Annotated in this window: 41 protein-coding genes (2 of these 41 running past the window's edge); 23 read left to right on the plus strand and 18 right to left on the minus strand. The window is 44.6% G+C overall.

The annotated features are described in order from the left end of the window. The 3 genes from ACFI6G_RS10115 to erpA all read right to left on the minus strand — a co-directional run. Positions 1-1,741, minus strand: partial view of an efflux RND transporter permease subunit gene (locus tag ACFI6G_RS10115; RefSeq protein ID WP_462710263.1) — the 5' portion only. The gene continues 1,373 nt to the left of window position 1, outside the view; 1,741 of the gene's 3,114 nt are visible here — the first part of the coding sequence; it begins with the start codon at positions 1,739-1,741; the stop codon falls past the left edge of the window. A 10-nt stretch (positions 1,742-1,751) separates the two neighbouring features. Continuing rightward, positions 1,752-2,876, minus strand: coding sequence for an efflux RND transporter periplasmic adaptor subunit (locus tag ACFI6G_RS10120; protein ID WP_016787802.1), 1,125 nt, complete (start codon positions 2,874-2,876; stop codon positions 1,752-1,754). Between the two features lie 341 nt (positions 2,877-3,217). After that, positions 3,218-3,559: an iron-sulfur cluster insertion protein ErpA gene (gene erpA, locus ACFI6G_RS10125; protein WP_004734539.1), complete on the minus strand. Its 342-nt coding sequence runs from the start codon at positions 3,557-3,559 to the stop codon at positions 3,218-3,220. A gap of 296 nt (positions 3,560-3,855) precedes the next feature. Here erpA and hemL point away from each other — a divergent pair, with 296 nt between their 5' ends. The 14 genes from hemL to ACFI6G_RS10195 all read left to right on the plus strand — a co-directional run bounded on the left by hemL (position 3,856) and on the right by ACFI6G_RS10195 (position 26,646). Further along, entirely contained in the window at positions 3,856-5,151 is a 1,296-nt protein-coding gene (gene hemL, locus ACFI6G_RS10130; protein WP_010436060.1) for a glutamate-1-semialdehyde 2,1-aminomutase, read from the plus strand. Positions 5,152-5,493: 342 nt separating this feature from the next. Next, a complete protein-coding gene (locus ACFI6G_RS10135) occupies positions 5,494-6,579 on the plus strand; it encodes an AI-2E family transporter (RefSeq protein ID WP_009847558.1) in 1,086 nt (361 codons plus the stop codon). Between the two features lie 110 nt (positions 6,580-6,689). Then, complete coding sequence (rsmC, locus tag ACFI6G_RS10140; RefSeq protein ID WP_010436055.1) at positions 6,690-7,712, plus strand: 16S rRNA (guanine(1207)-N(2))-methyltransferase RsmC; 1,023 nt, start codon at positions 6,690-6,692, stop codon at positions 7,710-7,712. 216 nt (positions 7,713-7,928) lie between these two features. Beyond that, entirely contained in the window at positions 7,929-11,318 is a 3,390-nt protein-coding gene (locus tag ACFI6G_RS10145) for a response regulator (protein ID WP_010436052.1), read from the plus strand. Positions 11,319-12,026: 708 nt separating this feature from the next. Continuing rightward, complete coding sequence (locus ACFI6G_RS10150; RefSeq protein ID WP_016768984.1) at positions 12,027-13,709, plus strand: ABC transporter substrate-binding protein; 1,683 nt, start codon at positions 12,027-12,029, stop codon at positions 13,707-13,709. 169 nt (positions 13,710-13,878) lie between these two features. Then, the gene (locus ACFI6G_RS10155) at positions 13,879-14,865 is read left to right on the plus strand and encodes an ABC transporter permease (RefSeq protein ID WP_010436046.1); all 987 of its coding nucleotides are present in this window, start codon (positions 13,879-13,881) and stop codon (positions 14,863-14,865) included. A 2-nt stretch (positions 14,866-14,867) separates the two neighbouring features. After that, positions 14,868-15,893 (plus strand): ABC transporter permease, encoded by a 1,026-nt coding sequence (locus ACFI6G_RS10160; RefSeq protein WP_009847563.1) that lies wholly within the window; start codon positions 14,868-14,870, stop codon positions 15,891-15,893. A gap of 2 nt (positions 15,894-15,895) precedes the next feature. Then, entirely contained in the window at positions 15,896-16,879 is a 984-nt protein-coding gene (locus tag ACFI6G_RS10165) for an ABC transporter ATP-binding protein (RefSeq protein ID WP_009847564.1), read from the plus strand. 87 nt (positions 16,880-16,966) lie between these two features. Next, positions 16,967-17,962 carry an ABC transporter ATP-binding protein gene (locus ACFI6G_RS10170; RefSeq protein WP_010436038.1) on the plus strand — a complete coding sequence of 332 codons (996 nt, stop codon included), beginning with the start codon at positions 16,967-16,969 and terminating at the stop codon, positions 17,960-17,962. Between the two features lie 96 nt (positions 17,963-18,058). Beyond that, a complete protein-coding gene (locus ACFI6G_RS10175) occupies positions 18,059-19,780 on the plus strand; it encodes a glycoside hydrolase family 9 protein (RefSeq protein WP_016791601.1) in 1,722 nt (573 codons plus the stop codon). Positions 19,781-19,782: 2 nt separating this feature from the next. Next, on the plus strand, positions 19,783-20,667 hold the full coding sequence (locus ACFI6G_RS10180) for a glucosamine kinase nucleotide-binding domain-containing protein (RefSeq protein WP_016791602.1): 885 nt from the start codon (positions 19,783-19,785) through the stop codon (positions 20,665-20,667). Between the two features lie 12 nt (positions 20,668-20,679). Beyond that, on the plus strand, positions 20,680-22,626 hold the full coding sequence (locus ACFI6G_RS10185; RefSeq protein ID WP_016791603.1) for a beta-N-acetylhexosaminidase: 1,947 nt from the start codon (positions 20,680-20,682) through the stop codon (positions 22,624-22,626). Positions 22,627-22,753: 127 nt separating this feature from the next. Then, positions 22,754-25,159, plus strand: coding sequence for a GH36-type glycosyl hydrolase domain-containing protein (locus ACFI6G_RS10190; RefSeq protein WP_016789345.1), 2,406 nt, complete (start codon positions 22,754-22,756; stop codon positions 25,157-25,159). 74 nt (positions 25,160-25,233) lie between these two features. Next, positions 25,234-26,646, plus strand: a complete 1,413-nt coding sequence (locus ACFI6G_RS10195; protein WP_016789344.1) for a phosphoglucomutase/phosphomannomutase family protein — start codon at positions 25,234-25,236, stop codon at positions 26,644-26,646. Between the two features lie 153 nt (positions 26,647-26,799). Here ACFI6G_RS10195 and ACFI6G_RS10200 read toward each other — a convergent pair whose 3' ends face one another. The 10 genes from ACFI6G_RS10200 to hrpB form a co-directional block, all read right to left on the minus strand. After that, on the minus strand, positions 26,800-27,828 hold the full coding sequence (locus ACFI6G_RS10200; protein WP_010436024.1) for an ABC transporter ATP-binding protein: 1,029 nt from the start codon (positions 27,826-27,828) through the stop codon (positions 26,800-26,802). Continuing rightward, on the minus strand, positions 27,828-29,453 hold the full coding sequence (locus tag ACFI6G_RS10205; protein WP_016768976.1) for an ABC transporter permease: 1,626 nt from the start codon (positions 29,451-29,453) through the stop codon (positions 27,828-27,830). The genes ACFI6G_RS10200 and ACFI6G_RS10205 overlap by 1 nt, the downstream gene beginning before the upstream one ends. A 246-nt stretch (positions 29,454-29,699) precedes the next feature. Beyond that, entirely contained in the window at positions 29,700-30,713 is a 1,014-nt protein-coding gene (locus ACFI6G_RS10210) for a Fe(3+) ABC transporter substrate-binding protein (RefSeq protein ID WP_010436022.1), read from the minus strand. A gap of 297 nt (positions 30,714-31,010) precedes the next feature. Further along, on the minus strand, positions 31,011-32,240 hold the full coding sequence (locus ACFI6G_RS10215) for an ammonium transporter (protein WP_010436021.1): 1,230 nt from the start codon (positions 32,238-32,240) through the stop codon (positions 31,011-31,013). Positions 32,241-32,267: 27 nt separating this feature from the next. After that, entirely contained in the window at positions 32,268-32,606 is a 339-nt protein-coding gene (gene glnK, locus ACFI6G_RS10220; protein ID WP_010436019.1) for a P-II family nitrogen regulator, read from the minus strand. A 267-nt stretch (positions 32,607-32,873) separates the two neighbouring features. Beyond that, positions 32,874-33,242 (minus strand): YacL family protein, encoded by a 369-nt coding sequence (locus ACFI6G_RS10225; protein ID WP_016791290.1) that lies wholly within the window; start codon positions 33,240-33,242, stop codon positions 32,874-32,876. Between the two features lie 225 nt (positions 33,243-33,467). Next, positions 33,468-36,056: a bifunctional aconitate hydratase 2/2-methylisocitrate dehydratase gene (acnB, locus tag ACFI6G_RS10230; RefSeq protein WP_046209168.1), complete on the minus strand. Its 2,589-nt coding sequence runs from the start codon at positions 36,054-36,056 to the stop codon at positions 33,468-33,470. Between the two features lie 272 nt (positions 36,057-36,328). Continuing rightward, complete coding sequence (locus ACFI6G_RS10235) at positions 36,329-38,662, minus strand: patatin-like phospholipase family protein (protein ID WP_016787816.1); 2,334 nt, start codon at positions 38,660-38,662, stop codon at positions 36,329-36,331. 38 nt (positions 38,663-38,700) lie between these two features. Next, positions 38,701-41,100: a penicillin-binding protein 1B gene (gene mrcB / locus ACFI6G_RS10240; RefSeq protein WP_010436009.1), complete on the minus strand. Its 2,400-nt coding sequence runs from the start codon at positions 41,098-41,100 to the stop codon at positions 38,701-38,703. Further along, a complete protein-coding gene (gene hrpB / locus ACFI6G_RS10245; RefSeq protein WP_081276189.1) occupies positions 41,097-43,595 on the minus strand; it encodes an ATP-dependent helicase HrpB in 2,499 nt (832 codons plus the stop codon). The genes mrcB and hrpB overlap by 4 nt, the downstream gene beginning before the upstream one ends. Before the next feature lie 34 nt (positions 43,596-43,629). Here hrpB and sfsA point away from each other — a divergent pair, with 34 nt between their 5' ends. The 7 genes from sfsA (at position 43,630) to panC (ending at position 49,768) form a co-directional block, all read left to right on the plus strand. Further along, positions 43,630-44,355 (plus strand): DNA/RNA nuclease SfsA, encoded by a 726-nt coding sequence (sfsA, locus tag ACFI6G_RS10250; RefSeq protein ID WP_016793789.1) that lies wholly within the window; start codon positions 43,630-43,632, stop codon positions 44,353-44,355. Positions 44,356-44,490: 135 nt separating this feature from the next. Continuing rightward, positions 44,491-44,937: an RNA polymerase-binding protein DksA gene (dksA, locus tag ACFI6G_RS10255; RefSeq protein ID WP_004738189.1), complete on the plus strand. Its 447-nt coding sequence runs from the start codon at positions 44,491-44,493 to the stop codon at positions 44,935-44,937. Positions 44,938-45,155: 218 nt separating this feature from the next. Then, positions 45,156-46,031 (plus strand): tRNA glutamyl-Q(34) synthetase GluQRS, encoded by an 876-nt coding sequence (gene gluQRS / locus ACFI6G_RS10260; RefSeq protein WP_016799544.1) that lies wholly within the window; start codon positions 45,156-45,158, stop codon positions 46,029-46,031. A 183-nt stretch (positions 46,032-46,214) separates the two neighbouring features. Next, the gene (pcnB, locus tag ACFI6G_RS10265; protein WP_462710264.1) at positions 46,215-47,570 is read left to right on the plus strand and encodes a polynucleotide adenylyltransferase PcnB; all 1,356 of its coding nucleotides are present in this window, start codon (positions 46,215-46,217) and stop codon (positions 47,568-47,570) included. Continuing rightward, on the plus strand, positions 47,567-48,052 hold the full coding sequence (gene folK, locus ACFI6G_RS10270; RefSeq protein ID WP_054547496.1) for a 2-amino-4-hydroxy-6-hydroxymethyldihydropteridine diphosphokinase: 486 nt from the start codon (positions 47,567-47,569) through the stop codon (positions 48,050-48,052). The genes pcnB and folK overlap by 4 nt, the downstream gene beginning before the upstream one ends. Positions 48,053-48,074: 22 nt before the next feature. Then, entirely contained in the window at positions 48,075-48,869 is a 795-nt protein-coding gene (gene panB / locus ACFI6G_RS10275) for a 3-methyl-2-oxobutanoate hydroxymethyltransferase (protein WP_046209165.1), read from the plus strand. An 8-nt stretch (positions 48,870-48,877) separates the two neighbouring features. Beyond that, positions 48,878-49,768: a pantoate--beta-alanine ligase gene (gene panC / locus ACFI6G_RS10280; RefSeq protein WP_010435989.1), complete on the plus strand. Its 891-nt coding sequence runs from the start codon at positions 48,878-48,880 to the stop codon at positions 49,766-49,768. A gap of 101 nt (positions 49,769-49,869) precedes the next feature. On the opposite strand, the gene ACFI6G_RS10285 is transcribed toward panC, so the two are convergent. The 3 genes from ACFI6G_RS10285 to ACFI6G_RS10295 all read right to left on the minus strand — a co-directional run bounded on the left by ACFI6G_RS10285 (position 49,870) and on the right by ACFI6G_RS10295 (position 53,521). Beyond that, positions 49,870-50,640 carry an ABC transporter permease gene (locus tag ACFI6G_RS10285; protein ID WP_010435987.1) on the minus strand — a complete coding sequence of 257 codons (771 nt, stop codon included), beginning with the start codon at positions 50,638-50,640 and terminating at the stop codon, positions 49,870-49,872. Between the two features lies 1 nt (position 50,641). Continuing rightward, complete coding sequence (locus tag ACFI6G_RS10290; RefSeq protein WP_010435984.1) at positions 50,642-51,559, minus strand: ABC transporter ATP-binding protein; 918 nt, start codon at positions 51,557-51,559, stop codon at positions 50,642-50,644. Positions 51,560-51,898: 339 nt separating this feature from the next. Further along, entirely contained in the window at positions 51,899-53,521 is a 1,623-nt protein-coding gene (locus ACFI6G_RS10295; protein ID WP_010435979.1) for a SulP family inorganic anion transporter, read from the minus strand. A 286-nt stretch (positions 53,522-53,807) separates the two neighbouring features. Between ACFI6G_RS10295 and can the strand changes: the two genes are divergently transcribed. Beyond that, entirely contained in the window at positions 53,808-54,467 is a 660-nt protein-coding gene (can, locus tag ACFI6G_RS10300) for a carbonate dehydratase (RefSeq protein WP_010435977.1), read from the plus strand. Positions 54,468-54,553: 86 nt separating this feature from the next. On the opposite strand, the gene hpt is transcribed toward can, so the two are convergent. Then, the gene (gene hpt / locus ACFI6G_RS10305; RefSeq protein WP_016784912.1) at positions 54,554-55,084 is read right to left on the minus strand and encodes a hypoxanthine phosphoribosyltransferase; all 531 of its coding nucleotides are present in this window, start codon (positions 55,082-55,084) and stop codon (positions 54,554-54,556) included. A 337-nt stretch (positions 55,085-55,421) separates the two neighbouring features. Between hpt and ACFI6G_RS10310 the strand changes: the two genes are divergently transcribed. Continuing rightward, positions 55,422-56,027 (plus strand): LuxR/HapR/OpaR family quorum-sensing transcriptional regulator, encoded by a 606-nt coding sequence (locus ACFI6G_RS10310; RefSeq protein ID WP_010435971.1) that lies wholly within the window; start codon positions 55,422-55,424, stop codon positions 56,025-56,027. Positions 56,028-56,421: 394 nt separating this feature from the next. Here the strand turns inward: ACFI6G_RS10310 and lpdA are convergent, their stop codons facing one another. After that, a protein-coding gene (gene lpdA / locus ACFI6G_RS10315) for a dihydrolipoyl dehydrogenase (protein WP_010435969.1) crosses the window boundary here: on the minus strand, positions 56,422-57,671 show its 3' portion. 181 nt of this gene lie beyond the right edge of the window; only the last 1,250 of its 1,431 coding nucleotides appear in the window; its start codon lies off the right edge, out of view; the stop codon is at positions 56,422-56,424.

The raw sequence follows: 57,671 nt of genomic DNA on the forward strand, positions 1-57,671 counted from the left end.
GAATAGACAGATCACCATGAGATCGAACTTTAACGTTGAAGAATGGAGGGTCAACCTCTGGGAAAAACTCTGCACCGAGCCCTGCCTTTGAGTAGGTAAAACCAACTGCGATAGATAATACAATCGCACTAACAAGAATCTTAAACGGATGTTCAATAGCAATCGATAGTGTCTGGTAATACGCTTTAGTTAAACCTGTTGCTTGTGAGAAGTCACCATTGTGTAGTGCTACCATTCGAGCTTGGTTTTTAGGGGAAACGTATTGAGGTTTACCGATCAAGCCGCCTAGAACTGGAACAAACAGCAACGCCATAATCAATGAAGCAGTTAACGTGGCAATCAATGTTAATGGTAGGAACTTCATGAACTCTCCCGTCACATCTGGCCAAAACAGTAACGGAGCAAACGCAGCTAAGGTCGTTGCCGTTGATGCCGTTATTGGCCACGCCATACGTTTCGCAGCATCTCTGTAAGCGGCTTTACGCCCTTCACCTTCTTGCATTCGCCTGTCGGCAAATTCGGTAACCACAATTGCGCCATCGACCAACATACCCACTGCCATGATCAAAGAGAACAGCACCACGATGTTGACGGTTAGACCAAACACAGACAACACCAACAATCCCGTGAGGAACGATCCAGGAATTGAAATTCCGACCAATAGAGCGGTTCGAACACCAAGAATGGAGATGATCACGATCACCACTAAAATGATGGCGGATAAGATATTGTTTTGCAGATCGTTGAGCATGATCTTCACATCTTTAGATTCATCCCAAGTGTATTTGACCAAAAGGTTATTTGGCCATTCAGCTTGCTGCTGAGCACCTGCCATTACTGCCTTGACTAGCTCAACGGTTTCAATGATGTTTTCACCCGCTCGCTTCTTTATATCCAAGACAACCGCGGATTTGCCATCTAAACGGGCAAAGCTTTCAGGATCTCGAAACGCTCGGCGAACCGTAGCCACATCGCCAAAGGTCACGACCTGTTTACCATCCACTTTGATTGGCAACTCAAGTACGTCTTTTAAGGAGTTAAACACAGAAGGGACTTTGACAGAAAAACGCCCGTAACCCGTATCAACAAAACCGGCCGCTACTACTCGGTTATTCAAGGCGATCAGGTTATAGATATCCGCTTGATCTAGGCTATAGCTTTCCATCAATAACGGATCAACGATGATTTCAACGATGTCATCACGATCGCCTGCAATATCCACTTCTAGAATTTGGCGATAGCTTTCTAATTTATCTCCAACCTCTCGCGCAATTTGCACAATGGTACGTTCGGGAACAGTACCAAATAGCACAACAGACAAAACTGGTTGTTCAGATGCGAGTGTTACTTCATTTACGGTCGGTTCATCGCTGTCTTCTGGCAACTTGGGTTTGGCCAAATCGACAGCATCGCGCACATCCGCCATCGCCTTGGTAAGATCGACGCCAACATTAAACTCTAACACCACAGAGGCGTGCCCTTCTGCTGCGGTTGCTGTCATCTCTTTTACGCCTTCTATTGACCTAAGCTCTTGCTCAATAGGTCGAACCAATAAACGTTCTGCATCCGTTGGCGAGATCCCTTGGTGCCCGACAGAAACATAAATAATTGGGATGGTAATATCGGGGCTCGACTCCTTGGGTATCGTAATGTAAGTCACTGCACCTGCGACAAGAATTAGCGCCAATAACGAAAGCATTGTTCGTACACGAGACAAGGCTGCATCAATAATTGAATACATCGGCTATCTCCTACTCAGCTTTCGCTTTAGAAAGTTCAGTACTTTGCTCGATAGCAATCACTGAATCACCATCACGTACAAAGCCTTGCCCAACCGTAATGATATCAACTTGTTGGCCTAGCCCAGTAAGCCAGACTCCATCTTGTTCTGCCTTTACTAATTGGATGCCCACAAACTTCACCATTGGTGAGTCACTAGCAGAGACCAAGGTTTTGACCCCGAGGTTACCCGCCTCATCCAATGCCAGCATCGCCGGTGTTATCTTGATTGCGTCTCTTGTTTCTAGATTGAGGGTTACTTCAGCACTGACACCGGCAGGTAACAGACCATCGGAGTTATCGATTTCAATCTCAATTGGGAAGGTATTGGTTGAGGCCGAAGATATTCGAGAGACGTAACGCAGCCGACCTTCCGCTTCTTCTCTTCCTAACAAACGGACCAAAGCAGATTGATTGACTAACAGGTGTTGGATATGGCGCTCACTGACATCAGCCTCAATAACCAGAGGATCAAGGTCAATCACGCCCGCGACTGGATCGCCAACCCCAACGAAATCACCCAATTCGACCATCAAATCCTGAACCACACCCGAAAAAGGCGAGGTAATTACAGTATTTTTTAAAGCCAACTCCGCATTGCGCATTATGGCTTTTGCTTCAGTTAAGGATGCCTCAGCGGTGGTGTAGGCGATCTCACCTTGCAGACCTCTTTTCTTCAGTGACTGCGCCGCTTTGAACTCTTTCTGCTTCAAGCGATATAACGCAGATGCTCGCTCTAGTTGAATCTCTAAATCACCTTTATCTATCTGGGCAATGGCTTGTCCTGCTTTAACCATATCCCCCTTAACAACATTCAATCTGACAATCTTGCCCGCGACTTCTGCACCTAGACGAGCATGCCGATCGGGCGCCGTTCTTCCATAGAGATCAATCGTTTTAAAGGTCGGTGATGAGGTGAATGTTTGAAAGGATACCTTTGCCAACGGAATTTCTGTCGACTTTTTTGCCGGCGACTCTTCCGCTTGCCCGACTCCTAAGCCAAGCCAGATCGACAATAAAATCACAAGAGCAAGTGAAACTAACCAAGGCTGCGTGAACTTTTGAGAAAGCGATGAGCCAGAAAAGTGAGTAGACATACCAAATCCTTTTGTGCCATGTGGTTTAGGTGTGCGATTTTATTGCACAACGTAATGTACAACATCCTGATGCACAAAGAGTTACCTTAACAGAGCAACACCGATCGAAGTTGGACGCTATCGACAATTTAAAAAATATGGCGTTTACTATAATTCAAACTGATGAGATAAATATTACACATCGAATTTGTAAATATTTTCATAAGCTAAACGAATTGAATAGATTAGCTTACTCTCTGTTTTATATAATGATTTTCTTATAAACAAAAACGCCGAACATAAGTTCGGCGTTTACAGTATTTCCAAGATAACTTTTAACTCAAGTTAACTTTCGAGCCAGCCTATACGCTAAATGATGCGCCACAACCACATGTTGTTGTTGCATTAGGGTTGTTTACAAAGAAACGTGCGCCTTCTAGGCCTTCAGTGTAATCAACCATGCCGCCCATTAAGTACTGTAGGCTCATAGGGTCAACAACTAGCGTTACACCGCTGTTTACAATCGTAGTGTCGCCATCATTTACTTTTTCATCAAATGTGAAGCCGTATTGGAAGCCACTACAACCACCACCTGTAATGTATACACGTAGTTTTAGTTCTGGGTTTTCTTCTTCAGCAATTAGCGTTTGTACGCGGGTAGCTGCTGCATCAGAAAAAGACAATGGGATATTTACTTCGCTCACGACAACCTCTCTTACCTGTGTCAAAAACAACATGATACAAATCTAATTCGAGACCATAGTTGTTGAGTATTTTCTTATATTCTGATGATTATCTAATACCTGACTGAAACGTTCAAGTATTCACCACCGGATCGGTCCTTTTACTGCTGTAAACTCGCTAATATCTAACAATTAAAACGTGTAACCACACAAAACAACCAGATTCGGGTGATTATCTGGGCGAAAGCATTCCTACTTGGATTGTGGATAGGTACAATGCGTGCCAATTGGTCCGACAGTCAAAAGAGGATATATCAATGACCAAATCAGCAGAGCTATACGAAAAAGCACAGCAAACTATTCCTGGTGGCGTAAACTCTCCAGTTCGTGCATTCAATGGCGTAGGTGGTTCTCCAATCTTCGTTGAACGCGCTGACGGCCCACTTATTTTTGATGCTGATGGTAAAGCGTATATCGACTACGTTGGCTCTTGGGGTCCAATGATCCTTGGTCACAACCACGCTGTTATTCGTGATGCTGTGATTGCAGCAGCTCAACGCGGCCTTAGCTTCGGTGCTCCAACCGAAACTGAAATCAAAATGGCTGAACTTGTATCTGAGATGGTTCCATCGATGGAACAGCTACGTATGGTGAGCTCAGGTACAGAAGCAACAATGAGTGCGATTCGTCTAGCTCGTGGTTTCACTGGTCGTGACAAAATTCTTAAGTTTGAAGGCTGCTACCACGGCCACGCAGACAGCCTACTTGTAAAAGCAGGTTCTGGTGCACTGACTTTAGGTCAACCAAGCTCTCCTGGCGTACCAGCTGATTTTGCGAAACTAACACTAACAGCAACCTTCAATAATCTAGATTCAGTTCGTGAAATCTTCGCAGCAAACAAAGGCGAGATCGCTTGTATCATCGTAGAGCCAGTAGCGGGCAACATGAACTGTATCCCTCCTGTCGAAGGCTTCCACGAAGGTCTACGTGAAATCTGTGACCAAGAAGGTGCATTGCTAATCTTTGATGAAGTAATGACAGGTTTCCGCGTTGCTGAAGGTTGTGCTCAGGCTTACTACAACATCAAGCCAGACCTAACGTGTCTTGGTAAAGTGATTGGCGGCGGCATGCCAGTGGGTGCTTTCGGTGGCCGTAAAGATGTGATGCAATACATCGCACCAACGGGCCCTGTTTACCAAGCAGGTACGCTTTCAGGTAACCCTGTGGCAATGGCTGCTGGCTACGCATGTTTGAACCTTCTACGAGAAGAAGGCAACGAAAAGCGTCTAGCTTCAAAAACTAAGCAGTTGGCAAAAGGCTTCAAGCAACTTGCTGACAAGCACGGCATCCCAATGCTAGTTCATCAAGTGGGCGGTATGTTTGGTTTCTTCTTCACAGACCAAGAAACAGTAACCTGCTACGAAGATGTAACTAAGTGTGATGTAGAACGCTTCAAGCGCTTCTTCCACCTAATGCTAGATCACGGTGTTTACCTTGCACCTTCAGCATTCGAAGCAAGCTTTACTTCTCTTGCTCATGGTTCAAAAGAACTGGATGCAACACTAGAAGCGGCTGACCGCTCTCTTGCGATCATTGCTGCTGAAAGTAAATAATCGAAAGCACTTTATAAGTCGCTAACCGATTGAATTTAGGGCTGCATTAGATGTAGCCCTTTTTTATACATCGCGTTCATTAGCCACAAATATGACAGTTTTTTAGCCGTCAATTAAGGCTAAAGCTGAACCAAAAGCGATTAACGTTCCCAGAAAAGAAAAACCAACAGCATCAAGGTACCAAGGAACATTCTGAACCAAGGGATCTCTTTTTTTATTTGCTGTTCTTCGTCTTGGCATTTCTTATCTTTATTACAGCACCCCATAATCAAAACTCCTCATTGCTAACTCTCTGTTTTGCAGCCATTATAAACTCAGAACGCAAATATAGAGACCATTAACGTGTCAGAAAAACTCAAAATCAATACTAGCCACTGGGTGATCATCATTGCCCTACTTGCGGCGGCTTATGCTTGTTACTTGCTTATAGAGCCGTACGTCAACTCAATCGTGATGGCCTTTATCATTTCACTATTGATGTTCCCAATCCATGAGTGGCTTGAAAAGAAGATCCCTAATAAAGAAAACGTCGTTTCGCTACTTTCATGTGTAATCTTGACCTTTATTATTGTTATCCCTTTATTAGCCGTGTTTGCAGCGATTGTGCAGCAAGGCTCTTTGTTTTCTCAAAACACCTACCAATGGGTAACACATGGCGGCATTCAAACTCTATTTGCACACCCTTTGGTTGTTAAAGCCTTGTCGTTCGTCAACAACTACCTACCTTTTGACAACATTGAGCCCCAAGCCATCGCACAGAAAGTCGGTGAATTTGCGACCAGCTTCGGCTCAAAACTGGTTGGTATCAGTGCAAAAATCCTTGGTGATGCGACCAATTTCTTGATGGATTTCTTCTTGATGCTGTTTGTTCTGTTCTTCTTATTAAGAGATCACGACAAAATCATCAGTGTGGTTCGTCATATTCTGCCGCTGTCTCGTAGCCAAGAAGACAAACTTCTAACAGAGATAGAGCAAGTATCTAAATCAGCAGTAATGGGCTCATTCTTAACCGCCATCGCGCAAGGTTTTGCTGGCGGTTTAGGTATGTGGATTGCTGGTTTCCCAGGTCTATTCTGGGGCACTATGATGGGCTTTGCCTCTTTCATCCCAGTTGTGGGAACCGCATTAATCTGGATCCCAGCTGCAACTTACTTGTTCCTAACGGGTGATACCACGTGGGCAATTTTCCTAACGGTTTACTGTGTGGCGATCGTTGGTTCAATTGACAACCTTCTGCGTCCGCTGCTAATGCAAGGCAGCGCAGGCATGAATACCCTAATGATCTTCTTCTCACTGTTAGGTGGTATTCAACTGTTTGGCCTAATTGGTCTTATCTACGGCCCACTGATTTTTGCGATTACCATTGTTCTATTCAACATCTACGATGAAGAGTTTAAGGACTTTTTAAACCAACAAGACAAGAGTTAATCAACTGTTCGGCAACTTGGTTGGCGAACGAGTATTAAACACTTCAAGCTTTAGGCGGATTATGCGAAAATCCGCCCTCATTTTTTGCTAACGATTCAACAGAGTGTCCTATGTCAGCTTATATTGCCCCAAGCCAGATTGCTCAACGCCAACTCGCCTATTTTGAAGGCAAACATGTTTTAGTTGCAGGTGAGGCAGAAGACTTGTTCCCTGTTGAGTTAGCCAAGCATTGTGAATCTGTATCTGTATTCACCTCTAATTACAGCTACTACCGTCAGCTTGAAGGTTATAGCAGCATCCAACGCTTTTACGGTTCAGAGTTTACCGAAGAGACCGAAGCTGACTTAGTGATGCTGTACTGGCCAAAAGCCAAAGCGGAAGCAGAATTTTTGTTGGCGATGCTGTTTGCCAAGCTAGGCAAAGATACCGAGATCGTCGTGGTTGGTGAGAACCGTTCAGGCGTGAAAAGCATCGAGAAGATGTTTGCTCCTTACGGCAAAGTCGTTAAATACGATTCAGCACGTCGTTGCTCTTTCTACTGGGGTCAATGCTTCGAGCAACCACAAGCGTTCAACCTGCAAGACTGGTTTAAGACCTACACAGTTAACATTGATGAACAACCTCTGACGGTAAAAAGCCTGCCTGGCGTCTTCAGTCACGGTCAGTTCGATGTTGGTAGCCAACTTCTGTTGGATACCCTGCCAAAACTAAAAGGCAAAGTACTCGACTTTGGCTGTGGTGCAGGCGTACTGGGCGCAGTAATGGCATCTCGTCACCCTGATATCGATCTAGAAATGTGCGACATCAGTGCATTTGCCGTCGCATCAAGCCAAGCGACCCTCGAAGCGAATGGTTTAACGGGTAAAGTCTTCGCTTCAGATGTCTATTCTGATACTGCAGAAGACTACCAGTTCATCATCAGTAACCCACCATTCCATTCAGGTTTGGACACTAGCTACAGCGCGACTGAGACCTTACTTGCTCAGGCTCCTAAGCATTTGAAGCGTTCTGGTGAAATGATTATTGTTGCGAACAGTTTCTTAAAATATATTCCAATTATTGAACAGGCGTTTGGAAAATGCGCGACTCTAAATAAGACCACTAAATTCGCGATCTATCACGCAAACAAATAACCTATCTAGCACAGCGCAGGGTCATTATCTGCGCTGTCTGCTCATGTTTTTGTCAAAATTCTATAAAAATGAGCTTTTGCACACGCTTTAAATACCACTTACTTGTCAAAGTAAAAAAACTCGTTAATTTCGTTAAATTGGAACCCGTTAATTCTATTCTCTGTACTTGTTTTCGCCCCTTTTAGCAGTACATCAAAGGAAAGTAGTACCCAATTTATGTTTAGATTCTATCGTAAGCAGAAGTTTAAGCGCCTTCAAAATACCCTAATGTTGGCATTTCTTGTCCTCAGTATTACACCAGTGACACTTATCGCGATATTTTTCCTCCAATCGCACAGTCAGGATCTTCAGGAACAAAGCACCTCACACCTTGTTTCGGTTCGTGATACTAAGCAGCAGCAAATTGTCGATTACCTGCAAGCTCAAGAATCCCAAGTCATGGGCTTTGTTCGCTCAGAATTGGCCAATGCCAGTGGCGGACGCTTTTATGGTTTGATCAACGCCTTCCAGCGTCTCGGTTTAGATATTGACGAGGCACGTAGCAATGCTCAGCAACGCTACATCCAAGGCTCCGGCGATCAAATTAAAACATCGATTCTTCCAGAATCCAGCAGCTTTATAGGCAGTGAACGTTATCGTCTGCTGCACAAGCGCTACCATAACGCTTACCTAGAGCTGCTTAAACGCTCCGATTTTGACGATATCTTATTGGTTGATATTAACGGCAATGTGGCTTATTCGGTGTTTAAAAATGACGATTACGGCACCAATTTGCTGACTGGAAAATACAAAGATTCAAATCTCGGTGTTACCTTTCAACGCTTAGCAAAAGACGTAAAAGACAAACGTAAATCCAACGAAGATTACACGCCCGTTATTGTTTCCGACTTTAAAGACGAAGACGGAAAACAAACCGCATGGTTAGGTGCGCCTATCGTACAACAGGGCTATCTACACAGTTATGCGATGTTTAGACTACCGATTAACGGCATTACTAAGCTGATCGCCGATTTAAATAAGCGCTCAAATATTCAAACCCTTTTGGTTGGTGACGATCACTTGCCTCGCAGCCTTGCGCACTCTCAAGAGTCGATTAATTTGAGTTTGGATGTTGTCGATAAGGCACTTGCCGGTGAAACAGCCGTTGGGACGTTTGATAACACTCAAGATCAAGCGATCATCGCAGCCTACACTCCTATTGATCTTAAATACGCAACATGGGCTTTGGTCGTGGAACTTCCAGAAAAAGAAGCCTTTGCTCGTATTCATCAGCTAGAAAAGATCTTCGTGATCGTTATGCTAACAGCGATCATTCTTGTATTTGTCGCATCGCATTATCTGTCTAACTTTATCACTTCCCCACTACTTAAACTGACGTGGGCTGCCGAGAAAGTCTCGGCGGGAGATCTTGATGAAACCATGATCAATACAGAACGCAAAGATGAAATAGGTCGCTTGGCGATTAGTTTCGAAAGAATGCAGCGATCGATTCGTGAAAAGATGCAGCTGATCAAGAGCCAAAATGATGAACTAGAAGACAACCTTAAGACCATTCAAAAGCAAAACGAAGAGTTGCAACTGGCCAATAAACTGAAAGATGAGTTCTTAGCCACCACCTCACATGAATTGAGAACGCCATTGCATGGCATGGTTGGTATTGCTGAAGCGCTGATATCTGGTGCGAATGGTCCTATCCCTGCCAACCAGAAATACCAACTGGATATCATCATCAATAGTGGTCAGAGATTGGCAACATTGGTTGATGATCTGCTCGATTATCACAAAATGCGTTATGGCAGCTTGGACATTAAAAAGTCAGCGGTTGATTTGTCTGCTGCCACCAGCCTAGTGCTTGAGTTATCTCATCATCTATTAGGTAACAAGCCAATCCGCATTATCAACCAAGTTCCAAGTGATTTAGGGCTCGTTTCATCCGATCCTCAACGACTTGAGCAAGTCATGTATAACTTGGTTGGCAATGCTATCAAGTACACATCCGAAGGCAAGATTGTTATCTCAGCAAGCGTTATCGACGACAACATTCGTGTACAAGTTGTCGATACAGGTCAAGGTATCCCAGCAGAATACCTTGAACACATCTTTGAACCACTGATTCAAGCAGGCCAAGATTCAAGTAACTATCGCCAAGGTGCAGGGCTTGGGTTATCCATTAGCCGTCAGCTCATTGAACTAATGGGCGGCTCGTTGTACGTGAGTAGTCAACCAATGCTTGGGACAACCTTCAGCTTCACATTACCTCTAGCTACCCAACAAGAATTGGATAGTTACAATGAATCAGGGAGCTACTCACACTTCCAAGCCCCAGATTTAATTGATAACTCTCAGCAAGAAAACAGTGTTATCAACGAAGACCCTAATGGTCCGTTGTTAGTGATTGCTGACGATGAGCCAGTCAACCTGCGCGTGCTAGACAGCTTCTTAAAATTGGAAGGTTACCGAGTTCGTACCGCATGTGACGGCCCTGAAACCATTGAACTGATTGAGAAAGAGAAACCAGAGCTACTTCTGCTCGATATCATGATGCCAGGTATGAGCGGCTATCAGGTTTGTGAAGCACTTCGTAAGCGATACGATCATGCACAGTTACCAATCATCATGCTAACGGCACTCAACCAAGCAGAAGACCGTGTTCGAGGTTTCGAAGCAGGTGCCAATGACTATTTATCTAAACCGTTCAACAAACAAGAACTGGCCGCTCGAATTACAGCGCATCTATCAGCAAGTAAAGCCGAACAGAGACGCCTTGAAAACGACCAACTGCAACTGGAACTCAAGCATAGAGCTATGGTTGAAGCTAACCTGTTGGAAACTCAAGGTCGACTGCTAGAACAACTAGAATCAGCCCCTGAAGCCATTATATGTATTCGTGATGACCAACGTATTCGCTTCGCCAACGAAGCGGCAGCGAAACTATTTAGACGTGGGCAAGAACAACTCAAGCGTTCAATGGCCGACGAGATAATCGCGCCTAAATATCTTAAAGTGGAACAAGCCCATTACTGTGGTGATATTGATATCTACATAGATGACACACGTCAGCGCATACCAAGTGATATCCTTAAGCTACCTGAAGGCTCAGGGCTCGACACAATGTATATCTTTAATGTGGGTGGTGGTGTTAACTCAAACCGAGTTAATAATCTTGAAACCGCGGTTGAAGCACTTTCAAGCTACGCCTTTGAAGGTGACAAAGATAAACTACAACAGCTCAAGGAACTTGGCGGTGAGTTTACTCGCCTTGCTGATAAAGCGAGCGGTGAAGGTAAAAACAAACAAGAACTGATGCGTGAAGTACTAGTCGATGTCATGACTAATGCCATCATCTACTGGGAGTCTGTTACTGGTGAAACCAAGTTTGCCTTCGCAGAGAAAAGTGGGTTGTGGCGCGTCTATTTAGACCGCAGCACACTGCAAACTCGAACGCTAGACAAATACCTACGCGTCGAAACCCTACCGAAAACGCCTCGCTGGCGAACGGTACTAAGCTCAATCGAATTCATACTTGAGCACTGTAAAGAACAAACACCAGAAAGAACTCATATTGAGATGCTAAGGGATAAACTACAGAAACTACTGACTAGTTAACCTTGAAGTAAGATCACAACACTGTGAATCATGGAGCCCACCTAGCGTGGGCTTTTTTGTGAGTATCATTTGCGATAAAGCACAATAACGTCTATTCAAATACACTTCTTTCACGATATTAAACAAGCAAAATGACACGTTACTCAAGCTTAAACAATCACTAGTTCAACCGCTATTTTTAAGCTTATTCTTGGCTGAATTTCACTATTCCCCTACTCTTTGTTGCAGTTTGAGAAGCGAGTCACAACAGAACGGCAGATTTAATTTTCTAGAGAAATTTAACGTAAAATTAGCAAGTGACCAAGATCTACAATTACATCAAAACCAAACAACCCCCTATAATAAAATGAACCTCAAGTAAGTAAGTACTAACAATTAAGTATCACTACAAATTCAACTGCGAGTCACATCACTCTAACAATTGCGCGCAAAAAACCATCAATCCGCCCTATTTTGACGTTAATGACGTGGGGTTGTGTGTTTTTAACGTTTTTGACGGGAAACGAGTTTGATTAATTCATCGATAAGGTGTTTTCTTACTCCTGCCAAAGGCCTACAGGCCACTCTTACCACTTCTCAGAATCAACGATGAATCTGGAGCAACGAAGAAGAGGTAGGCCTTTAACTAGAGTGTGTATCTACTAAACAATTAGCGACAGATAACATTCAATCCATTAGCGAAATGAAAGCAAATAGTAAGGAACAGCTATGCTTGCCAATATAAAAAAAACAGCACTAGCAACAGCAATTATTGCAACTGCTACAACAGGTTTTGCATCAGTAGCAACTGCTGCAGAACGCAGCGAACTGACCGTTCACCCGAAAGAGTACACTACATTCGTACGTAACTTTAACCCGTACCTTGGTGCTACTAACCTACATACTACAACTGACTTCATGTATGAGCCGCTAGTAGTATTTAACGAAATGCACGGTAACACTCCAGTGTTCCGTCTAGCTGAAAACTTCAAGATGTCAGATGATCTGATGAGCGTTGTTTTCGACATTCGTAAGGGTGTTAAATGGTCTGATGGAGAAACTTTTTCTGCTGATGATGTTGTTTTTTCTTTCAACCTTGTAAAAGAGAAGCCAGAGCTTGACCAGTCTGGTATCAACTCTTGGGTAACTTCTGTAGAAAAGCTGAACGACCACCAAGTTAAATTCAGCCTAACAGAAGCAAACTCGAACGTACCTTATGAGATTGCTAAAGTACCAGTCGTACCTAAGCACATCTGGAAAGACATTAAAGACCCATCAACTTTCACTAATGAAAATCCAGTGGGTTCTGGTCCATTTACAGAAATCGATACGTTTACAGCTCAACTTTACATTCAGTGTGAAAACCCGAACTACTGGGATGCTGACAACCTAGATGTTGACTGTCTACGTGTTCCACAAATTGCGAACAACGACCAGTTCCTAGGTAAAGTTGTAAACAGTGAGATGGACTGGACGTCTTCTTTCGTTCCAGATATCGATCGTACATACGCTGCAGCTAGCCCTAAACACCACTACTGGTACCCGCCAGCAGGTACACAAGCATTCATCGTTAACTTCAAGCACCCTGATGCTGCGAAGCATGAAGCATTGAGCAACGTTGAATTCCGTCGTGCTTTCTCTATGGCTCTTGACCGTCAAACTATCATCGACATCGCATTCTACGGTGGTGGTACTGTGAACGATTTCGCATCAGGTCTTGGCTACGCATTTGAAGCTTGGTCTGATGAAAAAACTCACGACAAGTACAAAGGCTTCAACACTTACAACGCTGAAGGTGCGAAGAAGCTTCTTGCTGACGCTGGCTTCAAAGATGTAAACAAAGATGGTTTTGTTGACACTCCATCTGGCAAGTCTTTCGAACTAATGATTCAATCGCCAAACGGCTGGACTGACTTCAACAACACAGTTCAACTAGCGGTAGAACAACTGAACGAAATCGGTATTAAAGCGAAAGCTCGTACACCTGACTTCTCTGTTTACAACCAAGCAATGCTTGAAGGTACATACGACGTAGCATACACAAACTACTTCCACGGTGCGGATCCATACACTTACTGGAACAGTGCTTACAACTCATCACTACAATCTGGTGATGGTATGCCTCGTTTCGCTATGCACTTCTACAAAAACGACAAGCTGGATGGTCTTCTAAACAGCTTCTACAAAACAGCTGATAAGAACGAACAGCTAGATATTGCACATGGCATCCAGCAAATTATCGCTGCAGACCAAGTAACAATCCCTGTGATGTCTGGTGCTTACATGTACCAATACAACACAACTCGATTCACTGGTTGGTGGAACGAAGAAAATCCAAAAGGCCGTCCAAACATTTGGGCTGGTATTCCAGAGCGTCTACTTCATGTACTGGACCTAAAACCAGTTAAATAAGTAATCGTTCAATCTTTGCGGCGTAACCTCTTACGCCGCTTATAAAAATCCCCACACTATCAATTGAAAGTATGGCGCTAGTCGTCAGGGGATTTTTCGTTCCAAATTTCGCTAGGAGCGACCTGAATCCAGAAACAGGGAAACAATCTGGGTGAGTAAGGTGTGAGTTATGGGTTATTTTTTAAGACGTTTGTCATTTTATTTTGTCGCGCTATTAGTTGCAGCGACGTTAAACTTTATTATTCCAAGAGCAATGCCTGGTGACCCTGTTACCATGATGTTTGCGAACGCTTCTGTTCAAGTTACTCCTGAACGTATTGCTGCAATGAAAGAATTATTAGGCTTCGTTGATGGCGGCTTATTAGTTCAATACGTGGCGTACATGAAGAACATTCTTAGCTGGGAGCTTGGTACATCAATCCAATTCTACCCACTTTCAGTAAATACACTGCTGGGTGGTGCATTCGGTTGGTCGCTTTTCTTAGCTGGCACAGCGGTTATTCTTTCTTTCTCTATTGGTTCAATCCTAGGTATTTTCGCAGCATGGAAACGCGGCAGTAAATACGATGCATTTGTAACTCCAGGGATGCTGATTCTCCAAGCTGTTCCTCAAGTTGTTATTGCCATGATTGCGCTGTTTACCTTCGCAATCGGCTTGAAATGGTTCCCAACCGGCTACGCCTATACCGCAGGTACGATTCCGGATTGGACAAGCTGGGCATTCATTAAAGATGTCGCTTTCCACGCCTTCTTACCTTTGCTATGTGCATCTATTGTTCAGATTGGTGGCTTCCTAGTAAACATGCGTAACAACATGATCAACCTGCTAGCTGAAGACTACATCACCATGGCGAAAGGCAAAGGCTTGAGCGAAAACCGAGTAGTATTCAACTACGCAGCTCGTAACGCGATGCTACCAAGTGTGACGGCACTTTCGATGTCACTAGGTATGGCAATCGGTGGTCAGTTGATTATCGAAATCATCTTTAACTACCCAGGTCTTGGCAGCGTACTTTTCAACGCAATTAACGCTCGTGACTACCAAGTACTGCAAGGTCAACTGCTTATCATGACGCTATTCATGCTGTTCTTTAACTTAGTTGCAGACATGCTTTACGTTGTTCTTGACCCTCGTCTTCGTAAGGGTGGTAAATAATCATGAAAGATATTCTAAAACTCATTTGGCGTAACCCGATGGCCCTAACAGGCGTCATCATCCTAAGTATTTTTATTCTTGGTGCTATTGCGGCTCCATTGATCACAAAACATGTTCCAGACAAGCGTACAGGTAATCCACACGAATACCCTGGCTTCGTGGTGAAGTCTGCACAAACTAACCCTGATGGCTGGGTTGCTCAAAACCTAGCAGACGATCGTCGTACGTTGATAATGTCTAAGAAGGCAGACCACGTACTGGGGACAACTCGTATGGGTCGTGACGTTTGGTCACAAGTGGTATACGGCGCACGCGTATCTCTTGCTGTAGGTTTTGGTGCAGGTCTTACCGTATGCTTGCTTGCAACAGTGATCGGTGTTTCTGCGGGTTACTTTGGCGGACGTGTCGATGATGTTCTGACAGCCGCAATGAATATCATGTTGGTTATTCCTCAATACCCATTACTGTTCGTAGTTGCAGCCTTTATCGGTGAGGCAGGGCCACTCACCATAACTTTGGTTATCGGCTTTATGTCCTGGGCTTGGGGCGCTCGTGTTGTTCGTTCCCAAACCTTAGCACTGCGTGAAAAGGAGTTTGTAAAAGCCGCTGAAGTTCTGGGTGAATCTTCATTCCGTATTATCTTCGTAGAGATTCTTCCAAATCTTATCTCTATCGTTGGCGCGAGCTTCATCGGTTCGGTGATGTACGCAATCATGATGGAAGCAACGATTTCGTTCCTAGGTCTTGGTGACCCGAACACAATCAGCTGGGGCATCATGCTTTACAACGTTCAAACCTCTTCATCAATGCTGATTGGCGCTTGGTGGGAACTATTGGCTCCTTGTATCGCACTGACACTACTTGTAACTGGTCTTGCTCTACTTAACTTCGCTGTCGATGAAATTGCCAACCCGCAACTGCGTTCTCACAAAGGCATGAAGCGTTGGAAGAAATTAGCAGCACAAGACAAAGAAGAACGTGAACCAGAACTACCACCACAAAATGCACTTTGGAGCGGAGATAAATAATCATGTCTGAACCACTAATTTCTATCCGCAATTTATGCGTGGATTACATCACAGAGTCTGGCGATGTTCGTGCGTGTAACAACGTAAGTTTCGACATTGCTCCAGGTGAAGTATTCGGCCTAGCTGGTGAGTCTGGCTGTGGTAAATCAACCGTTGCTTTCTCTCTTATGCGTCTGCATAAGCCGCCCGCTTACATCAGTGGTGGTGAGGTTATCTTCAATGGTGAGAACATCCTTGAATACAGTGATGACCGTATGCAAGCATTCCGTTGGAGCGAGATGTCGATGGTATTCCAGAGTGCGATGAACGCACTCAACCCAGTATTACCAATGGAAGAGCAGTTCTGTGACGTAATTATGCGTCACACCAACATGACTCGTGAGCAAGCTAAGCAACGCGCTGAAGGTTTACTTGAAATCGTAGATATTCACCCAAGCCGATTGAGTGACTACCCTCACCAATTCTCTGGCGGCATGCGTCAGCGCTTGGTTATTGCTATCGCGTTAGCATTGAATCCAAAGCTGATCATTATGGATGAGCCAACGACCGCGCTTGATGTGGTTGTTCAGCGCGAAATCCTACAAAAGATCTATGCACTGAAAGAAGAATTTGGCTTCTCGATTCTGTTCATCACCCATGACTTGTCATTGATGGTCGAGTTCTCTGACCGCATCGGCATCATGTATTCAGGTGAGCTTATCGAGGTTGCTAATGCTCAAGATATTCTAGAAAACCCTTACCACCCTTACACCAAAGGGCTGGGTAGTTCTTTCCCTCCACTAACAGGGCCAAAGACAAAACTAGCGGGCATTCCGGGCAACCCTCTGAACTTGTTAGAGATTCCTGAAGGGTGTCGTTTCCAAGCTCGTTGTGACCGTGTACATGAAACGTGTACCAAGGTACCAACCAAGCTGCGTTCTATCGACCCGGGGCATTTGTCTAACTGCCACCTGTACGGTGACCCAATAGTACAAAGGAAGCTATAGCTTGCACGCTGATTCAGCGTGAATAACGAATAAGGCGGTTCGACCGCCGAAATGCAAGCAAAGCGAATAAGGATTCTGGAGACAATTATGAGCAAAGATTTCGGTCAATTATTGGTAGAAGGCAAGAATGTCGTAAAAGACTTCCCAATAAGCAGTACCACAATTCAAACCCCAATGATGCGTGCGATTAACGACGTGTCATTCAAGATGTACAAAAGCCGCGGTCTAGCGGTGGTTGGTGAGTCTGGTTCAGGCAAATCAACAACAGCAAAAATGATCGCAAAAATGTACGCGCCTTCGGGCGGTACAATCGAATACAAAGGCCGTGATATCCAAGAGATCTCAAGCAGAAAAGATCTTATGCATTACCGTGAAGGCGTGCAAATGGTATGGCAAGACCCGTTTGGTTCCCTGAACCCAACACATAACATCTTCCACCACATTGCTCGACCATTGTTGATCCACAAAAAAGTATCTCCAGGTAACAAGAAAGAGTTACAGGAGCGTGTGTACGATCTTCTAGAGCAAGTTGGCTTAGTACCACCACAAGCAACGGCAGAGAAGTACCCTCACCAACTCTCTGGTGGTCAGCGTCAACGTGTCAACCTAGCTCGTAATATCGCAGTAGGTGCAGAAGTTGTATTAGCCGATGAACCTACGTCAATGCTTGATGTATCGATTCGTGCTGGTGTTTTAAACCTAATGGAAGAGATGAAATTTGAGAAGCAAATGTCTCTTCTTTACATCACTCACGATATCGCAACCGCTCGTTACATCGCTGAAGATCTTTCAGTGATGTACGTAGGACACATGGTGGAATGGGGCGATACCGATGACGTTATTGCTGACCCTCAACACCCTTACACTCAGCTATTGGTTTCGGCAGTTCCAGATCCGAAGAAATCGATCCACGAGAAACTGGCAGGTAACAAAGGGGAAATCCCTCTTTGGACACCAGTCTCAGCTGGTTGCCCATTTGCAGGTCGTTGTACTCATGCAATGGATAAGTGTAAAGAGCAGTTACCAGGGGTTACGCAATTAGCCGATAACCACTTTGTACGTTGTTACCTACACGAAAGCTAAGCAATAAATGCCCGTTAGGGTCTGCGGACCCTAACTATTTATCCTAAAAATTTCAGGTACCTAGCCATAAGAAACTAGGACTTTTGGAGAGTATTGATGCTGTTATTGACCAACCATATTGGCTACGAATCCACGGCTCCAAAGCAGGCTATCTTACAAACTAAGAAAGCTCGCTTATCAAGTACGACTGCATTATTAGTGTGTGCCGACAACCATATTACCGTGGGCAACTTTGATGTTGTAAAACAAGGCCGCGTAGCAAACTGGCATCAAGGACAATTCTTCACAATCGATTTCAGTTCATTTACCGAATCCGGTCGCTACTACCTGCGCTTTGATAACCTACGTTCAGAAGTGTTTGAGATTGGCAACAACCTACTAATGAACCACACGTTTTCTGATGTGCTTCATTACTTTAAGTCACAACGCTGTGGCGGTATTTTCGACAAAAAAGATCAACAGGCACAAATTCTAGGCACTGACAGATACGTCGATGTCCATGGCGGTTGGTACGACGCATCGGGTGATGTGAGTAAGTACTTTAGCCACCTGTCTTATGGCAACTACCTTAATCCTCAACAGATTCCTATGGTTGTTTGGAACATGCTTAAAAGCGTGCGCTTAACCAACAATAACCCTGACTTCCCAAAATTCTCCATGACTCGCCTGACGGAAGAAGCCCTATTCGGTGCCGACTTCTTAGTGCGCATGCAAGACGCGGCTGGATACTTCTATATGACGGTATTCGATAAGTGGAGCAAAGACATCAATCAGCGCGACATCTGCGCTTATGCCACTCAAGAAGGCCATAAATCAACGGACTTGCAAGCGGGCTATCGACAAGGTGCGGGCGTTGCTATCGCCGCATTAGCTGCTGCATCTGAACTTGAAACCTCGGGCAGTTACTCGAGCCAAACTTACCTTGAAACTGCCGTTAACGGTTATTGGCACCTAAAAGAACATAACCTGCAGTACCTAAACGATGGCGAAGAAAACATCATCGATGAATATTGTGCCCTACTCGCTGCAAATGAACTGTACCGAGTAACAGAAGACGAGCAGTACCTATCAGAAGCAAGAACTTGGGCGAATCGCTTGATCGCTCGTCAGCAATCCGATGACTCATTTGCCCACTTCTGGTCGGCCAACTCTGATGGCTCTCGCCCTTATTTCCATGCTGCAGAAGCAGGCCTTCCAGTGATTGCTCTGTGCGAGTACATCGACAATGAAACCAATGCAGTTCTGAAAGAACAAGCTCGCACGGTTGTTGAAAAAGCCTGTCAGTTCGAAATCAATATTACCGACAAAGTCATCAATCCATTTGGCTACCCAAGACAGTACGTTAAAAATGTTGATGGTGATAAGCGCGATGCTTTCTTCGTTGCTCAGAAAAATGAAACGGGCTATTGGTGGCAAGGCGAAAACGCACGTCTTGGTTCAATCGCAACCATGGCATACTTAGTTCAACCACATATTCAAGATAGCGAACTTCAAAAGCGTTTAATCCAGCTTTCACAAAACAGCCTTGATTGGATCTTAGGTCTCAACCCATATCACATGTGTATGCTCGATGGTCACGGCCATAACAACCCAGATTATCTACCACAGCTTGGCTTCTTCAATGCAAAAGGTGGTGTCTGCAACGGCATCACGGCTGGGTTCGAAGATGAACAAGACATCGCATTCAACCCACCAGCACAGAAAGACGACATGCTTCAAAACTGGCGCTGGGGTGAGCAATGGATCCCCCATGGGGCGTGGTATTTGCTCGCGACCGCTGCGCAATTCAATTACCTATCGCAACGTAAGGAGCAATAGTCATGACTATTTACTACGTAGGTATTGATGGTGGTGGCACTTCTTGTCGTGCGCGTATTCGTGATGACCAAGGCACACTCATTGGTGAAGCAAAAAGTGGCAGTGCCAACATCCTTTTGGGTGTTGATGTTGCGATGAGCTCAATTGTTGATGCGATTACTCAAGCGGCACAACAAGGGCAACTCGACTCAAATCATTTTTCCAATATACATATCGGCCTTGCACTGGCTGGCGCTGAGCAAAAGTCGGCATGGTTCGATTTCATGGCTCAACCACACCCTTTCGCAAGTATGACGCTCAACACTGACGCTTACGGTGCTTGTATTGGCGCCCACAATGGCCAAAACGGCGCGATCATGATTGGTGGTACAGGTTCATGTGGCATCTACCTAAACAACGGCGAACAACATGTGGTTGGCGGTCGTGAATTTCCAATTTCAGACCAAGGTGGCGGCGCAGTGATGGGCCTTCGCTTAATTCAACAAGTCCTGTTAGCAGAAGACGGTATTCGCAGCAAAACCCCACTGACTCAACACGTGATGAACCACTTTGACAATGATGTTGATGCGATCGTGGCGTGGTCAAAAGGCGCTATTCCAAAAGACTACGGTCAATTCTCGCCAGTGATTTTTCAACTCGCTAACGAAGGCGATGAGCTGGCTATCGAGATGCTCAAGCAAACCGCAGCTGATATCGAAATGTTTGTGCTAGCACTTCATCGCAAAGGTGCAGACAAGGTATGCCTGATGGGCAGTATCGCTGAGCGCATTCTCAACTGGCTATCACCACCAGTACAACAATGGATCGTTGAACCTCAATTTGACGCTATTGAAGGCGCATTGATGTTTGCCGGAAAACCACAACACAACTTGTATCAACAGGCTTAGCAGGGAAGTTATATGAATTATCGCATCGACTTAGCTGTTCTTTCTGAACAAAAAAATAACTGCCGATTTGGCCTTACGGTACATAACTTAAGTGACCTCGACGTAAAAGATTGGTCACTGTATTTTGCCTTTGACCGATTCATCCTTCCGGAGAGTCTATCTCAAGGTGAACTGACTCAAGTTGGAAGCTTTTGCTCGTTCAAACCAAGCTCTCCGGTGTTAAAGGCGAACAACCACTACTACCTTGAATTCAGTATTCAAAGCGCCCCATTTCGCTTCTATTCTGATGGCCTTAATGATGCATTTATCCAATCACATCATGATGGAGAAACATCGGTACTGCCTGTCGCGATATCACCGATTTTTTTGGCTTCGCCATACCGTGAACGCAACCAAATACCTGAAGTTAACGCTGCTGAAATTGCATTAATTCCTCAGCCAAATCAGATCGAACTTCAGCTAGGTAGCTTCGCACTAAGTAGCGAATGCAAGATTGAGGTTCAATCTCAACTTGCTGATAAGGCGTTATCTTGGCTGCAACAAGAATTGCTTTCTACCTTTGAGCTGTCGATTTCGAATGAGCTTTCAACTGAATTTTCAAAAGACGAAAGCGGCGACATTCTATTTCGCAGCAACCCGACGTTAGACGAAGCCGAGTACAAGCTCACCGTCACGGCACAACAAATAATGGTTGAATCAGGCAGCCAATCGGGCTTCACACACGCTGTAGCAAGCTTGATTCAGTTGGTACAACAACTGGATGCCAAGAACTTCTCTGTTCCATGTTGCAAAATCGTCGATCAGCCTCGTTTCAAATACCGAGGCATGATGCTGGATTGCGCTCGTCACTTCCATTCAGTGGAGCAAGTGAAACGCTTAATCAACCAACTCGCGCACTACAAGTTCAACGTCTTTCATTGGCACTTAACCGATGATGAGGGTTGGCGAATTGAGATCAATAGCCTACCTCAACTTACTGAAATCGGTGCTTGGCGTGGCCCTGACCATGCACTAGAACCGCAATACACACACCTTGCTGACAACTATGGCGGCTTCTACACGCAACAACAGATTCGCGAAGTCATTGAATACGCAGAGCAGCGTAGCATCACTGTAATCCCTGAGATTGACATCCCAGGCCACTGCCGCGCCGCGATCAAATCACTGCCTGACATGCTGGTAGAACAAGCTGACACCACTCAATACAAGAGTATTCAGCACTACAACGACAATGTCCTAAACCCTGGCTTGCCAGGCACTTACCAATTCTTAGATGCGGTTATTGAAGAAGTCGCAGAGCTATTCCCCAGCGAATTGATTCACATGGGTGCAGACGAAGTACCACCGGGTGTGTGGACTAACAGCCCTGCAGCTCAAGCTCTGATGAAAGAGCATAAATATCAAGACAGCAAAGACTTACAAGGCCACCTATTCCGTTATGCCGAGAACAAACTCAAGCAACTTGGCAAGCGCATGGTGGGCTGGGAAGAAGCGCAACACGGCGACAAAGTCAGTAAAGAGACCATCATCTACTCGTGGCTCAGTGAAGAAGCAGCAGTGAATTGCGCTCGCCAAGGCTTTGATGTGGTGTTGCAACCGGCACAATTTACCTATCTCGACATGACCCAAGATTATGCACCGGAAGAACCGGGCGTCGATTGGGCTGCCGTTATCCCATTAGAACAAGCTTATAACTACGAAGCACTTGCTGAGATATCCGACACCGACCCAATTCGTAAGCGGATCCGCGGAATTCAGTGTGCTCTATGGTGTGAGATCGTCACCAACCAAAAGCGTATGGATTATATGGTATTCCCAAGAATTAGCGCTTTATCTGAAGGATGTTGGACACATAAAAACAACCGAAACTGGCTAGATTACCTATCTCGCCTAAAGGGGCATCTGCCATTACTCGACAGACTCAATGTTGATTATCGCAACCCTTGGAAAGGTCAATAAAACAAACCAAAGCGACACTCACATCGAGCGGTTGCTGACTCAAATTAAGGTGCTCAGTCAGATAAGACTCAGCATCACTATTTAAAAATTAGCTGCATAGATGCAGTTTGTTAAAAAGGAAATGACAATGAAATACGGCTATTTCGATAACGACAATCGCGAATACGTCATCACTCGCCCTGATGTACCAGCACCATGGACCAACTACCTGGGTACTGAAAAGTTTTGTACCGTAATTTCGCACAATGCGGGCGGTTATTCGTTCTACAATTCTCCGGAATACAACCGTGTTACTAAGTTCCGTCCAAATGGCACCTTTGACCGTCCAGGACACTATGTTTACCTGCGTGATGATGAGACGGGTGATTACTGGTCTATCTCTTGGCAACCAGTGGCAAAAAGCCTAGATGAAGCGAACTACGAAGTTCGTCATGGTCTGTCATACTCAAAGTTCAAATGTGAATACAGCGGTATTACGGCAACCAAAACGCTATTCGTTCCTAAGGGCGAAGATGCAGAAGTTTGGGATGTCGTACTGAAGAACAACACCGACAAGCCAAGAACCATCAGCACATTCTCATTTGTTGAGTTCTCATTCAGCCACATCCAATCGGATAACCAGAACCACCAGATGTCTTTGTACTCTGCGGGCACGTCTTACCAAGAAGGAGTGTTGGAATACGACCTGTACTACAACACCAACGACTTTGAAGGCTTCTACTACCTAGCATCAACCTTCTCTCCAGACAGCTACGATGGTCAGCGTGACAACTTCCTTGGCATGTACCGTGACGAAGCAAACCCAATTGCCGTTGAGAACGGTAAATGTTCTAACAGTGCTCAAACTTGTTACAACCACTGTGGTTCTCTGCACAAGCAATTTACGATTCAACCGGGTGAAGAAGTTCGCTTTGCTTATGTACTAGGTATCGGTAAAGGCAACGGTGAACGCCTCCGCGAGAAGTACCAAGACACAGCAAACGTAGATGCGGCGTTCCAAGGCATCAAAGATCACTGGGACGAGCGTTGCAACAAATTCCAAGTTAAGTCGCCAAACGAAGGCTTAGACACCATGATCAACACGTGGACGCTATACCAAGCGGAAACCTGTGTGGTTTGGTCACGCTTTGCATCATTCATCGAAGTTGGCGGTCGTACTGGTCTTGGTTACCGTGATACTGCGCAAGATGCGATCTCAGTGCCTCATGCCAACCCACAAATGACCAAGAAGCGTATTATCGACCTGCTTCGCGGCCAAGTGAAAGCGGGCTACGGTCTACACTTGTTCGATCCTGACTGGTTCGATCCAGAGAAAGCTGACGTTGAACCTTCAAAATCACCAACGGTTGTTCCAACGCCGTCAGATGACGACAAGATCCACGGCATTGACGATACCTGTTCTGATGATCACTTATGGATCGTACCTACCATCATCAAGTACGTGATGGAAACCGGTGAACACGATTTCTTTGACGAAGTGATTCCATACGCAGATGGTGGCGAAGCAACGGTTTACGAACACATGAAAGCCGCACTTAACTTCTCTGCAGAATACGTAGGTCAAACAGGTATCTGTAAGGGTCTTCGCGCAGACTGGAATGACTGTCTGAATCTAGGTGGCGGTGAATCTTCTATGGTTTCATTCCTACACTTCTGGGCTCTTCAAGAGTTCTTAGACCTGGCTAAGTTCCGCAATAACGATGCTGACGTTACTAAATACACTGAAATGGCAGCTAACGTTCGCGAAGCGTGTGAAACGCACCTTTGGGATGACGAGGGTGGTTGGTACATCCGTGGTCTAACTAAAAATGGCGACAAGATCGGTACCGCTCAACAAGCTGAAGGTCGAGTTCACCTTGAATCAAACACGTTAGCGGTTCTCTCTGGCGCGGTATCTCAAGAACGTGGCGAGAAAGCAATGGACGCAGTTGATGAGAACCTATTTTCTGAATACGGCCTACACCTAAACTCTCCATCATTCGCAACACCAAACGATGATATCGGCTTTGTAACTCGCGTTTACCAAGGCGTAAAAGAGAACGGTGCTATCTTCTCTCACCCGAATCCATGGGCTTGGGTAGCAGAGGCGAAGCTTGGCCGTGGCGACCGTGCGATGAAATTCTACGATGCGCTTAACCCTTATAACCAAAACGACATGATTGAAACACGTTACGCGGAACCATATTCGTACGTGCAGTTCATCATGGGTAAAGACCACCAAGACCACGGCCGTGCAAACCACCCATGGTTAACAGGTACCTCGGGCTGGGCTTACTTTGCGGTAACCAACTTCATTCTTGGTGTTCGCACCGGATTCGAAGGTTTAACTGTAGATCCTTGTATCCCGACTGATTGGCCAGAGTTTGAGGTCACTCGTCAATGGCGCGGTGCAACTTACAACATCACGGTGCAAAACCCTAATGCAGTAAGCAAAGGTGTAGCCTCTATCACTATCAACGGTGAGTCAGTTGAAGGTGCAATCCCAGTACAAACAGAAGGCAGCGTGAATGATGTTGTCGTTGTTCTAGGCTAGTCACGCAATTTAACGAACAGCTCCGGTCTCAAGTCTTTACAGGCTTGAGACCGTGAGACTAAAAGGATTTTCTAATGATTAAATTTGGTACCGGTGGCTGGCGCGCTTTCATTGGTGAAGAGTTCACCAGAGACAATGTTCGCTTGGTGGCACAAGCGCTCGCTAACATCATCAATAATGAAAATGCCGCAAAGAACGGGTTTGTGATCGGCTATGACCGCCGATTCCTTTCAGATAAAGCAGCATGTTGGTTTGCAGAAGTACTTGCGGCGAACAACATCAAAGTAAGCTTCATTGATAAGTTCGTTCCAACACCTATCGTGATGTTCCAAGCGAAAGAGATGGGCTGCATCTACTCGGCATGTATTACCGCATCTCACAACCCAGCAGACTACAACGGCATCAAGATCTTCATTGAAGGTGGACGTGATGCTGATGAGATCATCACCGAGAAGATAGAACAGCAAATCGCAACATTGACCAGCGAAGACGTTATACGAGTTGATTTCGAGCAAGCGTTAAACGACAAAGAAATCGAGATCATCAACCCGATGAACGACTTTGTTGATTCAATCATCAACTTCATCGATATCGAGTCGATCAAGAAAGCTAACCTACGCGTGCTGATTGACCCAATGTTTGGCGTAGCGAAAAATGCTTTGCAGACAGTGCTGATCAACGGTCGATGTGATGTCGACGTCATCAACGATGGCAAAAACCCAGATTTTGGTGGCTTGATGCCATCACCAAATGCCGCAACGCTCTATCGCTTGAAGCACTTAGTTGCAGCAGAAGGCTATGACATAGGTATTGGTACTGATGGCGATGCCGATCGTCTGGGTATTATTGATGAGAAAGGTCACTTCATTCACCCTAACGAAGTACTACTACTGCTTTATTACTACTTACTGGAATACAAAGGCTGGAAGGGCTCTGTCGTTCGTAATATTGCCACCACACATCTACTGGATAAAGTAGCTGCGGATCATGGAGAGAAGAGCTTTGAGGTTCCTGTAGGCTTTAAGCATATCAGCTCTCAAATGGAAGCTGATGATTCTCTAATTGGTGGCGAAAGCTCAGGTGGCTTAACCATTCGAGGTCACATCAAAGGTAAGGATGGCGTATTTGCATCAAGCTTGCTGGTTGAGATGATCAGTGTGACAGGCAAGAAGCTGTCTGAATTGCTTGATGAGATTTACTCTAAATATGGCTATGCCTACACCGCAGAAGGCGATTGTAAGTTTAAACCTTCAGAGAAAGAAGCGCTCTACACTAAGATCTACGTCGAGAAGCAACTACCTGAATTTGAATACGAAATTGAAAAAGTTAGCTATGAAGATGGTGCAAAGGTGTACTTCAAGAATGGCGGCTGGGTCATTGCTCGCTTCTCAGGAACAGAGCCGTTACTACGAATTTTCGCAGAAATGGAAGATAAAGACACTGCAGAACATGTTCTTCAAAAAGTAAAAGACTTCCTCTCTCTATAGGCTTATAGAGTGCAGCAGTTTTGTATGGGACTTAACATATCACTGCCTTGTTAAAGCCTATTGATGAAGAACTTTTGCCCAGTACTTTTAATTAAGTTCTGGGCTTTTTTATGACTGAGCTTTATTTACAGGAATGGGAATGACGAGAAATCGTTAAAACGCCAATACGCCTTTGGTATCCACTTTTACGGTTACCGGCATACCCATTTCAAGAGCCTCTGAAGAGGTTGCTAATAACTTCTGACCGTTCGCTTCAATCACATAACGACAGTGGTCTCCCATGAACTGCTGTTCTAATACTGAAAGGTTACTGTCTACATCATGAGTAGCCACGATATGTTGAGGTCTTAACAACAACGCACATTCAGCCCCCACTTCGATCTCGGTTTGCGCCTTGGCCTCAATCAAACCTAAGCTTGTTTCAAATTCGTTATCTGAAATACGTTGTGCATTCAAGTAACTTCCGCCACCTAAGAAATCAGCAACAAACTTGCTTGATGGGTGGAAGTACAGTTCTGACGCCGAGCCGTATTGTTCGATGACACCATGATTCATTACTGCCATCTTGTCAGCAAAAGCAAACGCTTCTTCACGACTGTGAGTCACAAAAATAGCCGTCACACCCTGCTTCTTAAAGATTTTACGAATCTGAGAAATCAGCTCATGACGTACTTGGGTATCAATGTTAGAAAACGGTTCGTCCAATAGCAGTAGGTCTGGCTTATATGCCAAAGAGCGCGCAATCGCGACACGTTGCTGTTGTCCACCAGATAGCTGATGAGGGTAACGATCGCCAAATTGGTCAAGGTGTACGAGCTCAAGCATCTCTTGAACTTTCGCAGTCTTATCTTGCTCAGACATATCGCGTAGACCAAATGCCACGTTCTGATTCACGGTGAGGTGTGGAAACAGAGCATAATCTTGGAAAATCATTCCAATGTTACGCTGCTCTGGCGGCAACCAATTCGCAGCGTCATCAATAACTTGGCAATTCAAGCTCATAACGCCACTACTCAATGGAAGCAGACCTGCAATCGCTTTAAGCAGCGTCGTCTTACCACATCCACTGGCACCAAGCAGACAAACAATTTCACCATGCTCAACTTCTAAAGAAAGAGATTCCAAAATGGTTTGGGAATCATACTTACAAGTCAGATTTTTAATTGATAATGCACAACTCATTAGTGTTTCTGCTCCAAGGAACGGTTTACGATGATCAGTGGGATTAAGCCTACCAATACTAATAACACAGCAGGCATAGCTGCTAATTCAAGGTGTTCATCTGACGCATAGTTATAAACATAAGTCGCGAGCGTTTCGAAATTAAAGGGACGCAGCAGCAATGCTGCATTTAGCTCTTTCATTGATTCGATAAACACCAATAAGCCTGCAATCAAAGCACCACGCTTAATCAAAGGTAGGTGAACACGGCGTAACATCTGGTTGGTATTACACCCCATTGTTTTAGAGGCCATATCCAATGAAGGTGATACTTTACTTAGGCTACTTTCGATACTACCAATAGCAACAGCTGAAAAACGCACTACCATTGCAAAGATAAGCGCAAACATGGAACCAGAGAAGATCAAACCAGGTCGTCCCCACTCCATCACTTTAGCGATGTCATTGACCAAGTGATCCATAAACAACACGGGTACCATCACGCCAATCGCTAGAACGGTGCCTGGAACAGCATAGCCCATTGAAGCAAACCTCATGTAAGCCAGGTTTTTCTTACCAGGGCTCACACGTTGATTAAAATTCACAATCAACGCAACGAGTACACCAATAATCGCCGCGACAACAGAGACGTAAAGACTATTAAGTGCATATTCTCTGAATTCTGGTGTCCAACTTTGAGCGAAATACTTGTAGGCATAAATGATCAATTGCGCGAGGGGGAATAAAAACGCTATGCACACTAACCCCCAACACCAAAACAGTGACAACCACTTTTTCCAACCGATTAGTTCATAACGAAAATCTTCGCGGCTACTAAATTGATTTTGAAATAACTTTTGTTTACGACGGCTGTATCGCTCGGTGCTCAATAAGAGAATGACAATCACCAACATGATTGCCGATATTTTTGCAGCGGCTGTTAGGCTCGAGTAGCCCAACCAAGTATCGTAAACCGCTGTCGTTAGTGTGTTAACAGCAAAGTAGCTTACAGTACCGAAGTCACCTATGGTTTCCATCGCAACAAGAGACAAACCGACCGCCATGGAAGGACGAACAAGTGGAAGTGAGATACGACGAAAACTTTCCCAGGGAGAGCACTTCAACAAGCGAGCAGATTGTAATAGGGAAACGTTTTGCTCCATGAAAGCCGCACGGCAGAGCAAATAAATATAAGGGTAAAGAACGAGAGACAGAACAATAATAGCGCCTGATAAGGTTCTAATGTCGGGGAACCAATATTCACTAGGTCCCCACCCCGTCAGTTCTCGTAGCAGGATTTGAACAGGGCCAGCAAAATCAAACCAGTCGGTAAAAATATAGCCCACAATATAGCCAGGCATTGCCAATGGCAGCACCAAAGCCCATTGCAAAACACGCTCTCCAGGAACACGACACATTGCCATGATCCATGCAGACGGAATACCGAAAATCAAAGACAGGAACATGGTTCCTATGACTAAAACCACCGTATTGTAAGCATAGGTGGGCATTACTGTAGACATAAGATGAGAAAATAGCTCATCCGTTTCTCCAACAGCAGTCGTAAAAATCGCCAAGATTGGTAAAACAAGCAGTACAGCGATTATTCCGCTACTGGTGTTCCATAAATAATTCTTTTCTTTCATCGCCTAACTACAATGAGGCTTAATGAAATACATATGCATTTGCAAATACATCTCATATCCTTTTAATGGTGGGGGTATTTATACCCATATACCGTAATGACTTCAAGGTGAGATACTCATAACTCAATGGATCAAGGGAGAGCTTTGTATCAAAAAGTGATTTCTCCAAAAACAAACAACCCCAAGGAGCCGAAAATAGCCACTTGGGGTCATAATTTTATGCGGGCCGGAGCCTACAATAATAAATTATAGATCGAACTTAACTTCATCTAATAGCTTGATTGCCGCCGCATGGTGGTTTGCAATTTCATCTAGAGAAATAGTATCTGCTTTGAACTCACCCCACGAAGCAACAAGCTCAGAAGGTTTAACGTCTGCTTTCACTGGGTATTCGTAGTTCACTTCTGCGTACATGCTTTGTGCAGTGTTACCAGATAGGAATTCCATCAGCTTAACGGCATTCTCTTCGTTTGGAGAGTATTTAGCCATTGCCATACCAGAGATATTCACGTGAGTACCCGTTGTCTCTTGATTAGGGAAGTTAATGTAAACAGAGTCAGCCCAAGCTTTTTGCTCTTTATCATTAATCATTTTACCTAGGTAGTAGCTATTACCAAGAGCAACATCACATAGACCTTCTTTAATCGCTTTAACTTGTGCACGGTCGTTACCTTGAGGCTTACGTGCTAGATTTGCTTTTACGCCTTCTAGCCACTCTTTCGTTTCAGCTTCGCCTTTATGAGCAATCATCGAAGAAACGAGAGAAACATTGTACGGGTGCTTACCGCTACGAGTACAGATTTTGCCTTTAAATTCAGGCTTAGTTAGATCTTCATAAGTGAATTCTTCACCTAGACGACCAACACGGTCACGTGAAGAGTAAACGCTACGTGTACGAGTTGTTAGAGCGAACCACTCGTTAGCAGTATCTTGGTACTGGGCAGGGATGTTTTTTTCAAGTACATCACTTTCAACTGATTGAACTAGACCTTGCTTAGTTAGCTCAGATAAACGGCTAATATCGACAGTTAATACAACGTCAGCTGGGCTGTATTCACCCTCTTGAGCTAACTTCTCTGCTAAACCTTTTTTAGCAAACTTCACGTTTACTTTAATGCCAGTCTCTTTTGTGAATTCTTTGAACATTGGCTCAACAAGGAAAGGTTGACGGTAAGAGTATACGTTTACTTCTTCCGCAGCCATTGCTGTCGGGGCAATTACACTACACGCTAGAGCTGAAAGTGTTAGCAGTTTTTTCATTGTAAAATCCTTTATATCGAAATGATAATGTCTATCAGTTGCGTTATTATATTCATCATCAACATAATTACAATGACGAGCGACAAAAAATCTGTCTACTCAGACCATTAAAATCTTCACTTTTGTAACAAACCATTTCAACAAGAATAACCACGCACTCACCAGTGCAGAGCCTTTATATTGGCATCAAGGTGTCTAACAATTACTCTACCGTAAATAAAACAAAACCCCACAACCATAAGTTGTAGGGCTTTCTTTCTATCACCTAACCTTTTCAGGCTAGGTTATTATTACTGATTATTTTACTGACACAAACTCAGGGTAAGCACCAACACCACAATCATGCATATCCATACCTTCAAGCTCTTCGTCTTCAGTTACACGAATACCGATTGTCGCTTTAAGCACAGCCCATACCGCTAGACTCGCACCAAATACCCAAGCAAAGATTACTGCAGCACCTAGTAGTTGAGCACCAAATGTTGCATCAGCGTTGCTTAGTGGCACAGCCATTAGGCCGAAGAAACCACACACACCGTGCACAGAGATAGCACCAACTGGATCATCAATCTTAGCTTTATCTAGAGCGATGATGCTGAACACAACAAGTGCACCAGATACCGAACCGATTGCTACCGCGAATAGAGGTGATGGTGATAGAGGGTCAGCAGTGATTGCAACTAGACCAGCTAACGCACCGTTAAGGATCATTGTTAGGTCCGCTTTACCCCATGTTGTCTTACATACTAGTAGTGCTGCAATTGCGCCCGCTGCTGCTGCTGCGTTAGTGTTTAAGAAGATTTGACCAACTGCTGTTGCGTTCTCAAAGTCTGAAACCATTAACTGAGAACCGCCGTTGAAACCGAACCAACCGAACCAAAGGATAAATGTACCTAACGTTGCAAGTGGCATGTTTGAACCAGGAATCGGGTAGATTTCACCGTTCTTACCGTATTTACCTTTACGGGCGCCAAGTAGTACAACACCTGCTAATGCTGCCGCTGCGCCTGCCATGTGTACGATACCTGAACCAGCGAAGTCACTGAAGCCTGCTTCTGATAGGAAACCACCGCCCCAAGTCCAGTAACCTTCCATTGGGTAAATGAACGCTGTTAGTACAACAGAGAAGATCAGGAATGACCAAAGCTTCATACGCTCAGCAACTGCACCCGATACTACAGACATTGCTGTTGCAACGAATACTACTTGGAAGAAGAAGTCTGACTCTAGTGAGTGGTCTGCACCTTCACCTTGAGTACCAATTAGAGTACCGAATGAAGGTAACCAACCACCTTCACCATTGTCTACGTACATAATGTTGTAGCCAACCACTAAGAATGTAGTACAAGCAATTGCGTACAAACAGATGTTCTTAGTTAAAATTTCTGTGGTGTTCTTTGAGCGAACTAGGCCAGCTTCTAACATTGCGAAGCCTGCTGCCATCCACATTACCAACGCACCTGAAATGAGGAAGAAAAAAGTGTCTAGTGCGTAACGTAGTTCCGTTACTGTTGTTGTAAGTTCCATATTAAAGTCTCCAGTCCTTGTAATTCTTTAAAGTGCTTCAGCATCCATTTCACCAGTACGAATTCGTACGGCATGGCTAAGGTCATACACAAAAATTTTGCCATCGCCGATTTTTCCGGTGTGTGCCGCTTGGCTAATCGCTTCAACAACTCGGTCAACATTCTCAGCTTGGGTAGCTATCTCTAGTTTTACCTTTGGCAGGAAATCAACTTGGTACTCTGCACCACGATACAATTCAGTGTGTCCCTTCTGGCGACCGAAACCTTTCACTTCAGAAACAGTCATACCTTCAATACCTACATCAGAGAGCGCTTCACGTACATCGTCTAATTTAAATGGCTTAACAATGGCATTTATTAATTTCATATTCGTTCCTTAAATTCTTCACAAATCCGTTAATTCCCTTATTACAATCCAAGTAGCGTGCCAAAAAGTTAAGTCATTGATTTAAAATAAAATAAAGATATTAAGAGCGTAATAACAAAAAAGGCCGCACCATATTGGTGCGGCCTTTTCACTATCTTAATGCGTAACGCTATTGTTGCTCCAGTTTTGGGCAACGAGATGATTACAGTATGAAACTATTGCTAATTCATAACCTAAAAGTCGTTACTGATCGCTGAGAAATCATAACTAATAACCTAAAAAGTCAATCCAGCGTTCGAGCAACAGCTCAAAATCATCAATTCCGCAACTCGCTTGGCTTTCACAGTTATAAAAATCAAACTCACTACCCTCTTCCATCTCTTGCTCATGCGCTAACACATTTTCTTGAATCGTGACTTCATCTTCATTGATCGCAAGGCTGATCTCTTTGCCAAGTAGTGTAACTTCATTACTAAGATCTTGGCGAGACTGCTCAATAAGCACCATGACATGCTCTAACTTTTGCTTATCTTTACCAATCTCTTCTTGAAGCCAACGACCAACAATTTCATGGCCCATGCTGCATTTCACATAGTATTCACCCATGAGAGTGTTTCTAGTAAATTCGAATTCCATACGGCTCCAAAGTTCCAATAAAGAGAAGATTCAATAAATAAGTAGTAGCAAAAATGAGGCGAGAGTATATAGCTAACTCTATTTGAGATCGAGCCTGTTTAACGAGACACAGTGCCTCTTACAAAAAGCACAAACAAAAACGCCCTCTCACATGGAGAAGGCGTTGAATTAACAGTTAACACGTACCTTAAAAGCAGTAAGTGCTTACTTGTTATCTATTAAGCGCTACGCAGGCTCTTGAAAGATAACAGTGTCTGCTTTTTCCGTGTACTGACCCATTTTATGGAAGTTCAGGTAACGGTATGTATCTGCAGCGGTTGCATTAATCTTCTCAGCGTACTCTAAGTACTCTTCTTTCGTTGGTATACGACCTAGAATCGCGCCAACCGCAGAAAGCTCAGCAGAAGCCAGGTAAACATTCGCGCCATTACCTAAGCGGTTCGGGAAGTTACGAGTTGACGTCGACATAACCGTCGAAGCATCAGCCACACGAGCTTGGTTACCCATACATAGTGAACAGCCAGGAGTTTCGATACGTACACCAGCACGACCGAAGATGCCGTAGTAGCCTTCTTCTGTCAGTTGGTCTTTATCCATCTTCGTTGGCGGAGCTACCCATAGGCGAGTATTTAGCGAGCCGTTAAACTCTTCTAGCATCTTACCCGCAGCTCGGAAGTGACCGATATTTGTCATACAAGAACCGATGAACACTTCTTGAATCTCAGTACCTTGAACGTCAGAAAGAAGACGAGCATCATCTGGATCGTTTGGTGCACATAGGATTGGCTGATCGATGTCAGCAAGGTCGATCTCGATAACATGAGCGTATTCCGCATCTGAATCAGCAGATAGCAACTCAGGGTTCGCTAGCCACTCTTCCATTGCCGCTATACGACGCTCAATCGTACGTACATCACCGTAACCTTCAGCAATCATCCACTTAAGCATAACGATATTCGAGTTCAAGTACTCATCGATAGACTCTTGAGATAGCTTAACAGTACAACCTGCAGCAGAACGCTCAGCAGATGCATCAGAAAGCTCAAATGCTTGCTCAACAGATAGGTGCTCAACACCTTCAATTTCTAGTACACGACCAGAGAATTCGTTGATCTTACCTGCTTTCTCTACGGTTAGTAGACCTTGCTTGATACCGTAAAGAGGAATGGCATGTACTAGGTCACGTAGCGTGATACCTGGCTGCATTTCACCTTTGAAGCGAACCAAGATAGATTCAGGCATATCAAGAGGCATAACGCCTGTTGCAGCAGCAAATGCGACCAAACCAGAACCCGCAGGGAACGAAATACCTAGAGGGAAACGAGTATGCGAGTCACCACCTGTACCAACAGTATCAGGAAGAAGCATACGGTTTAGCCATGAGTGAATAACACCATCACCTGGGCGAAGTGAAACACCCGCACGGTTCATGATGAAATCAGGCAGCGTATGGTGAGTATTTACATCAACTGGTTTAGGATATGCCGATGTATGACAGAAAGACTGCATAACAAGATCAGCAGAGAAGCCAAGACATGCAAGATCTTTAAGCTCATCACGCGTCATAGGGCCCGTAGTATCTTGAGAGCCAACAGTTGTCATTTTAGGTTCACAGTACTGACCAGCACGTACACCTTCAACACCACATGCTTTACCTACCATCTTCTGAGCTAACGTGTAGCCTTTGTCAGAAGCAGAAGGGTCGATTGGTTTAGCAAATAGATCGGTTTCAGCTAAGCCTAGAGCCTCACGAGCGCGACCTGTAAGGCCACGACCGATGATCAGTGGAATACGACCACCAGCACGAACTTCATCTAACAATACTTTGCTTAACTCAAAGTTTGAAATCACAGAACCGTTTTTATGCACAACACCTTCATATGGGTAGATATCAATAATATCGCCCATGTTCATGTCTTGTACGTTTAGTTCAATTGGTAGTGCGCCAGAATCTTCCATTGTGTTGTAGAAGATTGGGGCAATTTTACCACCTAGACAAACACCGCCAGTACGCTTGTTTGGCACGAATGGGATATCTTCACCCATAAACCAAAGCACTGAGTTTGTTGCCGATTTACGTGAAGAACCTGTACCAACAACATCACCAACATAAGCCAGTGGAATGCCATCTTTTTGCATTTCTTCAATTTGAGTAATCGGACCAACGCAACCCTGTTCGTCAGGAGTGATGCCTTCACGTTCCATCTTCAGCATCGCTTTTGCGTGCACTGGGATATCTGGACGCGACCAGGCATCAGGCGCTGGAGATAGGTCATCGGTGTTGGTTTCACCGGTGACTTTGAATACTTTAACGGTAATTTTCTCTGCTACTTTGTCTTTAGCAGTAAACCATTCAGCATCAGCCCAAGATTGAAGTACTTGTTGTGCAGAAGTATTACCTGCTTTCGCTTTCTCTTCTACGTCGTAAAAAGCATCGAACATCAACAGAGTATGAGAAAGCGCTTTAACAGCGATTGGAGCAAGCTCAGCATCATCGAGTAGAGAGACGAGAGGTTCGATGTTGTAGCCACCTTGCATAGTACCAAGCAGCTGAGCCGCTTTTTCTTTGCTTACTAGTGGAGAAGCTACTTCACCTTTCGTGATAGCCGTTAAAAAGCCAGCTTTTACATAAGCAGCTTCATCAACGCCTGGTGGAATGCGGTTTTCTAGTAGGTCAAGAATATATTCATCTTCACCTTGAGGTGGGTTCTTTAGAAGTTCAACTAGGCCAGCGACTTGCTCAGCGTCTAGTGGTTTTGGAACAACTCCCTCGGCAGCACGTTCTTCGACGTGTTTACGGTAGGCTTCAAGCACGACTTTTTTCCTCTCATTGCGGTCCACTTCTTCCCTTCATAATTGTTAGTAAAATAAAGAAGTGAACATCCTTGGAAACTTGGCTCTCCATTGCCATTTTTGTCATTCAATTTGTATTGATGAGCGGCGTCATAGAGGCCAAACTGTGGGCGGTAGAATAGCAAATTTAACGTTAAATTAAAATCTTATCATTTTGACCAACATAGCAAGTTAAGACGAAAGTCCTACGATTTTTACCTATTTAGTCGGAAAAAGAGCTATCACACGCATGTTTATTTGTAAGACGTTCCGATAATTAAGTAGACCGAATCGTAGTTACTTTCGGTTCTACCGTAAGCTAAAATAATCGGCCCTATTGGAGAATCAACTCCAGCAAAGACAGAGCCAGCAGTGAACATCGGCGCTTCATCAAGACTCAGTTCATTGTTCGACCACACACCACCATGTTCAACGGATGCACCCACGTAGAATGGTGATTTAAAGAGGCCGAAATCATTTTCAAACCACTTGTAACGATAGATTAGACTCGTATAAGCCAAGTTTTGACCGATCAGGCTATTTCTTGGGATACCGGATAAATTAAGGAATCCACCAAGCTCCTTCGGATCAATTGGAAATACAGAGTTTTTGCTTTCTACCATACCAAAATCCAGCTTTGCGACTAAAGTATGCTTCTCAATACTTTGTGCCGCCATGAAATTAGCGGAAATCTCGTAAACGGTATCACTCTCAGAGGTTAAGTCAGAATCCCCAAGAGAACTGTCATTTTCAAAGTCATCATGAGAGACAAGATACTCTAAATCAACAAAGTAACCTTCCGTCGGTAAACTAAAGTTATCTAAGGTATCCAACCGATAACTAACGAATCCTCCGATACGTGAATACCCTCCATTACCTAGAGAGGGCAATGAAGCAACCTCAACTTCACCGTCGGTATAACGAACACCTGCTTTAAGCTCTTGCCACAATGTTGGTTGGTAACCCAATGCAAGTTCACCCACATACTCTCTGTAAGTCATCGGTAAGTAATCTTGCGTGACATCGAGGGTCGGCTCTTCAATCGCTTCCTCACCGGCGGGTAAATTTCTTTTCTGGTTGCTGTAAACAAGCGACGCCGAGGTAAACAACTTCTGGCTTGAGAAAAAAGGAGAAAACAACTCAGCCTCAATAAGCTTATCAGTACCCATTTCTAGATTCGTTCTTAACTCAGCACCGTGCGAGTTGATATCAGTGAAGTTCGCAGACATACCTATTGAATATTGGCTATCAGTTGCAAAGTCATCTTCAAGGTAAAAGCGAAAATTGAGATAATTAGGGCCCCATGATTTCTCATTCACATCAACGACGAGTTGATCTTCACCATCAACGTTTTCAAATTCATAAGTGACCAGTTCAAAGCGGTCTAATGCGTAGAGATCTTTAACCTGAGATTCAATCTCACTGGTTTTAAGGATCTGTCCTGAATCGAGGTTCAAGCGATTCTCTATCAACTTATCTGAATAGTGGCTGTTATTGTTGATAATAACCTTATCAACAACGGTTTGATCACCGTGTTTCAGCTTTTTTCGAGCTTGTTGTTTATGCTCGATATACTTCTGATAGTCTGCATTGGAGAGTGATAACTTAGAAAGTTCAGCGCTGTATTGGCGCGCGGCATCATAACCCGCTTGATAGGCGCCCGGCATCTTATCAAATTCAGTGGTTTCCATTAGCCCAACATCAGGGCGTAGGAACACATCGTCGTCCGTTAACGTCTCGGCCTGCTCTTGAGTGCTACGACGAACAAGGTAGTTGGATAGCTGATCGGCGGCGGCTAGAAAATTAGTAAAATCTTCCTTACCTTTGTAGTTTGAGCTGATATCGACAGCAATAACGATATCTGCTCCCATCGCTCTGGCAACATCAACCGGCATGTTATTGGTGACACCGCCATCAACCAGCATTCGCCCATCGACTTCATAAGGCGGCAAAGCGCCAGGCACCGACATACTTGCCATCATCGCATCAACAAGATGACCATGGTCGATAACGACTTCTTCGAGTTTAATAATATCTGTAGCAACAGAACGGTAAGGGATAGCAAGGTGGTCAAAAGAATCCAGCGGGGATAAGTTACCCGTAGTTTCACGCAAAATACGCAACATATTCTGACCTTGAACCACGCCTTTTCTTGCTTTGATTTCTCCCCAGCCTAAACCTAGATCGGTGTTCAGCTGATAGCGGTCTTCATACTCTTTGTCACGCACTCGGCGATCACTACGATTAACGCGATCACGGTAGCCGCGATTCCAATCAACCGTATAAATAAAGCTCTCGATCTCGTCAGCGCTCATTCCTGTCGCATAAAGTCCACCAACATAAGACCCCATGCTGGTCCCCGTAATGTAGTCGACTGGAATTTGCATCTCTTCGAGCGCTTTAAGCACACCTATATGTGCCGCACCTTTCGCTCCACCACCGGCAAGTACTACAGCAACCGTCGGTCTTTTATAGGCTTGTTCAGCCTGTTGAGATTGAGCAACGTCTGTCACAGTAAAAGCAAACAGCTGAAAACTGATCACAGCACTGGCGATGCTCAAGCCACTCACTAACCAACGAGAAATCATTATTTAAACTATCCTTGTCATTCTTTTCTGTTACGACTTTACCACTGAAAAAGCTTTTTTAGCCACTGTTTTGGTTGACTTTCACAGCCCTTCTTAATATTTCCGTTCTCATCCCACACCGGCAATTTAACAGCGCCATCACAGTCTAACTCTAAGGCACCATCTGACGTTCGGGTAAAACTAGCTGTCGCGACTCCTGTTGGCCACGGCAGTAACAATTGTTCAGGTGTTCTCTGCTTTAAGTAATCAGCATAAACACGTAACGCACCACTAGAACCGGTTAGCTTTGTTGGTTGATTGTCATCACGCCCTAGCCAAATAGTAGTCACTTCACGGCCATCAACCCCAACAAACCAACTATCTCGGCTGTCATTACTGGTACCCGTTTTACCGGCCAAACCTGCCCATGCAAACTGACCTTGTAAGAAGCGACCTGTGCCTTCCGACACCCCTCGCTTCATTGCATAAGTCGTTAACCAAGCCGCTTGTTGATCAACACTTTGCGATACACGAGGAATCGATTGATACAGAACCTCACCATCATTATCAACAACCGAACGAAGCGCAGACAAAGGTGCTATACGGCCAGAGTTGGTAATCGTTTGGTACATCTGCGCTACCTGAAATGGGGTCAATGAGAATGAACCCAAAAACATCGATGGCACTGGGCGAATTTCGTTTTTATCGACACCCAGTTTTCCGATCGTATCGGAAACGCTATCGATCCCTAGCTGCATCCCTAAGCGAACCGTTGGGACGTTGTAAGACTTAGAAAGCGCTACATACAAAGGCACCTCGCCACGGAACTTCCGATCGAAGTTTCTCGGGCTCCAGACACTGCCTTTACTGCCTTTCAAACTCAGTGGCGTATCCATCAAGGTCGTCGCCAACGTATATTTCTGGGGTCGTTCTAATGCGGTCAAGTAGATTGCAGGCTTAACCAAAGAACCAATAGGACGACTCGCGTTCAAGGCTCGGTTAAAGCCATCGTAGCCAGTACGTTTACCACCTACCATTGCTCGGATTTCACCAGTATTTCGATCAACGGCAATCGCAGCTGCTTCAAGCTTATTACCCGCTGTTTTCGAGAGTTCCGGAACTTTACGCGCAATCGACTTCTCTAGCTTATCTTGAGAAACCGGATCCAAAGATGTAAATACTCGTATCCCTTTTTTCGCTTCAAAGCGGTCACCAACATATCTCTTCAGTTCAATATTAACCTGTTGGAAATAAGCTGGCTGACGACTGGCTATGCGAGGGTTATCTTGAATATCCAAATCACGGCTCGCCGCTTCTTCGTACTGTTGCGGAGTAAGAATATCTTGTTGCATCAACAAACGAAGAACCAGATCTCGTCGAGTCTTCGCTCGTTCGGGATAGCGAACGGGGTTGTAATACGAAGGGCCTTTGACCATGCCAACCAGCAGAGCCAACTGATCAATTCGCAGCTCTTGAATCGGCTGACCGAAGTACAAACGAGACGCTAAGCCGAAACCATGAATGGCTTCACCACCATTTTGACCAAGATAAACCTCGTTCAAATACGCTTCTAAGATACGATCTTTGCTATAACGATGATCCAAGATCAACGCAATATAGGCTTCACGAACCTTACGCCACAAGGTACGCTCACTGGATAAGAACAGGTTCTTCGCTAATTGTTGAGTCAGCGTACTGCCCCCTTGCACCGTTCGACCCGCCTTAACATTAACCACCATCGCACGAGCAATCGCCAATGGTGAAACGCCATCGTGCTGGTAGAAATTTCGGTCTTCGGTTGCCAATAACGCATCAACCATTACCTCAGGGAACTGATTGCGTTTTAAGAACAGACGCTGCTCATCGTTACTTTTCTCAAGCATGCCAAGCATTTTCGGTTCAACACGCAGGTACCCCATATCGCCTTTCTTCTCTAGCGACTGGATACGAGTTAGTTCGTTGCCGTTGAAATGCAGCATCACATGACGATCCGCTTCTGGCCCATCGACAAACTCGAACGGGCGACGAATCATTTCAATCTTAGTTGATGAAGAAGAGTATTCACCCGGATGACGAGGCGCATTCACCTTGCGATAATTAAGAACATCGAGCTCATTCTTCACTTGTACCAAGCTAACCTGAGTTCCCGGTGACAAGTCCAGCACTCGTGCATAAACAACGGTTGGCAAGTCAAACAACTGGCCTTCAAAGCGCTGTTTGACTACCGAATCCAAATAAATACCGACGAACAGCAGCAATGCTGCTAGCGCTAGGCCCGCTTTCCAAGATATGCCCCATAGAATCTTCAGCCAACTTCTTTTACTCGAGTTCTTAGCGCTTGATTTGGTCTTTTTCGTAGCCGTTCTCGGTTTTCTTGTTTTAGCTTTAGTCGTTGGTGACTTTTTTGCTGGCGCTTTTTTAGGTGGTGCCTTTTTTGGCGTTAACATTTTGGTCATCATCGATTCAACTGTCGTTTGGTTTTAGTGGTTGCTACATGGTTAGCAGGGTCATCCGGCCAAGGGTGTTTGGGGTAACGGCCTTTCATCTCTTTTTGCACTTCTTTGTACGCGCCAGCCCAGAAGCCAGCTAAATCTTGAGTGATTTGTAATGGTCGTTGTGCAGGTGAAAGCAATTCCAGAACCACCTTTTTACGCCCTTGAGCTATCAATGGGGAATCTTGTTCGCCAAAAACTTCCTGCATTCGTACTGAGATCACAGGCTCAGATTGATATTGGTATCGAATCGCCTTTTTACTTCCCGTTGGCATTAGGTAATTCGTTGGTAACCATTGGTCGATGTCTTGATTCAAAGGCCACCCAAGATACGCCGATAGCGCTTGCTCCACCGAAACATTCAACAACCCTTTAGCTGACTTAATGCCATTTAAATACGGCGAAAGCCACTCATCAAGATGCTCAACTAAGCTTGCATTATCCATCGCAGGCCAATCATGCTCAGGCATCCAAAGTTCAGCACAACGCACGCGCTCAACAAACTGCTTCGCTGAAGCTGTCCAATTCAAACGGTCAAGACCACATCGAGCGATATAATTCAGTAGCGCTTTGCTTGTCTGATTCGCATCCGGCTCTGGCAAGGCTTTAGTGCTGATGATTAGGCTACCCAATGACACTCGTTGTTCGGCGACCAAACGGCCACGCTTCTCATCCCAATCCGCATAATCAGAAATCACGAAGAGCTTCGGAAATGCCTCTTCTAACTGTTCGATATCAATCGCAGTTGCGAGGAAGATCTGACTTGCTCGCCCAGTGCTGCGCATCAAGTCAATCACCACGATATAATCATTGTTAGCCAATGGGTCATCATCACGCACCTCAGCTCCGTGACCGTTCGCTAGAAGAAAAGCACTGCTCGTTGTGCTTCTCGCCTGAGCAATTCGGTCTGGAAATGCAAAACAAAGCACTAATGGTAGCAATGATTCGTCAAGTTGTGACAAATCTAAGTGATGATTGAGTCTGCTAGCGAGGCTTTTCGCTCGTTGCATAACAATACTGTTTTTCGAGTGTTTTCTTTGCTTAAATCGGTGCAATGAATGCTGAATATCAGTGACATTTCGCTCAGGTTCCTCAAGTAAAGCGGCAGCGACGATGGCAATGTTAAGTGAAAGTTGGCTACTTTGCTGTGCTTTGATTAGCATGCTAGCGATACGAGGTTCTAAGCCTAAACGCTGTGCCTGCTTCCCCATTGCCGTAAACTGGCCATTACCATCGAACAACTCAAGACCCTGCAACAGTTGTTTAGCTTGCGCAATTGAAGCCTGTGGTGGAGTGTCTAGCCACTGCAGTTCATCCGCATTTGCAGCACCCCATTGTGTCAACTCCGCCACCAACGAAGAAAGGTCGGAATGAAGGATTTCAGATTCTGGTACAGCGGGTTGCTGCATAAGTTGCGTTTCGCTGTACAGACGAACACACAGGCCCTCTTCAATTCGGCCAGCCCGGCCAGCTCGTTGCTCTGCTGAGGACTGCGAGATTTTCACTTGCTCAAGCTTAGTGATGCCCGTTTTTAAATCAAACTTTGCCACTCGTTCTAAACCAGAATCCACCACCAAGCGAATGCCCTCAATCGTCAAAGAGGTTTCGGCAATATTGGTAGCTAACACCACCTTTCGACGGCCTTTCACCGATGGCGAGATCGCTTTCTGCTGTTGAGAAAAGCTGAGCTGACCGTACAAAGGGCAAACATCGATATCACCGGCAAGTTGTTCGAGTTGAGATACCAACTGTTTAATCGCAGAAACGCCCGGCAAGAAAGCTAAAAGCGAACCCGACTCTTTTTCCATCACAGATCGAATCACACTGGCCATTTTAGGGGCTAGATATTCATTTGCGTTAAGAGGCTGATAGCGAAAATCGACAGGGAAACTTCGACCTTGTGATTCCACGTATTTAGCATTCGGCAGCAAAGTTTGTAGAGCTTGTTGATCTAAGGTTGCCGACATCACAACCACTTTTAGGTCGTCACGCAGTGCCTCTTGGATCTCTAAACTAAACGCCAATGCGGTATCGGCATGAATGCTGCGCTCGTGAAACTCATCAAAGATCACCATATCAACCCCTGTTAACTCAGGGTCGCTTTGGATCATTCGAGTCATAATCCCTTCGGTAACGATTTCCAAGCGCGTCGAACTGCTGGTTTTAGATTCACCACGAACTCTATAACCTATGCTTTCACCCACCGTTTCTCCCAATTGGCTCGCTAAATAAGTTGCAATATTCCTTGCAGCCAAACGCCTCGGTTCAAGCATGATGATCTTTCCTTGAACAGCGTTAGTCTTAACTAGTTGCAGAGGGAAGAATGTTGACTTACCCGCACCGGGAGCGGCCTTTAGAATAAGTTGAGTGTGCGTTCGTACGCCAGCGAGTAGATCTGGCATCACAGCTTCTATGGGCAGTTGTGGCAATGGGAGAACCTTGTGGTGTAATGTTGGCAACATTGTACATAAAAACCTACCTGTCTAAATAAGTAATATGCACTTCAATCCCCCATTAGAGCCAGCGACTCTTATTAAACGCTATAAACGTTTTCTCACTGATATAAAACTTCCAGACGGCAGTGAGCGTACTATTCACTGTGCTAATACTGGAGCGATGACGGGATGCGCAACCCCAGGCAATACGGTGTGGTACTCCACATCAGATAATGCAAAAAGAAAGTACCCAAACAGCTGGGAGATCTCAGAAACAGACAAAGGCCACCGTATTTGTGTAAATACTGCGCGGGCAAACCAGCTTGCAGTGGAAGCAATTGAAAATGGGACTATAGTTGAACTCTTAGGATACAACGCGTTACGGACTGAAGTTAAGTATGGCAGTGAGAATAGTCGAATAGATATTCTGCTTGAAGATAGCGAAAAGCCGCTCTGCTATATCGAAGTAAAAAGCGTCACTTTGCTCGACGAGCAAGAAACGTCAACCAAAGGACAAGGTTTTTTTCCTGATGCAGTCACAACCCGAGGCCAAAAACATCTGCGTGAACTCACAGAAATGGTCGAATCTGGAAATAGAGCCGTACTTTTATTCACTGTTTTGCATTCAGGTATTGAAAAAGTGTCTGCGGCACACCATATAGACGCCAAATATTCGTTATTACTAAAACAAGCACAAGACGCTGGAGTTGAAGTGCTTTGCTATAAAGCAGAGCTCAGCAGTACTCAAATACAACTAAAACAAGCCGTTGAATTTATCAATAGCTAAGCAAAGATGCTGAACTAATCACATTGATTGCAACTTTGGATAAGAGTATTTGCCACCATTCGTTCTTTCTGCTATAGATACCCGCCTTAAAATTAGCTGCTTTGCAGTTGACTAGGTGTAAATAGGAGATGCTGTATGCCAGAATCTAAGAAAAAAGCGCTAGGCATCCTAGCCATCGCAGGTGTTGAACCGTACCAAGAAAAGCCAGGTGAAGAGTACATGTCACCTGAGCAAACGGAACATTTTACAAAAATTTTAGCAGCTTGGCGCAACCAGCTCAGGGAAGAAGTTGATCGTACTGTGCACCACATGCAGGACGAAGCAGCGAATTTCCCAGACCCAGTTGACCGTGCTTCTCAAGAAGAAGAATTCAGCTTAGAGTTACGTAACCGTGACCGTGAGCGTCGTCTTATCAAGAAAATCGAGAAGACACTAGACAAGATCGAAGAAGACGATTTCGGCTTTTGTGATTCTTGCGGTATCGAGATTGGCATTCGTCGCCTTGAAGCTCGTCCAACTGCTGATCTTTGTATTGACTGTAAAACGCTTGCAGAGATCAAAGAGAAACAGATGCAAGGTTAATTCTTGCGGATGTAAAAAAGGGAGCTTTGGCTCCCTTTTTTGTTTGTTATTCAAGCGAAGTATTTCACACGCTTGATAGTAAATAGCAGCTTTAAGCCTTGGTTCTATACATCAAACCTTGTTTATAGAGATTGAAGCTTAGTTCTACACATTAATGCTCTAGTTAAACGTCTTAAGAATCGGCTACTGCGGTACCATTTAGATTAGGTTGTTCACTCATGAATTATATCGGGCGCTTTGCACCATCACCGTCAGGTCCTCTTCATTTTGGATCACTTGTTGCAGCTCTTGGTAGCTACTTTCAAGCGAAATCTAACCAAGGACAATGGTTGGTTCGCATGGAAGACTTAGACCCGCCAAGAGAAATGGCCGGCGCTGCAGACCTGATTCTTAAGACGCTTGAAGCTTACCACCTGTTTTGGGATGGCGAAGTCGTTTATCAAAGCCAGCGTCATGACCTCTATCAGGCACAAATCGACCAATGGGTCGCTGATGGCCAAGCTTATTACTGCCAATGCACCCGTAAACAGATAAAGTCCTTAGGCGGATTTTATAATGGTCACTGTAGGCATGCTGGTTTAATTGATTCCGGTGAACAAGCCGTACGTTTGTGCATGGACTTCCCAGTAGAATCTTTTCAGGATGTTCGACACGGTCAGATTCAGATCCCTAAAGGATTGGCTGAAGAAGATTTTATTATAAAGCGCAGAGACGGACTGTTTGCCTATAACCTCGCGGTTGTCCTTGATGACATAGAACAAGGGGTGACAGAGGTAGTAAGAGGTGCAGACTTAATAGAACCGACAGGTCGACAGATTAGCTTGTATAAGACACTCAAACAAAAAACCGTGAATTACTTGCACTTACCATTGGCAACCGATGGCTTGGGGAATAAACTGTCAAAACAGAACCATGCTACTGCAATCGATATCGACAACCCAAAACCGACGTTAATCAACGCCATGCAATTCTTAGGTTTTGATATACCTAAAGCTCTTTATGAGGCCTCAATGGATGAGATTTTAACGTGGGGCAGCCAACAATGGAACGTCAGTCAATTACCTGATAGTTTACAAAAAGAGCACTGTAATTAGCTCGAAACTCACGGCAAATAGTAAAAGCGACACATAAAAATGCCATAACCAATAGCTGCAGCTAAGCAGACGATGTTCTCAAATGGCTCGCGCTAAGTTATTATTAGCCGCAATTAAACTCTGCACTACCACTTTGGACTAAGAGAAAAACAAAGTTGGCGATACCTACTTTGTTCTAAACTAATGAATACAAACGACAATACCCCAAGCGAACAACGCGGATTCCACGAATTAGCACTGAATATTTATACTCGTCAAGAGCACAATATTTCACGCAAGCAGATCAGTGACAACGCACTAAAAGTGTTATATCGCCTGAACGGTGCGGGTTTTGACGCGTTTTTAGTCGGTGGTGGTGTACGCGATATCTTATTAGGCTCTCAGCCAAAAGATTTTGATATTGCTACCAACGCAACGCCAGAACAAATCAAACACCTATTTAGAAACTGTCGCCTTATCGGTCGCCGTTTTCGATTAGCACACATCATGTTTGGCCGAGACATCATTGAAGTAGCGACTTTCCGTGGCCACCACCAGGAACCATCGAAAAACGTTTCGGCTCAATCGGAAGAAGGCATGTTGCTACGCGATAACGTATACGGTAATGTTGATGAAGATGCAGAGCGTCGTGACTTCACTATAAATGCAATGTACTACAACATTGCAGACTACAGCATCCACGATTACGCAGGTGGTGTAGAAGATTTAGAAGATAAGCTGATCCGTCTAATTGGCGATCCAGAAACGCGTTACCGTGAAGACCCGGTACGTATGCTTCGCGCAATGCGTTTCGCCGCTAAACTGGATTTCGATATTGAAGAAGACACAGCAGACCCTATCGAAGAGCTGGCACACCTGCTAAAAGATATCCCAGCAGCGCGCCTTTACGAAGAGTCTCTGAAATTACTTCAATCAGGTCACGGTTTAGAAACCTATCACTTGATGCGCGAATACAACCTGTTCCAACAGATGTTCCCTGCAATTGCAGAGCACTTCACTGAAGGTTACGACTCTCATACAGAGCAGATGCTTGACTTAGTACTCGACTCAACCGACCTTCGCATAGAAGATGGCAAGCGAGTAAACCCTGCATTTATGTTTGCAGCGATTCTTTGGTACCCAATGAACAAGCTCGCTGACAAACTTGTCGCTGAGCAAGGTATGGCTCATTACGATGCGATCATGGAAGCAAGCAATATCATCCTTGATCAGCAAGTTAAATCGATTGCGATTCCTCGTCGTCACACTGCAACCATTCGTGAAATTTGGCAACTGCAACTGCGACTGCCTCGCCGCAACGGTAAACGTGCCGTTCGTTTAATGGAACTCAACAAATTCCGCGCTGGCTACGATTTCCTAGAAATGCGTGGTGAGATTGAAGGTGGTGAAACCAAAGAGCTTGCAAAATGGTGGGAGCGCTATCAAACCGCTGGCCGCAACATGCGCCAAGCAATGGCTAACGACGTTGCAGCACCATCAAAATCTGGCCATCGTCGCCGTAAGACTTACCGAAATAAAAAAAGTAAGCAGTCCGAATGATAACGGCTTATATTGCGGTCGGCAGCAACCTTGCCGACCCAGTTAGCCAAGCAAACTTGGCTATCGAAACGCTAAAAAGCCTACCGCGATCAACGTTTGTTGCGACCTCTCAGCTATATAGTAGCACTCCAATGGGGCCGCAAAACCAACCTGACTACATCAACGCGGTAGTAGCAATCCAAACCGAATTAACGCCAATTGAACTACTTGATTGCACTCAAAAGATCGAGCTAGAGCAAGGGCGTGTCCGTAAAGACGAGCGTTGGGGGCCAAGAACCTTGGATCTCGACATTGTGTTATACGGCAATGAGGTGATCGATTCAGAGCGCTTAATCGTTCCTCATTACGGAATGAAAGAACGAGAGTTTGTACTTTACCCGCTTGCTGAAATCGCACCAAGTTTACAACTCCCTGATGGGACTGAGCTGACAGAACTACTCAAAATAGTTGATAAGAACGGGCTCAATGTTTGGCAACAATAGCCAAGCGCATTAAGGAAAACCAATGAAAAAAGTAACCATTAACGACCTGATCAAATGCAAAAGTGAAGGCCGTAAATTCGCGACGTCGACAGCTTATGATGCGAGCTTTGCTCAATTATTCGAAAGCCAAGAAATGCCAGTTCTGCTTGTCGGTGACTCACTGGGTATGGTTCTACAAGGCCATAACGACACATTACCAGTAACCGTTGAAGACATTGCTTACCATACTCGCTCAGTGCGTGCAGGTAGCCCAAACTGTCTTCTTATGGCTGACATGCCTTTCATGAGCTACGCAACGCCAGAGCAAGCTTGTGAGAGCGCAGCAACATTGATGCGTGCTGGTGCGAACATGGTAAAAATCGAAGGCGGAAGCTGGTTGGTTGATACTGTTAAGATGCTAACAGAACGTGCAGTACCAGTATGTGCACACTTAGGCTTAACGCCTCAGTCTGTGAACATTTTTGGTGGTTACAAAGTACAAGGTCGTGACGACGAGCAAGCCGACAAAATGGTTGCTGACGCTCTAGCACTACAAAATGCAGGTGCTCAAATCGTTCTCCTTGAATGTGTACCCGCTTCATTGGCAAAACGAATTACAGAAGCTTGTGACGTACCCGTTATCGGTATCGGCGCAGGTAATGTTACCGATGGTCAGATCTTGGTTATGCATGACATGTTCGGTATTTCTGCGAACTACATGCCGAAATTCTCTAAGAATTTCCTAGCGGAAACAGGTGATATGCGTAAGGCAGTAGCTCTATACAAAGAAGAAGTAGAGAGCGCGCGCTTCCCTGATGAAGCTCATACAATCGCTTAGGAGTAAGTATGCAAACTTTTGCTGAAATAGCGGCTCTTCGTGAGCAGATTAAACAGTTTAAGCGTGATGGACGTACGATTGCTTTTGTACCGACAATGGGCAACCTGCATGAAGGCCACCTCACTCTGGTAAAGAAGGCTCGTGAATTAGCTGACATTGTTGTGGTAAGCATTTTTGTTAATCCAATGCAGTTTGATCGTACTGATGACCTAAACAACTACCCTCGTACGTTAGAAGAAGATCTAAGTAAACTAACAGGCGAAGGCGTTGAGCTAGTGTTTACACCGACTCCAGAAGTAATGTACCCAGACGGATTAGACAAACAGACGTTTGTTGAGGTCCCAGGTATATCTCACATGCTTGAAGGTGCATCTCGTCCAGGTCACTTCCGCGGCGTCTCAACGATCGTCACTAAACTGTTTAATATCGTTCAGCCAGATTTTGCATGCTTTGGTGAGAAAGACTTCCAGCAACTTACCATTATTCGCCAGATGACGACTGACTTAGCATTAGACATTGAAATCGTGGGGGTGGCGACGGTTCGTGAGATGGATGGCTTAGCGATGAGCTCTCGCAATAGCAACCTAACGATTGACGAACGTCAGCGTGCTCCGGTTCTTGCTCGCACTATGCGCTGGATCAGCAGTGCAATTCGTGGCGGCCGCGATGATTACGCGTCAGTTATTGAAGATGCAACAGACCAACTTCGAGCAGCCGATCTGCAACCGGATGAAATTTTCATTTGTGATGCCAATACGCTACAAGCTATTACTTCAGAATCGACTCAAGCTGTGATTCTAATGTCGGCTTTCTTGGGTAAAACGCGTCTTATCGACAACCAAGTTCTCGATTTGGTAACGGAAACGAAAGAAGAAGTGAAAGAAGAAACAGCGGAATAATCGCTTTCTTCTCTAAATGCAGAAAAACGCAAAATATAAAAAAGGTCGATATATATCGACCTTTTTCTTTGCCTGTCATTCCGAGACTTACAAGGAAGACATTAACTACGTAAGCCGATCCCCTTAGTGACTAAGTAATGTGCAATGCCATACAACAGCACGATAAACACACCTAGTACGCCAAACGATGTCACGATACCAACATCAGACACACCCAAGAAGCCATATCTGAACGCGTTTACCATGTACACGATAGGGTTCAACTTCGATACACCTTGCCAAAATTCAGGCAATAGACTGATAGAGTAAAACACACCACCAAGATATGTCAGCGGCGTTAAGATAAAGGTCGGGATAATAGAGATATCGTCAAACGTACGTGCAAATACAGCGTTGATTAAACCACCCAGAGCGAACACAACAGACGTTAGAAATACCGTCGCAATAATCACCCCCCAATGATCAACTTGCAGGTCGACAAAGAACAGCGATACGAATGTGACTATGGTACCCACTAACAAGCCACGCACTACACCGCCCATTACGAAACCAGCAATAATCACGTAGTTAGGAACTGGAGCTACAAGCAGCTCTTCAATGTTCTTCTGGAATTTGGCACTAAAGAACGAAGAAGCAACGTTAGAGTACGAGTTGGTGATCACCGACATCATAATCAAGCCAGGAACAATATATTCCATATAGCTAAAACCGTTCATTTCACCAATACGCGCACCAATCAGGTTGCCGAAGATGATGAAGTAAAGTGTCATGGTAATCGCAGGCGGCACCAAAGTTTGCACCCAAATACGCGTGAAGCGATTGATCTCTTTGGTCAACAAGCTGCAGAAAGCGGTCCAATATAGGCTGTACATATTATTTACTCCCCTCACGGACGATACTCACGAATAGCTCTTCTAGACGGTTTGCTTTGTTACGCATAGAGAGGACTTTTACCTTTTGATCGCTCAATTGAGCAAAGATAGTATTCAAACCTAGGTTCTTGTCGATTTCAATTTCTAGCGAGCCATTTACCATCAATTGGCTATTCACGCCTTCTAGCTTAGGTTCAGTCGCGCCCTCTTCAAGATCCAAAATAAAGGTCTCTGCGCTCAACTTGCCTAGCAACGCTTTCATAGTTGTGTTCTCAATCAGCTCACCACGATTGATGATACCGATATTGCGACACAGCATTTCCGCTTCTTCTAGGTAGTGTGTGGTCAGAATAATGGTAATGCCCTGCTTCTCGTTGATCTCTTTCAGGAACTCCCACATAGAACGACGCAGCTCAATATCGACACCCGCAGTTGGCTCATCAAGAATCAGCAGCTGTGGCTCATGCATCAGTGCACGAGCAATCATCAAACGACGCTTCATACCACCAGATAAGTTACGTGCACGTTCGCCACGCTTTTCCCACAAATCTAATTGAGATAGATACTTTTTAGCGCGATCTTTAGCAAGTGCTTTCGGCACACCGTAGTAACCCGCTTGTTGCAGTACAATCTGCTCAACAGTTTCGAATGGGTTAAAGTTAAACTCTTGCGGTACTAAACCTAAGTTCTGCTTCGCCAACTCCAGATCGGAATCAATGTCGTAGCCAAACACTTTAACCTTGCCTGATGTTTTGTTAACCAGAGAAGAGATAACACCGATAGTGGTCGATTTGCCGGCGCCATTTGGACCAAGCAACGCGTAAAAGTCGCCTTTTTTGACTTGTAAACTAATGCCTTTAAGAGCCTCAAAGCCCCCAGCATAGGTTTTTCTTAATTGTTCAATTTCTAATGCATACATAGAGATAGACTGCCATTTGCGATAGATAGATGATGACCAAGCATGAGGAAGAGAGTAAAACTTAAAATGAGTTAGCAGAGAACTAACTAAAAACTTTTTCATTCGGCCATTTTGCAAACAAGTTTATCGTTGATTGACGATGAATACAAACTGCGATTACTGATTTATTTCAATAAACCCTCATAGCTCGTGCTCTATGAAAACAAAAAATGCCGTTAAGTCATTTACTTAACGGCGTAAATCATCAATCACTAGATTTAGAACAACGGCCTAGAATCTATTGTCCAACCGCAAGTCAATCAGAGTTAATGACCAGTCTAAAGCTAACTATCAAACCAATTAGAATGGATGCTCATGTCTGTCGACATAGCTTGTTGCAGCGGTCAGCGCTTCATATCTAAATCGATAAGTATTGGATTCAGGTACGAGATCAAGCACGTGGAATTTCTCTAATTGCTGGCGAGTATTCTCGTTAGGGCACAGCAGGTACACTTCGCATTGTGCATCTAACGCATCTTTAATCGCGTTTTCTAATGCCAAGCCTACAGTGACATCAATCATCGGCACATCCGTCAGATCTAAAATCATAGCTTCATAATCAGAGATACTTGAGTGCTGACGCGAAATCGCCTTTGAAACACTGAAGATCATTGGGCCAGAGAGATAAAAGAACAACACCTTACCATTGGCACTATCCAGCAATTGACGTTCACTATCGGTCAACGGAATATCGTCTTCGTCATCACCATCACTAATGGCCTTAACCTGTCTGGCTTGCTCTCGGCTTAACCTTTCAATGATCAGGATATTCGAGATAAAAACGCCCAGTCCAACGGCGATGATCAAGTCAACAAAAACGGTTAGTAGCATCACGCCATACATCACTCCCATGCCTGCATAACTGACCTTATGTGCACGCTGGATGAAGCTCCAATCAAGTATGTTGAAACCAACATACATCGCAATACCAGCTAAAACCGCCATAGGAATCGGTTCGGTTAAGCCACCAGCAACCAAGACCACTAATGCCAGAGCCAATGCACGAATGACGCCAGAAAGCGGAGAACGGGCACCCACCTGAATATTAGTCACGGTACCCATGGTCGCACCGGCACCAGGTAGTGCACCAAATAAGCCCGAAATCATATTCGCAATGCCCTGGCCGCGAAGTTCTTTGTCTGAATCATGCTCTTTACGAGTCAGTGAGTCTCCAATAACCGCGGTCAGAAGCGTATCAATACAACCAAGTGTACCCAGCACCAGAGCATCGATAACCATAGTGGTAAATTGCTCAGAGCTGATCGTAGGAATAACAAGAGAAGGTAAGCCCGCAGGTATCTCACCGATACGGCGAATAGAATCGGTATCAAAAATGATGACGGATAAAAGAGTAACAGCGACCAAAGCAACAAGCTGGGCTGGTACATACTTACGGTATTTCGCCGGAAAGCCGAAAAGGATTCCTAGCGTTAATCCACCTAAAAACAGTTCGCTTATTTTCAGATTGGCTAAGGTATCAGGCAGCGCAGAAAGCGTTCCCATCACCCCACCAGATGGAGCAGCATGTCCTAACAATGGAGACAGTTGCAAGATAATAAGAATGACACCAATACCCGACATAAATCCGGAGATCACGCTATATGGCATCAACGTAACGTATTTTCCGAGCTTTAATGTACCGAGTAATATCTGAAAAGCACCTGCCATCATGACAACGGTAAAGGTCATTGCCATTCCGGTTTCAGGATACTTAGCCACCATGCTCGTCATCACTGCCGTCATGATCACCGTCATGGGCCCAGTAGGTTCAGATATCAGACTACTCGAACCTCCGAACAACGCCGCGAATAAGCCGACCATGATAGCGCCCCAAAGACCGGCTTCAGCGCCCGCGCCAGACGCGACACCAAATGCCAACGCTAAAGGCAATGAGATAATGGCTGTAGTCACACCGCCAAACATGTCACCTTTGAGACTGATATCCGAAAAACGACTTCCAAACAAAACACACCTTCCTGATGATGAAATGACAAACTTTATAACTTTAACAAATGAGTTAGTCAGACAGAAAGTGTTAATTCAATCACATTATTCATGACTTATAACCAGATGGTAGTTTATGTGCTAAGTTAGTGATTTTAACGACTAGAACACGTCAGATGAGTACGTGTTAACGCAGTTTTTACGGGATTGAATTTGTAACATTGTGTATAGTTACAATTCTTAATTAAGGGATGTAAGACGCAAAATGCCAGAGATTAAACAGCTTTTTGAAAACAACTCTAAATGGTCTGAAGAAATTCGATCTCAAAGACCTGAGTATTTTACAACGCTTGAAGAGGGTCAAAGCCCTGGTTTTTTATGGATAGGTTGTTCAGATAGCCGAGTACCGGCCGAACGCCTCACTGGTTTGTATTCCGGAGAACTGTTTGTTCACCGAAACGTGGCTAACCAAGTGGTCCATACTGATCTCAACTGCTTATCTGTTGTGCAATACGCGGTGGATGTACTCAAAGTTAAACACATCATTGTCTGTGGCCATTATGGCTGTGGGGGTGTGAATGCAGCTATTGATAATCCGAAGCTAGGCCTAATTAATAACTGGCTACTTCACATTCGCGACAATTACCTTAAGTACCGTAAGCAGATCGAATCTTTACCTCGTGAACAATGGGGTGATAAATTGTGCGAAATTAACGTCGCAGAGCAAGTCTATAACTTGGGCAACTCCACCATCATGCAGACCGCATGGGAACGTGGGCAAGATATTGAAATCCATGGTGTTGTTTATGGGATTGGTAATGGCAAGCTGCAAGATCTTGGCGTTCGTTGTTCAAGCAATGACACGTTAGAGAATAGCCACTTAGATGCGCTTGATAAGATCTTATCGACGCCCATTCTTGGTTAACGGTTATCTCTTAACGTTTAATAGACAAATATAAGAAAGGCTCGCATTGTGCGAGCCTTTTTTGTCACTATTTAACAGAGTAATAATTACTCTTGAGGTACAACTTTACCGATGTAAGGTAGGTGACGATACTTTTGTGCGTAGTCGATACCCACACCAACAACGAATTCATCAGGAATTTCAAAACCAATCCATTTAGTATCAACAATCACTTCACGGCGAGAAGGCTTGTCTAATAGCGTACAAATTTCGATGGATTTAGGACCACGTAGGCTTAGAATCTCTTTCACTTTAGTCAGTGTGTTACCTGTATCGATGATATCTTCTACAAGTAGAACGTCTTTACCTTGGATATCGTCATCAAGGTCTTTCAGAATACGTACGTCACGTGAGCTTTCCATACCGTTGCCGTAGCTAGATGCGGTCATGAAATCAACTTGGTGAGTTAAATCGATAGCACGAGCAAGATCTGCCATAAAGACAAAAGATCCACGTAATAAGCCAACTAAAACAAGATCTTCACTACCTTTGTAGTGTTCCGTGATCTGTTTACCTAGTTCATTCACTCGATCCTGAACTTCTTGCTCAGAGATCATGACTTCAACTGTATGCTTCATACTGCTCTCATTTTGTTGGGTGATTGCGACAAGTTTAGACCGTTCTGCCATGGGTGCCGCTCAATTTTGTGCGTAAGTCTAGCATTGCTCAAATACCCACACCACCTTACAGCTCGAATTTACTGTTAGATTCTCAATGAAATGTGCACAGCCCCCTTGTTACATACTCGCTTTCTTTCACATCCATGCTGATCACGCTTTATGTATCAAGTTTGATGTAACTGTCTATAAAATAAGCTCAAAGGATTGACCATTTGCATATGCACCATTACACTCATCTTGGCTTAAATAATAATAAAATCATTAATATAAAAAATTCGTTGGCAAGGAAAACAAAATGGACTCAATATCTAAGAGACCTAGAACTAGGCTTTCACCTTTAAAAAGAAAACTTCAATTGATGGAAATCGCACTTGAGGTATTCTCTCGCCGCGGCATTGGCCGTGGTGGGCACGCTGATATAGCTGACATTGCTCAGGTATCAGTTGCAACCGTGTTTAACTACTTCCCAACCCGTGAAGATCTGGTTGATGAAGTACTTAACCACGTCGTTCGCCAATTCTCTAACTTCCTTTCAGACAATATCGATCTCGATATTCACGCAAAAGAGAACTTACATAATATTGCGACTGAAATGGTGACGTTGGTGGCTCACGATTGCCATTGGTTGAATGTATGGTTTGAATGGAGCGCATCAACCCGTGATGAAGTATGGCCTCTATTCGTAACCACAAACCGCACTAACCAAATGTTACTACAAAACATGTTTAGCAAAGCGATAGAGCGTGGCGAAGTCTGTGACGACCACGACCCTAAGCACCTTGCGAATCTGTTCCACGGCATTTGTTACTCGCTATTCATTCAAGCGAAGCGTGTAGATACGCAAGAAGAACTTTCGACCTTGACGGATAGCTACTTAAACATGCTGTGCATTTATAAGTAGATTCGAGATTCGAGATTCGAGATTCGAGATTCGAGATTCGAGATTCGAGATTCGAGATTCGAGATTCGAGATTCGAGATTCGAGATTCGAGATTCGAGTAAAATGATTTAAGGATTGGCGTTTTGCGTCAATCCTTTTTTATTACCAATAGATTGCTATTTGTTGAAAGAGATTCCCTACAAGTATGATGACCAAATTTTCTTCAGACATAAAAAAACCGCTGACGAATCAGCGGCTTTTATAATCTAGATATGCTCAAAATAATTGGAGTTGCAGCTAGGCGACCCTTTCTTTGTTAAGTAACTAAAGTTCAGCCCTATGAGCATAGATTTACTATGTGATTAGGGTTAACTTACGCAGTTAACAACGCTGCGGCTTCAAGTATGAAGAGTATTTACTTTTTCTTTTTCACTGCTTTCTTATTTGGAAGGTCAGTGATTGAACCTTCGAATACTTCAGCAGCTAGACCAACAGACTCGTGTAGAGTTGGGTGAGCGTGGATAGTAAGTGCAATATCTTCTGCATCACAACCCATTTCAATTGCTAGGCCGATTTCGCCAAGAAGTTCACCACCGTTAGTACCAACAACAGCACCACCGATTACGCGATGAGTATCTTTATCGAAGATCATCTTAGTAACGCCGTCTGCACAGTCAGAGGCGATTGCACGACCAGAAGCAGCCCAAGGGAAAGTAGCAACTTCGTAGTTGATGCCTTCAGCTTTCGCTTCTTTCTCAGTCTTACCTACCCAAGCAACTTCTGGCTCAGTGTACGCGATTGATGGAATAACCTTAGGGTCGAAGTAGTGCTTCTTACCAGAGATAACTTCAGCAGCTACGTGACCTTCATGCACACCTTTGTGAGCAAGCATTGGTTGACCAACAACGTCACCGATCGCGTGGATGTGAGGAACGTTAGTACGCATTTGCTTATCAACATTGATAAAGCCACGCTCATCAACTTCGATACCCGCTTTTTCAGCGTCGATAAGTGCACCGTTTGGAACACGACCGATAGCAACAAGAACAGCATCGTAGCGCTCAGCTTCAGCTGGTGCTTTTTTGCCTTCCATTGATACGTAGATACCGTCTTCTTTCGCTTCAACAGCAGTCACTTTAGTTTCAAGCATTAGCTTGAACTTGTTCTTAATGCGCTTAGTGAAAACTTTAACGATATCTTTATCCGCAGCAGGGATAACTTGATCGAACATCTCTACAACTTCAACTTTAGAACCTAGAGAGTGGTAAACCGTACCCATCTCAAGACCGATGATACCGCCGCCCATGATAAGCAGTTTTTCAGGTACTTCGTTTAGTTCTAGTGCATCCGTAGAATCCCAAATACGTGGGTCTTCATGTGGGATGAAAGGAAGTTTGATTGGGCGAGAACCCGCAGCAATGATTGCGTTGTCGAAGTTAACCGTAGTTGCTTCACCTTCGCCTTCAACAAGAATGCTGTTAGGACCAGTGAACTTACCGAAACCGTTAACAACAGTAACGTTACGCATCTTAGCCATACCGCCAAGACCGCCAGTTAATTGATCAACTACTTTATCTTTCCAGATACGAATCTTGTTGATGTCAGTTTGTGGCTCGCCGAATACAACGCCGTGCTCTGCCATCGCTTTAGCTTCTTCGATTACTT

The organism is Vibrio sp. PSi01, assembly GCF_054960695.1.

Bases quoted from the DNA above. Each gene is read 5' to 3' on its own strand.
- rsmC (WP_010436055.1), top strand. From the start codon at position 6,690: ATGTCAGCTTATATTGCCCCAAGCCAGATTGCTCAACGCCAACTCGCC.
- ACFI6G_RS10195 (WP_016789344.1), top strand. From the start codon at position 25,234: ATGATTAAATTTGGTACCGGTGGCTGGCGCGCTTTCATTGGTGAAGAG.
- ACFI6G_RS10180 (WP_016791602.1), top strand. From the start codon at position 19,783: ATGACTATTTACTACGTAGGTATTGATGGTGGTGGCACTTCTTGTCGT.
- dksA (WP_004738189.1), top strand. From the start codon at position 44,491: ATGCCAGAATCTAAGAAAAAAGCGCTAGGCATCCTAGCCATCGCAGGT.
- ACFI6G_RS10200 (WP_010436024.1), bottom strand. From the start codon at position 27,828: ATGAGTTGTGCATTATCAATTAAAAATCTGACTTGTAAGTATGATTCC.
- ACFI6G_RS10185 (WP_016791603.1), top strand. From the start codon at position 20,680: ATGAATTATCGCATCGACTTAGCTGTTCTTTCTGAACAAAAAAATAAC.
- hpt (WP_016784912.1), bottom strand. From the start codon at position 55,084: ATGAAGCATACAGTTGAAGTCATGATCTCTGAGCAAGAAGTTCAGGAT.
- ACFI6G_RS10150 (WP_016768984.1), top strand. From the start codon at position 12,027: ATGCTTGCCAATATAAAAAAAACAGCACTAGCAACAGCAATTATTGCA.
- ACFI6G_RS10215 (WP_010436021.1), bottom strand. From the start codon at position 32,240: ATGGAACTTACAACAACAGTAACGGAACTACGTTACGCACTAGACACT.
- ACFI6G_RS10205 (WP_016768976.1), bottom strand. From the start codon at position 29,453: ATGAAAGAAAAGAATTATTTATGGAACACCAGTAGCGGAATAATCGCT.
- ACFI6G_RS10190 (WP_016789345.1), top strand. From the start codon at position 22,754: ATGAAATACGGCTATTTCGATAACGACAATCGCGAATACGTCATCACT.
- hemL (WP_010436060.1), top strand. From the start codon at position 3,856: ATGACCAAATCAGCAGAGCTATACGAAAAAGCACAGCAAACTATTCCT.
- ACFI6G_RS10175 (WP_016791601.1), top strand. From the start codon at position 18,059: ATGCTGTTATTGACCAACCATATTGGCTACGAATCCACGGCTCCAAAG.
- panC (WP_010435989.1), top strand. From the start codon at position 48,878: ATGCAAACTTTTGCTGAAATAGCGGCTCTTCGTGAGCAGATTAAACAG.
- ACFI6G_RS10310 (WP_010435971.1), top strand. From the start codon at position 55,422: ATGGACTCAATATCTAAGAGACCTAGAACTAGGCTTTCACCTTTAAAA.
- ACFI6G_RS10145 (WP_010436052.1), top strand. From the start codon at position 7,929: ATGTTTAGATTCTATCGTAAGCAGAAGTTTAAGCGCCTTCAAAATACC.
- ACFI6G_RS10235 (WP_016787816.1), bottom strand. From the start codon at position 38,662: ATGATTTCTCGTTGGTTAGTGAGTGGCTTGAGCATCGCCAGTGCTGTG.
- ACFI6G_RS10210 (WP_010436022.1), bottom strand. From the start codon at position 30,713: ATGAAAAAACTGCTAACACTTTCAGCTCTAGCGTGTAGTGTAATTGCC.
- ACFI6G_RS10155 (WP_010436046.1), top strand. From the start codon at position 13,879: ATGGGTTATTTTTTAAGACGTTTGTCATTTTATTTTGTCGCGCTATTA.
- ACFI6G_RS10225 (WP_016791290.1), bottom strand. From the start codon at position 33,242: ATGGAATTCGAATTTACTAGAAACACTCTCATGGGTGAATACTATGTG.
- mrcB (WP_010436009.1), bottom strand. From the start codon at position 41,100: ATGATGACCAAAATGTTAACGCCAAAAAAGGCACCACCTAAAAAAGCG.
- ACFI6G_RS10165 (WP_009847564.1), top strand. From the start codon at position 15,896: ATGTCTGAACCACTAATTTCTATCCGCAATTTATGCGTGGATTACATC.
- ACFI6G_RS10290 (WP_010435984.1), bottom strand. From the start codon at position 51,559: ATGTATGCATTAGAAATTGAACAATTAAGAAAAACCTATGCTGGGGGC.
- glnK (WP_010436019.1), bottom strand. From the start codon at position 32,606: ATGAAATTAATAAATGCCATTGTTAAGCCATTTAAATTAGACGATGTA.
- ACFI6G_RS10170 (WP_010436038.1), top strand. From the start codon at position 16,967: ATGAGCAAAGATTTCGGTCAATTATTGGTAGAAGGCAAGAATGTCGTA.
- hrpB (WP_081276189.1), bottom strand. From the start codon at position 43,595: ATGTTGCCAACATTACACCACAAGGTTCTCCCATTGCCACAACTGCCC.
- pcnB (WP_462710264.1), top strand. From the start codon at position 46,215: ATGAATACAAACGACAATACCCCAAGCGAACAACGCGGATTCCACGAA.
- ACFI6G_RS10285 (WP_010435987.1), bottom strand. From the start codon at position 50,640: ATGTACAGCCTATATTGGACCGCTTTCTGCAGCTTGTTGACCAAAGAG.
- ACFI6G_RS10160 (WP_009847563.1), top strand. From the start codon at position 14,868: ATGAAAGATATTCTAAAACTCATTTGGCGTAACCCGATGGCCCTAACA.
- ACFI6G_RS10295 (WP_010435979.1), bottom strand. From the start codon at position 53,521: ATGTTTGGCGGTGTGACTACAGCCATTATCTCATTGCCTTTAGCGTTG.
- ACFI6G_RS10120 (WP_016787802.1), bottom strand. From the start codon at position 2,876: ATGTCTACTCACTTTTCTGGCTCATCGCTTTCTCAAAAGTTCACGCAG.
- folK (WP_054547496.1), top strand. From the start codon at position 47,567: ATGATAACGGCTTATATTGCGGTCGGCAGCAACCTTGCCGACCCAGTT.
- panB (WP_046209165.1), top strand. From the start codon at position 48,075: ATGAAAAAAGTAACCATTAACGACCTGATCAAATGCAAAAGTGAAGGC.
- gluQRS (WP_016799544.1), top strand. From the start codon at position 45,156: ATGAATTATATCGGGCGCTTTGCACCATCACCGTCAGGTCCTCTTCAT.
- can (WP_010435977.1), top strand. From the start codon at position 53,808: ATGCCAGAGATTAAACAGCTTTTTGAAAACAACTCTAAATGGTCTGAA.
- sfsA (WP_016793789.1), top strand. From the start codon at position 43,630: ATGCACTTCAATCCCCCATTAGAGCCAGCGACTCTTATTAAACGCTAT.